44 protein-coding genes, 8 tRNA genes, 1 pseudogene and 1 riboswitch (2 of these 54 only partly in view) are annotated in these 57671 nt (G+C 60.0%); of the genes and pseudogenes, 26 read left to right on the forward strand and 27 right to left on the reverse strand.

Translation table 11 applies throughout. The annotated features are described in order from the left end of the window. From aceE to lpdA, 3 genes are all read left to right on the forward strand, one after another. Positions 1–1285, forward strand: the 3' portion of a protein-coding gene (aceE, locus tag KYK33_RS02620) for a pyruvate dehydrogenase (acetyl-transferring), homodimeric type (RefSeq protein ID WP_224431935.1). The gene continues 1376 nt to the left of window position 1, outside the view; 1285 of the gene's 2661 nt are visible here — the last part of the coding sequence; its start codon lies off the left edge, out of view; it ends in the stop codon at positions 1283–1285. Between the two features lie 163 nt (positions 1286–1448). Continuing rightward, positions 1449–3344 (forward strand): pyruvate dehydrogenase complex dihydrolipoyllysine-residue acetyltransferase, encoded by a 1896-nt coding sequence (gene aceF, locus KYK33_RS02625; RefSeq protein ID WP_224431936.1) that lies wholly within the window; start codon positions 1449–1451, stop codon positions 3342–3344. A gap of 153 nt (positions 3345–3497) precedes the next feature. Next, positions 3498–4925 carry a dihydrolipoyl dehydrogenase gene (gene lpdA / locus KYK33_RS02630; RefSeq protein ID WP_224431937.1) on the forward strand — a complete coding sequence of 476 codons (1428 nt, stop codon included), beginning with the start codon at positions 3498–3500 and terminating at the stop codon, positions 4923–4925. Positions 4926–5305: 380 nt separating this feature from the next. Here lpdA and KYK33_RS02635 read toward each other — a convergent pair whose 3' ends face one another. Then, entirely contained in the window at positions 5306–6952 is a 1647-nt protein-coding gene (locus KYK33_RS02635; protein ID WP_224431938.1) for a methyl-accepting chemotaxis protein, read from the reverse strand. A 171-nt stretch (positions 6953–7123) separates the two neighbouring features. Next, positions 7124–9034 carry a methyl-accepting chemotaxis protein gene (locus KYK33_RS02640; RefSeq protein WP_224431939.1) on the reverse strand — a complete coding sequence of 637 codons (1911 nt, stop codon included), beginning with the start codon at positions 9032–9034 and terminating at the stop codon, positions 7124–7126. A 309-nt stretch (positions 9035–9343) separates the two neighbouring features. Between KYK33_RS02640 and KYK33_RS02645 the strand changes: the two genes are divergently transcribed. The 7 genes from KYK33_RS02645 to mdtD all read left to right on the forward strand — a co-directional run bounded on the left by KYK33_RS02645 (position 9344) and on the right by mdtD (position 22609). Beyond that, the gene (locus KYK33_RS02645; RefSeq protein WP_224431940.1) at positions 9344–11623 is read left to right on the forward strand and encodes a patatin-like phospholipase family protein; all 2280 of its coding nucleotides are present in this window, start codon (positions 9344–9346) and stop codon (positions 11621–11623) included. Positions 11624–11850: 227 nt separating this feature from the next. Next, positions 11851–14448 carry a bifunctional aconitate hydratase 2/2-methylisocitrate dehydratase gene (gene acnB, locus KYK33_RS02650; protein WP_224431941.1) on the forward strand — a complete coding sequence of 866 codons (2598 nt, stop codon included), beginning with the start codon at positions 11851–11853 and terminating at the stop codon, positions 14446–14448. A 337-nt stretch (positions 14449–14785) separates the two neighbouring features. Then, positions 14786–16360 carry an EAL domain-containing protein gene (locus tag KYK33_RS02655; RefSeq protein ID WP_224431942.1) on the forward strand — a complete coding sequence of 525 codons (1575 nt, stop codon included), beginning with the start codon at positions 14786–14788 and terminating at the stop codon, positions 16358–16360. Positions 16361–16521: 161 nt separating this feature from the next. Beyond that, positions 16522–18105 (forward strand): EAL domain-containing protein, encoded by a 1584-nt coding sequence (locus KYK33_RS02660; protein ID WP_224431943.1) that lies wholly within the window; start codon positions 16522–16524, stop codon positions 18103–18105. Between the two features lie 252 nt (positions 18106–18357). Then, entirely contained in the window at positions 18358–19779 is a 1422-nt protein-coding gene (locus tag KYK33_RS02665; protein WP_224431944.1) for a D-arabinono-1,4-lactone oxidase, read from the forward strand. Continuing rightward, a complete protein-coding gene (locus KYK33_RS02670) occupies positions 19772–20911 on the forward strand; it encodes a CobW family GTP-binding protein (RefSeq protein ID WP_224431945.1) in 1140 nt (379 codons plus the stop codon). Before KYK33_RS02665 ends, KYK33_RS02670 begins: the two co-directional genes overlap by 8 nt. 297 nt (positions 20912–21208) lie before the next feature. Next, entirely contained in the window at positions 21209–22609 is a 1401-nt protein-coding gene (gene mdtD / locus KYK33_RS02675; protein ID WP_224431946.1) for a multidrug transporter subunit MdtD, read from the forward strand. A 94-nt stretch (positions 22610–22703) separates the two neighbouring features. Here mdtD and KYK33_RS02680 read toward each other — a convergent pair whose 3' ends face one another. From KYK33_RS02680 to folB, 4 genes are all read right to left on the reverse strand, one after another. After that, positions 22704–24539 (reverse strand): methyl-accepting chemotaxis protein, encoded by a 1836-nt coding sequence (locus KYK33_RS02680; protein ID WP_224431947.1) that lies wholly within the window; start codon positions 24537–24539, stop codon positions 22704–22706. 66 nt (positions 24540–24605) lie between these two features. Then, on the reverse strand, positions 24606–25187 hold the full coding sequence (locus KYK33_RS02685; RefSeq protein ID WP_224431948.1) for a YbaK/EbsC family protein: 582 nt from the start codon (positions 25185–25187) through the stop codon (positions 24606–24608). A 134-nt stretch (positions 25188–25321) separates the two neighbouring features. Next, positions 25322–25828: a 2-amino-4-hydroxy-6-hydroxymethyldihydropteridine diphosphokinase gene (gene folK / locus KYK33_RS02690; RefSeq protein ID WP_224431949.1), complete on the reverse strand. Its 507-nt coding sequence runs from the start codon at positions 25826–25828 to the stop codon at positions 25322–25324. 46 nt (positions 25829–25874) lie between these two features. After that, positions 25875–26246 (reverse strand): dihydroneopterin aldolase, encoded by a 372-nt coding sequence (gene folB, locus KYK33_RS02695; protein WP_042041768.1) that lies wholly within the window; start codon positions 26244–26246, stop codon positions 25875–25877. A gap of 152 nt (positions 26247–26398) precedes the next feature. On the opposite strand from folB, the pseudogene plsY reads away from it, so the two are divergent. The 6 genes and pseudogenes from plsY (at position 26399) to KYK33_RS02725 (ending at position 28302) form a co-directional block, all read left to right on the forward strand. Then, a pseudogene (gene plsY, locus KYK33_RS02700) lies at positions 26399–27070 on the forward strand (glycerol-3-phosphate 1-O-acyltransferase PlsY). Positions 27071–27117: 47 nt separating this feature from the next. Then, positions 27118–27193 (forward strand) — tRNA-Phe (locus KYK33_RS02705). Between the two features lie 51 nt (positions 27194–27244). Beyond that, positions 27245–27320: transfer RNA gene (locus KYK33_RS02710), tRNA-Thr, on the forward strand. A 10-nt stretch (positions 27321–27330) separates the two neighbouring features. Then, positions 27331–27406: transfer RNA gene (locus KYK33_RS02715), tRNA-Phe, on the forward strand. 44 nt (positions 27407–27450) lie between these two features. Next, a tRNA-Asn gene (locus tag KYK33_RS02720) sits at positions 27451–27526 on the forward strand. Positions 27527–27792: 266 nt separating this feature from the next. Further along, the gene (locus KYK33_RS02725) at positions 27793–28302 is read left to right on the forward strand and encodes a DUF1993 domain-containing protein (RefSeq protein ID WP_042041757.1); all 510 of its coding nucleotides are present in this window, start codon (positions 27793–27795) and stop codon (positions 28300–28302) included. A gap of 86 nt (positions 28303–28388) precedes the next feature. On the opposite strand, the gene KYK33_RS02730 is transcribed toward KYK33_RS02725, so the two are convergent. Together KYK33_RS02730 and KYK33_RS02735 are read right to left on the reverse strand one after the other, a co-directional pair. Then, positions 28389–28994, reverse strand: coding sequence for a LysE family translocator (locus tag KYK33_RS02730; protein WP_224431950.1), 606 nt, complete (start codon positions 28992–28994; stop codon positions 28389–28391). 16 nt (positions 28995–29010) lie between these two features. Next, a complete protein-coding gene (locus KYK33_RS02735) occupies positions 29011–29835 on the reverse strand; it encodes an AraC family transcriptional regulator (protein WP_224431951.1) in 825 nt (274 codons plus the stop codon). A 228-nt stretch (positions 29836–30063) separates the two neighbouring features. Between KYK33_RS02735 and KYK33_RS02740 the strand changes: the two genes are divergently transcribed. Continuing rightward, the gene (locus tag KYK33_RS02740; RefSeq protein WP_224431952.1) at positions 30064–30708 is read left to right on the forward strand and encodes a helix-turn-helix domain-containing protein; all 645 of its coding nucleotides are present in this window, start codon (positions 30064–30066) and stop codon (positions 30706–30708) included. Positions 30709–30810: 102 nt separating this feature from the next. Here KYK33_RS02740 and KYK33_RS02745 read toward each other — a convergent pair whose 3' ends face one another. From KYK33_RS02745 to treR, 6 genes are all read right to left on the reverse strand, one after another. Further along, positions 30811–32274 carry a DUF1254 domain-containing protein gene (locus KYK33_RS02745; RefSeq protein WP_224431953.1) on the reverse strand — a complete coding sequence of 488 codons (1464 nt, stop codon included), beginning with the start codon at positions 32272–32274 and terminating at the stop codon, positions 30811–30813. 71 nt (positions 32275–32345) lie between these two features. Continuing rightward, positions 32346–33839 carry a DUF1254 domain-containing protein gene (locus KYK33_RS02750; RefSeq protein ID WP_224431954.1) on the reverse strand — a complete coding sequence of 498 codons (1494 nt, stop codon included), beginning with the start codon at positions 33837–33839 and terminating at the stop codon, positions 32346–32348. Positions 33840–34459: 620 nt separating this feature from the next. Continuing rightward, complete coding sequence (locus tag KYK33_RS02755) at positions 34460–35065, reverse strand: sugar O-acetyltransferase (protein ID WP_224431955.1); 606 nt, start codon at positions 35063–35065, stop codon at positions 34460–34462. A 3-nt stretch (positions 35066–35068) separates the two neighbouring features. Beyond that, positions 35069–36730, reverse strand: coding sequence for an alpha,alpha-phosphotrehalase (treC, locus tag KYK33_RS02760; RefSeq protein ID WP_224431956.1), 1662 nt, complete (start codon positions 36728–36730; stop codon positions 35069–35071). 91 nt (positions 36731–36821) lie between these two features. Further along, positions 36822–38252, reverse strand: a complete 1431-nt coding sequence (gene treB, locus KYK33_RS02765) for a PTS trehalose transporter subunit IIBC (RefSeq protein ID WP_042041746.1) — start codon at positions 38250–38252, stop codon at positions 36822–36824. Positions 38253–38439: 187 nt separating this feature from the next. Then, complete coding sequence (gene treR / locus KYK33_RS02770; RefSeq protein WP_224431957.1) at positions 38440–39387, reverse strand: trehalose operon repressor TreR; 948 nt, start codon at positions 39385–39387, stop codon at positions 38440–38442. Positions 39388–39525: 138 nt separating this feature from the next. Between treR and KYK33_RS02775 the strand changes: the two genes are divergently transcribed. The 3 genes from KYK33_RS02775 to ansB all read left to right on the forward strand — a co-directional run bounded on the left by KYK33_RS02775 (position 39526) and on the right by ansB (position 41948). Beyond that, positions 39526–40476: an AEC family transporter gene (locus tag KYK33_RS02775; RefSeq protein WP_224431958.1), complete on the forward strand. Its 951-nt coding sequence runs from the start codon at positions 39526–39528 to the stop codon at positions 40474–40476. Positions 40477–40566: 90 nt separating this feature from the next. Beyond that, positions 40567–40761, forward strand: coding sequence for a heavy-metal-associated domain-containing protein (locus KYK33_RS02780; protein ID WP_224431959.1), 195 nt, complete (start codon positions 40567–40569; stop codon positions 40759–40761). Positions 40762–40889: 128 nt separating this feature from the next. After that, positions 40890–41948, forward strand: coding sequence for an L-asparaginase 2 (gene ansB, locus KYK33_RS02785; protein WP_224431960.1), 1059 nt, complete (start codon positions 40890–40892; stop codon positions 41946–41948). Positions 41949–42043: 95 nt separating this feature from the next. On the opposite strand, the gene KYK33_RS02790 is transcribed toward ansB, so the two are convergent. Beyond that, positions 42044–43030: a sodium:calcium antiporter gene (locus KYK33_RS02790; protein WP_263479994.1), complete on the reverse strand. Its 987-nt coding sequence runs from the start codon at positions 43028–43030 to the stop codon at positions 42044–42046. A gap of 88 nt (positions 43031–43118) precedes the next feature. Continuing rightward, a riboswitch (yybP-ykoY riboswitch) is annotated at positions 43119–43226 on the reverse strand. 203 nt (positions 43227–43429) lie between these two features. On the opposite strand from KYK33_RS02790, the gene KYK33_RS02795 reads away from it, so the two are divergent. Further along, complete coding sequence (locus tag KYK33_RS02795) at positions 43430–44017, forward strand: superinfection exclusion B family protein (protein WP_042041740.1); 588 nt, start codon at positions 43430–43432, stop codon at positions 44015–44017. Positions 44018–44086: 69 nt separating this feature from the next. On the opposite strand, the gene KYK33_RS02800 is transcribed toward KYK33_RS02795, so the two are convergent. The 3 genes from KYK33_RS02800 to KYK33_RS02810 all read right to left on the reverse strand — a co-directional run bounded on the left by KYK33_RS02800 (position 44087) and on the right by KYK33_RS02810 (position 45488). Beyond that, positions 44087–44545 (reverse strand): methylglyoxal synthase, encoded by a 459-nt coding sequence (locus KYK33_RS02800; protein WP_042041739.1) that lies wholly within the window; start codon positions 44543–44545, stop codon positions 44087–44089. Positions 44546–44715: 170 nt separating this feature from the next. After that, positions 44716–45192, reverse strand: a complete 477-nt coding sequence (gene bfr / locus KYK33_RS02805; RefSeq protein ID WP_042041738.1) for a bacterioferritin — start codon at positions 45190–45192, stop codon at positions 44716–44718. Positions 45193–45299: 107 nt separating this feature from the next. Then, positions 45300–45488 (reverse strand): bacterioferritin-associated ferredoxin, encoded by a 189-nt coding sequence (locus KYK33_RS02810; RefSeq protein WP_042041737.1) that lies wholly within the window; start codon positions 45486–45488, stop codon positions 45300–45302. A gap of 135 nt (positions 45489–45623) precedes the next feature. Between KYK33_RS02810 and KYK33_RS02815 the strand changes: the two genes are divergently transcribed. After that, the gene (locus KYK33_RS02815; protein ID WP_224431962.1) at positions 45624–45926 is read left to right on the forward strand and encodes an HlyU family transcriptional regulator; all 303 of its coding nucleotides are present in this window, start codon (positions 45624–45626) and stop codon (positions 45924–45926) included. Further along, positions 45908–47974, forward strand: a complete 2067-nt coding sequence (locus KYK33_RS02820; RefSeq protein WP_396021388.1) for a tRNA(Met) cytidine acetyltransferase TmcA — start codon at positions 45908–45910, stop codon at positions 47972–47974. Before KYK33_RS02815 ends, KYK33_RS02820 begins: the two co-directional genes overlap by 19 nt. A 78-nt stretch (positions 47975–48052) precedes the next feature. Here the strand turns inward: KYK33_RS02820 and nhaC are convergent, their stop codons facing one another. Continuing rightward, the gene (nhaC, locus tag KYK33_RS02825) at positions 48053–49459 is read right to left on the reverse strand and encodes a Na+/H+ antiporter NhaC (RefSeq protein WP_224431964.1); all 1407 of its coding nucleotides are present in this window, start codon (positions 49457–49459) and stop codon (positions 48053–48055) included. Between the two features lie 304 nt (positions 49460–49763). On the opposite strand from nhaC, the gene KYK33_RS02830 reads away from it, so the two are divergent. After that, positions 49764–49973, forward strand: coding sequence for a hypothetical protein (locus KYK33_RS02830; RefSeq protein ID WP_042041943.1), 210 nt, complete (start codon positions 49764–49766; stop codon positions 49971–49973). Between the two features lie 7 nt (positions 49974–49980). Here KYK33_RS02830 and KYK33_RS02835 read toward each other — a convergent pair whose 3' ends face one another. From KYK33_RS02835 to rsmC, 8 genes are all read right to left on the reverse strand, one after another. Then, the gene (locus KYK33_RS02835) at positions 49981–50250 is read right to left on the reverse strand and encodes a late competence development ComFB family protein (RefSeq protein ID WP_042041732.1); all 270 of its coding nucleotides are present in this window, start codon (positions 50248–50250) and stop codon (positions 49981–49983) included. A gap of 96 nt (positions 50251–50346) precedes the next feature. After that, a tRNA-Leu gene (locus KYK33_RS02840) sits at positions 50347–50432 on the reverse strand. Between the two features lie 69 nt (positions 50433–50501). Then, positions 50502–50587: transfer RNA gene (locus tag KYK33_RS02845), tRNA-Leu, on the reverse strand. Between the two features lie 44 nt (positions 50588–50631). Continuing rightward, positions 50632–50717, reverse strand: a tRNA-Leu gene (locus tag KYK33_RS02850). A 53-nt stretch (positions 50718–50770) separates the two neighbouring features. Continuing rightward, positions 50771–50856 (reverse strand) — tRNA-Leu (locus KYK33_RS02855). Between the two features lie 128 nt (positions 50857–50984). Further along, entirely contained in the window at positions 50985–52442 is a 1458-nt protein-coding gene (gene glgA / locus KYK33_RS02860) for a glycogen synthase GlgA (RefSeq protein ID WP_224431965.1), read from the reverse strand. Beyond that, positions 52432–53649 (reverse strand): glucose-1-phosphate adenylyltransferase, encoded by a 1218-nt coding sequence (gene glgC / locus KYK33_RS02865; protein ID WP_224431966.1) that lies wholly within the window; start codon positions 53647–53649, stop codon positions 52432–52434. The genes glgA and glgC overlap by 11 nt, the downstream gene beginning before the upstream one ends. Before the next feature lie 137 nt (positions 53650–53786). Further along, a complete protein-coding gene (rsmC, locus tag KYK33_RS02870; protein WP_224431967.1) occupies positions 53787–54815 on the reverse strand; it encodes a 16S rRNA (guanine(1207)-N(2))-methyltransferase RsmC in 1029 nt (342 codons plus the stop codon). 278 nt (positions 54816–55093) lie between these two features. Between rsmC and dapA the strand changes: the two genes are divergently transcribed. Continuing rightward, positions 55094–55966, forward strand: a complete 873-nt coding sequence (dapA, locus tag KYK33_RS02875; RefSeq protein ID WP_224431968.1) for a 4-hydroxy-tetrahydrodipicolinate synthase — start codon at positions 55094–55096, stop codon at positions 55964–55966. 99 nt (positions 55967–56065) lie between these two features. Continuing rightward, on the forward strand, positions 56066–57671 hold the 5' portion of the coding sequence (locus tag KYK33_RS02880) for a GGDEF domain-containing protein (protein WP_224431969.1). Its footprint extends 92 nt past the window's final position; only the first 1606 of its 1698 coding nucleotides appear in the window; the start codon lies at positions 56066–56068; its stop codon lies beyond the right edge, outside the window.

The raw sequence follows: 57671 nt of genomic DNA on the forward strand, positions 1-57671 counted from the left end.
AGGTTATGTACCGACTCGTCTGCGTGAGACCACCACCACCCTGGAAATCCCGGCGCTGGAGACCTTTGGTCCGCTGCTGGGCGAGCAGGCCCGTGAGATCTCCACCACCATGGCGTTCGTGCGTTCCCTGAACGTGCTGCTCAAAGACAAGTCCATCGGCAAGCGCATCGTGCCGATCCTGGCCGATGAAGCTCGTACCTTCGGGATGGAAGGTCTGTTCCGTCAGATCGGCATCTACAGCCCGCACGGTCAGCAGTACACCCCGCAAGACCGTGACATCGTCTCCTACTACAAGGAAGACAAACAGGGTCAGGTTCTGCAGGACGGCATCAACGAGCTGGGCGCCATGTCCTCCTGGCTGGCTGCTGCGACCTCCTACAGCACCAACGATTGCCCGATGATCCCGTTCTACATCTACTACTCCATGTTCGGCTTCCAGCGGATCGGCGACATGGCGTGGGCAGCGGGTGACCAGCAAGCCCGTGGTTTCCTGCTGGGCGCGACTTCCGGTCGTACCACCCTCAACGGTGAAGGTCTGCAGCACGAAGATGGTCACAGCCACATCCTGGCCGGCACCATCCCGAACTGCATCTCCTACGATCCGTCCTACGCCTATGAAGTGGCGGTGATCGTACAGGACGGCCTGCGCCGCATGTACGGTGAGAAGCCTGAGAACGTCTTCTACTACATCACCACCCTCAACGAGAACTACGCCATGCCGGCCATGCCGGAAGGCGCCGAGGAAGGCATCCGCAAGGGTATCTACAAGCTGGAATCCGTGGCCGGTACCAAGGCCAAGGTACAGCTGCTGGGTTGTGGTTCCATCCTGGGCCACGTCCGTACCGCCGCCCAGATCCTGGCGAGCGAGTATGGCGTCGGTTCCGACGTGTTCAGCGTCACCTCCTTCAACGAGCTGGCTCGTGATGGTCAGGACGTCGATCGCTGGAACATGCTGCACCCGACTGCTGCTGCCCGCGTACCCTACATCACCTCGGTACTGGGTTCCGAAGCCACCATAGCCGCGACCGACTACATGAAGTCCTTCGCCGAGCAGGTGCGTGCCTTCATGCCGACCGAGCACTACCGTGTACTGGGTACCGATGGTTATGGCCGTTCCGACAGCCGTGCCAACCTGCGTCGTCACTTCGAAGTGAACGAGTTCTATGTCGTGGTTGCTGCCCTGACCGAACTGGCCAAGCGCGGTGAGATCGACAAGCAGGTTGTGGCCGACGCCATCGCCAAGTACGGCATCGATGCCGACAAGGTTAACCCGCTGTACGCGTAAGAGGATTGAGCGCCCTGTCCGGACTTGCGTGCCGGACAGGGCCTTGCCCAGGTTAATGCGACATAAGGGTAAGAGGACAAACACAGGGTCCGGACGGCAACAACGAGCCGGAACCTGCTCTTGCCAAGGTTAACGCGACAGACGCGTAAGAGGATAAAGCACAATGTCCAAACAGATTATGGTGCCGGATATCGGTGCCGATGAAGTGGAAGTGACTGAAATCATGGTCGCTGTGGGTGACAAGGTCGAGCTCGACCAGTCCCTGATTGCCGTGGAAGGTGACAAGGCCTCCATGGAAGTCCCGGCTCCGGCTGCGGGTATCGTCAAAGAGATCCTGATCAAGGTGGGCGACAAGGTTGCCACCGGTTCCCAGATCATGATCTTCGAAGCCGAAGGTGCTGCTGCCGCCGCGCCAGCCCCCGCTCAAGCTGCCGCTCCGGTTGCTGCTGCACCGGCCGCTCCTGCTGCCGCCGCACGCAAAGACGTTCACGTCCCTGATATAGGTGACGACGAAGTCGAAGTGACCGAGCTGATGGTTGCCGTGGGTGACATGGTTGAAGCCGACCAGTCCATCATTGCCGTGGAAGGCGACAAAGCCTCCATGGAAGTGCCGGCACCCTTCGCGGGCCGTGTGGTCGAGATCAAGGTTGCCGCCGGCGCCAAGGTCTCCACCGGTTCCCTGGTGATGGTATTCGAAGTGGCTGGCGCCGCACCTGCCGCCGTGGCTGCCCCGGTTCAGGCTGCTGCTCCCGTGGCTGCTGCCCCGGTTGCCGCCGCTGCCAAAGAGGTCAATGTTCCTGACATCGGTGGTGATGAAGTCGAAGTGACCGAGATCATGGTCGCCGTCGGTGACAAGGTCGAAGCCGACCAGTCCCTGATCGCCGTGGAAGGTGACAAGGCCTCCATGGAAGTGCCAGCGCCCTTCGCCGGCATCATCAAAGAGATCAAGGTGAAGGCGGGTGACAAGGTCTCCACCGGTTCTCTGATCATGGTATTCGAAGTGGCTGGCGCCGCCCCTGCTGCCGCCCCGGTTGCCCAGGCTGCCGCACCTGTTGCCGCTGCCCCTGCCGCCGCCCCGGTTGCTCAGGCTGCCGCTCCGGCTGCTGCGTCCTCCGACTTCGTTGCCAACGATGCCTACGTGCACGCCTCTCCGGCCGTGCGCCGCCTGGCCCGTGAGTTCGGCGTCAACCTGGCCAAGGTGAAAGCCTCAGGTCGCAAGGGTCGCATCGTCAAAGAAGACGTGCAGGCTTATGTGAAGGATGCAGTCAAGCGCGCCGAGTCCGCCCCGGCCGCTGGTCAAGGCACTGGCAACGGCATGAGCGTCGTCGCCTGGCCCAAGGTTGATTTCAGCAAGTTCGGCCCGGTCGAAGAGCTGGAACTGACTCGGATCCAGAAGATCTCCGGTCCTGCCCTGCACCGCAACTGGGCCATGATCCCTCATGTCACCCAGTTCGACGAAGCCGATACCACGGATCTGGAAGCCTTCCGCAAAGAACAGAACATGCTAGCCGAGAAGCAGAAGCTGGATGTGAAGATCACCCCGCTGGTGTTCATCCTGAAAGCCGCCGCCAAGGCCCTGGAAGCGCACCCGCGCTTCTGCAGCGCCCTGTCCGCAGACGGCAGCAAGCTGATCATGAAGAAGTACATCCACATCGGTGTGGCGGTCGACACCCCGGGTGGCCTGGTGGTTCCGGTCGTTCGCGACGTCAACAAGAAGGGCATCCATGAGCTGTCCCGCGACTTGGCCGAGATCTCCAAGAAGGCCCGTGCCGGCAAGCTGACCGCTGCCGACATGCAGGGCGGTTGCTTCACCATTTCCAGCTTAGGTGGCATCGGTGGTACCAGCTTTACCCCGATCGTCAACGCGCCGGAAGTGGCCATCCTCGGTGTTTCCAAGTCCGAGATGAAGCCGAAGTGGAACGGCAAAGAGTTCGTGCCGCGTCTGATGCTGCCGCTGGCACTGAGCTATGACCACCGCGTCATCGACGGTGCCGACGGTGCTCGCTTCGTCACCACCCTGAGTGGTGTGCTGTCCGACATTCGTCGACTGGTTCTGTAAATGTAAATGAGAGGGCGAGCACAGAGCTCGCCCTTTTCACTTCTCATTTCATTAACAAAATTATAAACTTGCCCCGTTTTTTTCACGGCTGCAGCCGCCTTCTTTGGCATAAGACTGTGCTGTCCGGGGATATAGAACGACAAAGAGGTCATGATGAGTAAAGAAATCAAAACTCAGGTCGTAGTACTGGGTGCTGGCCCTGCCGGTTATTCCGCTGCTTTTCGTGCCGCCGATCTGGGTCTGGAAACCGTTATCGTCGAGCGCTACTCCACCCTGGGTGGCGTCTGCCTGAACGTGGGTTGTATCCCGTCCAAGGCGCTGCTGCACGTCGCTAAAGTGATCGAAGAAGCCAAGGCGCTGTCCGATCACGGCATCGTGTTCGGTGCCCCCCAGACTGACATCGGCAAGGTGCGTCTGTGGAAAGAGAAGGTCATCAATCAGCTGACCGGCGGTCTGGCCGGCATGGCCAAGATGCGTAAAGTTCAGGTTGTGAACGGCTTCGGTAAATTCACCGGCCCCAACACCCTGGAAGTGACCGGTGATGACGGCAAGACAGTCGTTACCTTCGACAACGCCATCATCGCCGCGGGTTCCCGTCCGGTGAAACTGCCGTTCATCCCCCATGATGATCCCCGCGTATGGGATTCAACCGATGCGCTGGAACTGACCACAGTACCGGGCAAGCTGCTGGTTATCGGTGGCGGCATCATCGGTCTGGAGATGGGTACCGTTTACTCCTCCCTGGGTTCCGAGATCGACGTGGTGGAATTTGCCGACCAGCTGGTACCGGCTGCCGACAAAGACATCGTCAAGATCTACACCAAGCGCGTTGCCAAGAAATTCAACATCATGCTGGAGACCAAGGTCACCGCAGTTGAAGCCCGTGAAGATGGCCTGTACGTCTCTTACGAAGGCAAGCACGCCCCGGCCGAGCCGGTTCGCTACGACAACGTGCTGGTCGCGGTCGGTCGTGTGCCGAACGGCAAGCTGATGGACGCCGAGAAAGCCGGTGTTGCCGTCAACGAGCGCGGTTTCATCGAAGTGGACAAGCAGCTGCGTACCAACGTCGCTCACATCCACGCCATCGGCGACATCGTCGGTCAGCCGATGCTGGCCCACAAAGGTGTGCATGAAGGCCACGTGGCGGCCGAAGTCATTGCCGGCAAGAAGCACTACTTCGACCCGAAAGTGATCCCGTCCATCGCCTACACCGAGCCAGAGATGGCATGGGTTGGTCTGACCGAGAAGGAAGCCAAGCAACAGGGCCTGAACTTCGAAGTCGCCACCTTCCCCTGGGCAGCTTCCGGCCGCGCCATTGCGTCCGATTGCTCTGATGGCATGACCAAGCTGATCTTCGACAAGGACAGCAACCGCGTCATCGGGGGTGCCATCGTCGGTACCAACGGCGGTGAGCTGCTGGGCGAGATCGGTCTGGCCATCGAGATGGGTGCCGACGCCGAAGATCTGGCGCTGACCATCCACGCTCACCCGACTCTGCACGAGTCCGTGGGTCTGGCCGCCGAAGTGTACGAAGGATCCATCACCGATCTGCCGAACGCCAAGGCCAAGAAGAAGAAGTAATGCTCTTCTCGCACTCCATATGAAAAAGCCGCTCTTTTGAGCGGCTTTTTTGGTTTACAGGGTCTGCGAGCGAAAGCGCTCAGCAACGGCTCTGCTTGGCCTGGCCCGGCGGGCAGAAGGTACCATAGCCCCCGATCGCCATCCCTGACCCGGATATCGTCCAGGCTCACATCGACATCGTGCACCCGGAGAGAGCCACTGCTGCCGCCCGAGCCAGGATAATGCTCATCACCCGCTCGTTCATGACACTGCCACGATTTTCCTGATTATGCCGCAACGGGATAGCAATAAGGATGGGCAGGCACAGGGCTGCGGCATGACGTCAAGACAAGAGGGAGCACCATGGTGCTCCCTCTTGTGTCAAACATGCTCCATGTGGCTCAGAGCCGGAAGTTGCCTACCAGCTTGTCGAGCTGGCCGGAGAGCTGCTGCAGTCCGCGGCTGGAGTCGGTGAGCCTGTGGGCTATGTCCGTGGTCTCCATGGTGAGCTGGTTGATGTCCTCCACGTTGCGGTTGATCTCGCCCACCACGCTGGACTGCTCCTCGGTGGCGGTGGCGACCTGGATATTCATGTCGCTTATCTGGGTGATGTGCGAGGTGATATGACCCAGGGCCTCGTTGGCCTTGTCGGCTTGCGCCACCACGGCCAGGCTCTGGCTGCGCCCCTCGGCCATGGCGCTCACGGCGCGGGCGGATTGCGCCTGCAGGCTGTTGATCATTTTCTGGATCTCCTCGGTGGAGGCGGCGGAGCGGCTGGCGAGGTTGCGCACCTCATCGGCCACCACGGCGAAGCCACGACCCTGCTCACCGGCCCGGGCCGCCTCGATGGCGGCGTTGAGGGCCAGCAGGTTGGTCTGCTCCGAGATGCTGCGGATGGTATCGAGTATGCTGCCGATGGCATCGGTCTGACCGGCCAGGGAGCCGATCACCCCGGAGACCTCCTCCAGCTCATTGGACAATCCCACTATGCCATGGCGGGCTTGCGCGACCACGTCCGCGCCGGATTCGGCCTGATCGTTGGCCTGCTTGGCCACCTCGGCGGCCAAGGAGGCATTGCCGGCTATCTCGCCGACGGTGGCGCCCATCTCGTGAATGGCGGTGGCGACCTGCACGGTGCGATCCCGCTGGGCGGTGCAGTTGTGTTGGGTGAGCTGAGCCTGGTTGGCGACGTCGGCAGCCGTGCTCGCCAGCTGGCGCGAGTTGCTCGCCACCTCTTCGATGGCGCCATGGATGCGGGACACGAAATGGTTGAAGCTGCGCGCCACCTCGGCCAGTTCATCCTTGCCCTCGATCTGGGCCCGGCTGTCGAGGGCCAGGTGTTCGGCCGCCTCGCCGATGTGCCGTTGCAAGAAGCTGACCCGACGGCGCAGGCTGGTCAGGATCTGGCTCGAAACCAGCAAGGAGATGAGGATGGCGACCACTATGATGATCATCATCTGGTTGCGGCCGCTGCCATAGCTCTCTTCACTGAGCTGGTTGCGCTGCTGGGCCTGGCCGATGAGGCCATCGAGCAAGGCGTTGGCCCCCTTGCGCATCTCCCCATAGGTCTGGCTATAGCGATCGCGATAGATGCCGCGCGCCACCTCCATCTGATCACTCTCCAGCGCCTGCAACATGGGGGTCAGCTCGTCGCGCTCCATCTGCTCGAACTGGCTGAGCAGTTTCTGGGCCTCGGCCCGCGCGCTGGGATCAACCTGGGCGTCCACCGCCTGTTGCATGGCCTGACGCATCTCGGGAATGTCTTCGGTGCGCGTCTCCTTGACCCGGGTCAGCACCCCCTTCTCGTCGCGCAGTGAGCTGTCTTGCAGCAGCATCATGTCGATGCCGACCCGCATGCGCGGGATGCGCGAGGCCACTTCGGCCATGGCCCGCATCGGCGTGGCCGTATTCTGATAGAGCTCATCGGCCTGATGCTTGATGTCGCCCATGCTGCGCAGGCTGGCGCCGCCGACCAGCAAGAGGGCAATACAGGGCACGGTGACGGCCAGGATGAGTTGAGACTTGAGGGTGATCTTTCCTGCGAGCATGGTGACTCCTTTAAGCTGCTGGGTTGGCCGCTAATCTAGCCGCTGTCGATGACAATTAGCGGTCTGGCACTGGGTGGGCCGCCGGATATCCCTACCCGGTCGATGTGCCCGCGCGGGGCCAGGGTCATCTCAATCGTTGCAAAGAGCGCCCCTGGCGCTCTTTGGTCAATGTCATAGCCGGAAGTTGCCGACCAGTTGATCCAGCTCGCTGGAGAGCTGCTGCAGACTACGACTCGATGCCGTCAACTGGTGGGCGATGTCCGCCGTCTCCATGGTGAGCTGGTTGATGTCCTCTACGTTGCGGTTGATCTCGCCGACTACGCTGGACTGCTCCTCGGTGGCGGTGGCGACCTGGATGTTCATGTCGCTTATCTGGGTGATGTGGGCGGTGATCTGGCCCAGGGCCTCGTTGGCTGCATCCGCCTGGTTCACCACGGCCAGGCTCTGGCTGTGCCCCTCGGCCATGGCACTCACGGCGCGAGCGGATTGCGCCTGCAGGCTGTTGATCATCTTCTGGATCTCCTCGGTGGAGGCGGCGGAGCGGCTGGCGAGGTTGCGCACCTCGTCGGCAACCACGGCGAAGCCCCGACCCTGTTCACCGGCCCGGGCCGCCTCGATGGCGGCGTTCAGCGCCAGCAGGTTGGTCTGCTCCGAGATGCTGCGGATGGTGTCGAGTATGCTGCCGATGGCATCGGTCTGGCCGGCCAGGGAGCCGATGACCCCGGAGACCTCTTTCAGTTCACCGGAGAGCCCGACGATACCGTGACGAGCCTGGGAGACCACACCGGCCCCGGCCTCGGCTTGTTCGTTGGCCTGCTTGGCCACCTCGGCGGCCAGGGAGGCATTGCCGGCTATCTCGCCGACGGTGGCGCCCATCTCGTGGATGGCGGTGGCGACCTGCACGGTGCGATCCCGCTGGGCGGTGCAGTTGTGCTGGGTCAGCTGGGCCTGGCTGGCAACCTGGGCGGCGGTGGCCGCCAGCTGACGGGAGTTGCTGGCCACCTGTTCGATAGAGCCATGGATCTTGGCGACGAAGTTGTTGAAGCCCTTGGCGACCTCGCTCAGTTCATCCTTGCCCTCGACCTTGAGGCGCTGGGTCAGGTCGCCATCACCGCTGCCGAGTGCCCGGAACAGGCGGGCCAGTTCGTTGAGGGGGCGGCTGACCGACCCCGCCAGCACCATGCCGAGCAGGCCCATGCCCAGGGCGATGACCAGACTGACCAGCACTATGTGCAGGCGGGCCTTGTCGAGTTCCCCATAGATCTCGGCCTCGGGCACCTGTACCACCAGGTACCAGTCGAGCAGCGGGATATAGGTGGTGGCGAGCACCACGCCCTGGCCATCGACCTCGGCGTGGCTGGCGGAAAATGCCTGCTTGGTGAGCAGTGCGGCGGCATCCGGGCCGGCCAGCTGACTCAGCGTATCCCGGTCGATGCGGGCGGCATCCGGGTGCAGCTTCACCTTGCCACTGCCATCGGTCATGAACACGAAACCGCTGTCGCCGACCCGGAAGTTGGAGAGGGTGGCGACCATGGTATCCAGGGACTTGGCGAGCCCGGCCAGGCCGCGACCATTGAGTTGCTGGAAGTTGACGAACAACTTCATCTCGCCATTGGCTTCGCGAAAGATGCTGAGCATCAGATCCTGGGGGCTCTTGGTATAGCCATAGAACCAGGCGTCCTGCTCCGGGGTCAGGTTGCGCAGGAAACCATCCTGGTTGTAGTAGGCGGCGCTCTGCCTGTCGGCGAAGGAGGCGGTCACCAGGTCATATTGCGCCGTGAGATCCTTGAGCTGACCGATAAGGATGCTCTCTTGCTCCTTGGGCATGCCGCGGGCGACCCAGTCCAGTACGAAGCGGTCATTGGCCAGCTGTTTGGCGGCGTTGGCCACCGAGTTGAGATCCTTTTCGATGTCCTTGCTGATGCGTTGGGTCAGGTTCGGCAGCTCCTGTTCGAACATGCGGCTCTCGATCAGCTGCTGGGCCGAGCGCTGACTGAAATAACCCACCAGCAGGCAGGAGAGCACCACGGCCAGGGTGACGGTAGCAATAATTTTCTGTTTGAGGGTCAGGCTTGCAAGCATGGCGTTGACTCGGGATCCGGTTGAAAAGGAGGTCATGATAGTAGCGGCCGGGGGAGGGCATTCTTGAGGCTGGACGGGTTTTTATTCAGGGTTTGCGTTTGCGCGCACAGCAGACGAGGGGGGCTCGGTGTCATCTGGCATCAGCGTTCGTGTGCCTGGGCCCTGGCTCGGGTGGAGAGGGGGCCGGGATCGGTGCCGGGCGCCGGGCGCCATAGCACCTGGTCGGGATAGAGGCTTACTGTTCCTTGATTGGCTCTTATAGTAGGCTGCAATCATTGCAATGCCGCATCGACCCCCATGGACACTCATATGTACGCTGCTCGCCGGGAATGGACCCGCACTCTGCTTCTGCTGCTCGGCTGTCTGCCGTTGCTTGCCCTGTTTGGTGGCCAGGCCATGGCGAGTGAACGCCCCAAAATCGCACTGGTACTCAGTGGTGGCGGCGCCAAGGGCTCGGCTCACATAGGGGTGCTCAAGGTGCTGGAGGAGAAGCGGATCCCGGTCGACATCATCGTCGGCACCAGCATGGGCTCCTATGTGGCGGGCATGTATGCCATGGGCTATAGCGCCGAGGAGGTGGAGCGCACCACGCTGGCCATCGACTGGAACAAGGGTTATCAGGACAAGGTGGGGCGCAACGAACTCTCCTTGCGCAAGAAGCAGCAAAATGAGCAATACCAGCTGCGCACCGACATCGGCGTCAACGGCAATACCACCCAGTTGCCGGATGGTTTCTTCCAGGGCCAGTCCATGGCCAGCCTGTTGCGTTTCGCCACCTCCAACCTGCCGGTACAAAAGAGCTTCGACGACCTGCCGATCCCTTACCGTGCGGTCGCGACCGACATGGAGACCGTCACCCCTTATGTGCTGGACCACGGTAGCCTGGCCAAGGCGATGCAGGCTTCGATGTCGATCCCCGGTGCACTCAAGCCGGTGGAGTGGGAGGGGCATATCCTCGCCGATGGCGGCTCGGTCAACAACATGCCGGTCGATGTGGCCAAGGCCATGGGCGCCGACATCGTCATCGCCATCGACATCGGTGCCAAGTTGCGCACCCGGGAGGAGCTCAAGTCCGGGCTGGCCATGATAGATCAGCTCACCACTTACATGACGCAAGTGGGCACCGACAAGCAGAAGGCGCTGCTGGGCCCCAAAGATATACTGCTGGTGCCTGAGTTCGGCGGCATGGGCATCGCCGATTTTTCCCTGATGCCGGAGGGCATTGAAAATGGTGAAGCTGTGGCCAGGCGGGCCGCCAGCCAGCTCGACGGGCTCTCGCTCTCCAAGGCGGACTATGCCGATTATCGCAATCAGAAGCTGAGTCGCCGCGCCGAGCGCAGCGGCCAGCCAGCCTACTTCATCGACAAGGTAGAGCTGGTCAACAAGTCCCGTCTCTCTGACGAGACCATGATAGCCACCCTCAAGGTGCGGCCCGACAAGGTGCAGACCAACGAGAGCCTGGAAGCAGGTATTCGCCGCCTCTACGCCCTGGAGTCCTTCGATCGCATCACCTATCAGGTCGAGGAGCGCAACGGTGAGAACGTGTTGGTGGTCGATGCCAGCGAGAAGAACTGGGGGCCGGGCTATCTCAACTTCCAGCTCGGCTTCTCCGATGATTTCCAGAGCGACTCCAACTACAACGTCGGCATGTCCTACACCCTGACCAATGTGAACGATCTGGGGGCCGAGTGGCTGACCGAGGCGTCGCTCGGCACGGCCAAGCACGTCAAAACAGACTTCTATACCCCGCTGGAGTCGTCGCAGACCTTCTATGGCGAGGCGAGCCTGGGCTATGACAAGACCCAGCGTCGGCTCTTTGTCTCACCGGACGAGGCGGGGTTCTTGCCGGTCGACTTTGTGGAGTCGGAATATAACTTCTTCAGTGCGGATGCCTCCCTTGGCTGGAACCGCCAACCCTGGAGCCGCGTCTCCATCGGCTTGAACGGCAAGATAGGCAAGATAGATCTGCAAAACTTCAAGGATGCCACTGTCGATGCCACCGCCTGGGGCCCCTACGTGCGCTTCGAACACGACACCCTCGACAGCCGCTACTTCCCCTATGAAGGGGTGCAGTGGGATGTCAGAGCGGGTTATACCCGGGTCTCAACGGACGATAACACCGGTCTGGATGGCGACAACCATTCGTCGGGTGTCAGCTATCACCTCTCCCTCATCAAGCCCTGGTCCTGGGACAGGCACAGTATCAACCTGTTGCTCGAGGGCGGAGGCCTGGACACCGATGAGGTTATCCCCCTCGACATTCAGGATCTCGGCGGCCTGTTCCGTCTATCCGGTTACCAGCGCTATGAGCTCTCCGGGCGCTACAGCCTGTTTGGTGGCCTGCGCTATATCTACCGGGTGGCGGATAACGACTTCGGCGCGCTGCGGGCGCCCCTCTATCTGGGCGGCTCCATCGAACGGGGCGGGGTCTGGAACAAGGGCGAGGATATCAGCCTGGAGAGCTCCATCCTCGCAGGTTCCGTCTATGTGGGGATAGAGAGCTTCCTCGGCCCCATCTTCCTGGGCTACGGCATGGCGGAGGGCGGGAATGATGTCATCTATCTGCAGCTGGGCAGTACCTTCGAATAGGGTGTAAATGCTGACAACTTGTTAAGTTGAATTTTCTGTGTTTTCTGTTAACAGCCAAAACATCAGCAACTTTAAATGGTTAGCTGGTTGAGGTGAATAAGTGTGCAGGGATTGGATTTTAATTACTCGTTAAAACTTATATAGTGGGGGGCACCCTAAGGGTGTCCCGCAAGGACGATCGCCGCCAGCCTGGGCGAGCCCCAAAAAAGACCAAAGAGGAATTAGTCGTGCTTGAAACCTACCGTAAACACGTCGAAGAACGTGCCGCCGAGGGCGTGGTTGCCAAACCTCTGAACGCAGAGCAAGTTGCCGCACTGGTTGAACTGTTCAAGGCCCCCCCCGCCGGCGAAGAAGATTTTCTGAAAGAGCTGTTGTCCTCCCGCGTCCCGCCCGGCGTCGATGAGGCCGCCTACGTCAAGGCAGGCTTCCTGACCGCGGTCGCCAAGGGTGAAACCCTGTCGCCTATCCTGAGCGCCGCCCAAGCGGTCGAGCTGCTCGGTACCATGCAGGGTGGCTACAACATCCAGCCGCTGATCGACCTGCTCGACCACGCCGAACTGGCCCCTCTTGCTGCCAAGGGCCTCTCCCACACCCTGCTGATGTTTGACTCCTTCCACGATGTGCAGGAGAAAGCCGAGGCCGGTAACGCCTTCGCCAAACAGGTATTGCAATCCTGGGCCGATGCCGACTGGTTCCTGAACCGTCCGGAACTGGCCGAGAAGATCACCGTCACCGTGTTCAAGGTGACCGGTGAGACCAACACCGATGACCTGTCCCCCGCACCGGATGCCTGGTCCCGTCCCGACATCCCGCTCCATGCCCTGGCCATGCTGAAGAACGCCCGCCCAGGCATCACCCCGGACAATGACGGCACCATAGGTCCCATCAAGACCATTGATACGTTAAAAGAGCAGGGCTTCCCGCTGGCTTATGTCGGCGATGTGGTCGGTACCGGCTCTTCCCGTAAATCCGCGACCAACTCCGTGCTCTGGTTCATGGGTGACGACATTCCGTTCGTGCCGAACAAGCGCGCTGGCGGCGTTTGCCTCGGCGGCAAAATCGCCCCGATCTTCTTCAATACCATGGAAGATGCCGGTGCGCTGCCCATCGAAGTGGATGTGGCCAAGCTGAACATGGGCGATGTGATCGACATCTTCCCCTATGAGGGCAAGATCAAGCTCCATGGCACCGAGCAGGTGTTGGCCGAGTTTGAGCTCAAGACCGATGTGCTGATCGATGAAGTGCGTGCCGGTGGCCGTATTCCGCTGATCATCGGCCGTGGCCTGACCGACAAGGCCCGCGAAGTGCTGGGTCTGCCGTTCTCCACCGTGTTCCGTCGCCCGCAAGCGGTCGCCGATACCGGCAAGGGCTACACCCTGGCCCAGAAGATGGTCGGCAAGGCGTGCGGCGTGCAGGGCATTCGTCCCGGCACTTACTGCGAGCCCAAGATGACCACGGTCGGCTCCCAGGACACCACGGGCCCCATGACCCGCGATGAGCTCAAGGATTTGGCCTGCCTCGGCTTCTCCGCCGATCTGACCATGCAGTCCTTCTGCCACACCGCGGCTTACCCCAAGCCTATCGACGTGCAGACCCACCACACCCTGCCGGACTTCATCATGAACCGCGGCGGTGTAAGCTTGCGTCCGGGTGATGGCGTCATCCACTCCTGGTTGAACCGCATGTTGCTGCCCGATACCGTGGGTACCGGTGGTGACTCCCACACCCGTTTCCCCATCGGCATCTCCTTCCCGGCGGGTTCTGGCCTGGTGGCCTTCGCCGCCGCCACCGGCGTCATGCCCCTGGACATGCCGGAATCGATTCTGGTGCGCTTCAAGGGCGAGCTGCAACCTGGCATCACCCTGCGTGACCTGGTCCATGCCATCCCCTACGCCGCCATCCAGAAAGGGCTGCTGACCGTCGAGAAAGCGGGCAAGAAGAACGCCTTCTCCGGCCGCATCCTCGAGATTGAAGGTCTGCCGACCCTGAAAGTCGAACAAGCCTTCGAGCTGGCCGATGCCAGTGCCGAGCGCAGTGCCGCCGGTTGCACCATCAAGCTGGATCAGGCCCCCATCGCCGAGTACCTGAAGTCCAACATCGTCATGCTGAAATGGATGCTCTCCGAAGGCTATGGCGACGTGCGCACCATCACCCGTCGTATCAAAGGGATGGAAGAGTGGCTGGCCAACCCCGTGCTGATGGAAGCGGACAAGGATGCCGAATACGCCGAAATCATCGAGATCGATCTGGCCACCATCAAGGAACCTATCCTCTGCGCACCGAACGATCCGGACGATGCCCGCCTGCTGAGCGACGTGGCGGGTGACAAGATCGACGAGGTGTTCATCGGCTCTTGCATGACCAACATCGGCCACTTCCGCGCCGCCGGCAAGCTGCTGGACAAGTATCAGGGCTCCTTGCCGACCCGGATGTGGATAGCGCCGCCCACCAAGATGGACCGCGATCAGCTGACCGAAGAGGGCTACTACGGCATCTTCGGCCGGGTCGGTGCCCGCATCGAGATACCCGGCTGCTCCCTGTGCATGGGTAACCAGGCGCGGGTCGCGGAAGGGGCCTCGGTGGTCTCCACCTCCACCCGCAACTTCCCGAACCGTCTGGGCAAGGGGGCCAATGTCTATCTGGCGTCTGCCGAGCTGGCCGCCGTTGCAGCCATCCTGGGCAAGATCCCCTCCGTGGCCGAGTACCTTGAGTACGCCAAGACCCTGGATGCCACTGCGGCTGATACCTACCGTTACCTCAACTTCAACGAAATCGCCTCCTATACCCAGAAGGCCGATGCGGTGATTTTGCAGCAAGCGGTATAAGGATTGGCGCCGACTGGCGCAGGCAGTCTGAAGAACAGCCCCGGTCCATGCCGGGGCTTTTTCATGGCGCTGGCTGAGGAGATTGCGGATCCTGCGCTCTGCCGTGGGCGATCCAAACGGGGAGCATCACGGCTGTCACTCCTTGTCGGCTCATCCCTATGACCTCTCGCCGCATTTCTCGTTTTATTGAGCAAAAACTGATCTGGTTCGTGAGCGCAATGGATCGGCCGCTGTATCATGCCTCGCTTTTTGGCTACGACTCTGTGCTTCATGCCGGCAAGGTGCCGACGTCATGGGGTTGGTCGTTCTATCCGCCTCATTTCTGGATGATCAGACGATGTCTCTATTGGGATTAGATGCCACGCGCCCCTGTTGGCGACTGCTATGTGCCTTGCTGGTGTTCGCATGCCCGGCCTCGGTGGGACTGTGGGAGCTGCACAACAACTACCTGCACACCCTGGACAAGCAATCCGAGTTGGCTTCCACCAAGGCCGTGCGCCTGATAGAGGCCATGCTGCATCATGCCGAAGGGGTCAACAGAAACATCTTCCCGCTGATCAGCCACCCCTGCAAAACGTCGCTGCTGACCCTGCGCAAGGAGGTGACCTTGACCCCTTTCGTTCGCAGTGCCAGCCTCATCAACCACTATGGGGTCTACTGCAATTCGCTGTTCGGGGATGTGCACTGGGAGGACGATGTCGGCCGCTATAGTGGGGGCTTCCTGCGGCTGCTGTCGGGCAACCCGGTCAGGGCCAATCACCCCATGCTGGTGGTGCGCACCGAGTCGCAGGATGGGGCCGTGCTCAGCACCATCGACAGCGAATACCTGAAGCTGATGCTGGCCCTGAGTGCCCCTGTCTCGGGGAAAGCGCAGCTGCATGTGGGCAATGCCTGGCTGGACGAACAGGGCCATCTGGTGGAGGGCTATCACAGATTGCCGACCCTGGCGGTGCACAAGGCCAAGTCCGAACACTACCCGCTCTCCGTCTATGCCGGTTTCGAACTGCCCTCCACCTGGGAGGCGCTGTGGCGTGTCAGGCATCTGACCATCTTGATGTTGCTGGGCTTCTCCCTGACCATCTCACTGCTGGTGTGGTGGCTGCTGGGACGGCCGGGCACCATGGAAGGGGAGCTGAAGCGGGCGCTGCGGGCCAGGGAGTTTGTGCCCTACCTGCAACCGCTGATAGCCAGCCGAAGCGGCAAGCTGATGGGGGCCGAGGTGCTGATGCGCTGGCAGCACCCCACCTCCGGCCTGATCCGACCAGACTTGTTCATTCCCCAGGCGGAAGCGTGCGGCGTCATAGTGCCCATGACTCAGCTGTTGATGCGGGATGTGGCCCAGCAGCTGGGTCAGCGGCAGGAGAGGCTGCCGGACGGCTTTCATGTTGGCATCAACATCAGTGCCGTCCACTGCCGGGACTTCTCCTTGCTGACGGACTGCCGCGCCTTCCTTGGGCACTTCGTACCGGGTCAGGTGGTGTTGGTACTGGAGCTCACCGAGCGTGAGCTGCTGGTGGCGGACGCGCACACCCTCGCGCTGTTCAAGCAGCTGGATGAGATGGGGGTCAAGCTGGCCATCGATGATTTCGGTACCGGCCACTCCAGCCTGGCTTACCTGCAGCAGTTTCATGTGGACTATCTCAAGATCGACAGATCCTTTATCGGCCGGATCGGCACCGAGTCGCTGTCCGAACACATCGTTGACAACGTCATCGATCTGGCGACCCGGCTCGGCCTGGCGTTGGTGGCGGAAGGGGTCGAGACCGAGATGCAGGCCGACTATCTGCGCGGCAAGGGGGTGGATTACCTGCAGGGCTATCTGTTCGGTCATCCTGCGTCGCTGCGGTCTTTCTGTGATGCGTTATCAAAAGCAGAGGTGGGGGATAAGCAGACGCTTGTCAGGGTGGCCTGAGTCCCGGCCCTGCTGCGGATTTTGCGCAGTCATCGCCCCGAGTGTCAGGCTCTCGCCCGCCGGATCTCAGCACCCTCTAGGGGAGAATGTTTTTTGTACGGTTAGGTCAAGGTTCAGTTACAGCTGTTAGAATATTGGCCTCTTTAGTGGCTGGATCCGTTATGCCTTATAGTCCCACGTTCGATACGACTCGCCCCCGCTTGCGCCTGCTGATCACCTTGCTGATGTTCTCACTGCCCATGCTGCTTGGCAGTTTGGCGCTGCATAGCCGTTATCAGACCGAACTGCTGCAGCAGTCCAATGCCGCGGCAGCCCGGACCATGATGCTGATGGAGACCATGTTGGACCATGCAAAGGAGGCCAATCGCAAGGTCTTGCCACTACTGGGCAAGCCCTGTGAGGCGGTCCTGGATACCTTGCGGGAGCAGGTTGCCCTGGTGCCCTTCGTCCGCTCGGTCAATCTGGCGCGCCAGGGCAAGATCTACTGCACCTCTTTCTTCGGTGCGTTCAAGATGCCTTATGGGGTCGAACAGTATAGCCAAGGCAGTCTGTTGCTCGGCAATACCAGCCCGGCACGCAGGGATCACCCTTTCCTGGCGATGCGGGCCAAGCAGGGCGATGCTGCCGTCGTCACCCTGGTCGATGGCGATTACTTGAGCTTCATCCTGCATCTCAGTGATCCCTCCCTCGAGATCATGTTGAATGTGGGCGGGCGCTGGCTCGACGAGCAGGGTCATTTCTTTGACAAGACGCCGCTCTGGACAGGCCTGGCCCAGGTTAGCCTGAGCTCCGAGACCTACCCCCTCACTATTCGCGCTGGGCACAATCTCTCCTCCAGCTGGCTGAGTCTGCTGCAGTACCGCAGTTTCGGGTTGATATTGCTGTTCAGCTTCTGCGTCGCTTTTGCCTTCATCATGTGGTGGTTGCTGGGCCGGCCGCGCTCGCCGACCAACGAGCTTGCCCGCGCCTTGCAGGCCAGAGAGTTTGTCCCCTTCCTGCAGCCTTTGGTGGCCAGTGATAGCGAGCGGGTCATAGGTGCCGAAGTCTTGATGCGCTGGCAACACCCCACCGCTGGGCTGATCCGCCCGGATCTCTTTATTCCTCAAGCAGAGGCCAGTGGCCTGATCGTGCCCATGACCCATCTCATCATGACGGAGGTGGGAGCGGTGATGGCGGCCAGGCAGGCCTGTTTGCCGGATGACTTCCACATCAGCTTCAACATCAGTGCGGCCCATTGCCGGGACGACAGTCTGCTGGAGGAGTGCAGTGACTTCCTCGCCCGCTTCGCGCCGGGCAAGGTCGTCTTGGTACTCGAGCTGACCGAACGGGAGCTGCTGGTGGCGGATCCCCACACCCTTGAGCTGTTCAGGCAGCTCGATGCGCTGGGAGTGCAGCTGGCGATGGATGATTTTGGCACCGGCCACTCCAGCCTGGTCTACCTGCAGCAATTCCATATAGATTTCCTCAAGATCGATCAATCCTTCATCGGCCGGATCGGCACCGAGTCGCTCTCCGAACACATAGTCGACAATGTGATCGACTTGGGCAGCCGACTCGGTCTGGCCCTGGTGGCAGAAGGGGTCGAGACTCGGCAGCAGGCCGACTACCTCAAGGGCAAGGTAGCCTGCTTGCAGGGTTATCTGTTTGGCCGCCCCGTGCCTGTCCGGCAGTTTTGCGATGAGCAGTTGGCGGATATGCCCGAGGGGGAGAGTGATGCCCGGCTGAGGCTCCTTGAATCGACCTGACGCGGGTCTGCCATCTGAACCGAGCTGCCTCTTGCACATTGTTACTGGATTCAAGAGAGCATGATGTGACGCTGTATCCGGCGGTTTGCTGGTCGATGTGGCCCTGTAGCTGGCCCTGGCTGCGTCATGGCGATCACTGCTCTGGGTGGCGCCATTGTTATCCACCCTCGACTGTAGGGGCTTGTTTTTCATGCCTTGGCGCTCGCTTTTCGGTAGAATCCAGGCTCATTTTGAAGTCAGATGAGGCGCGGTATGACGGTCAGGTTCCAGGCATTTCATAGCATCAAGGCGATCGCGGATCGGGAGGTGCTGTTCAACTGGTCCAGAACCAACCCCCTCGGCGCCCTGGATCAGGTCTGGCGTCCCGGCAGTCATGAGGAGCTGCAGCGTCTGCTGCGCGAACAGCCTGGCCGCAAGATCCGGTTGCTTGGCTCCGGCCTCTCCTTCGAACCCATTCACAGCGTCTATGCCGAAGGCAGCCAGGCGCTGCTGGTGGATCTCTGCAAGCTGACCGGCCAGCTCGGGGTGACGGCAGACAGCGTGACTTACCACGCGGCGACGCCGCTCGATACCATCTATGGCGAGCTCATCGCCATGGATCGCATGCTGCCAGCCTCCCCCGGGGTGATCGGCATTCAGACTCTGGGCGGTGCACTCAGCACAGGCACCCATGGTCAGGGGCTGCACCAATCAACCCTGGGGGATGCCGTACTGGCGCTGCGCATCATGCTGGCCGATGGGGAGATCCGCGACATTGACCGCGCGCATCCCCAGTTCGGTGCCTTCGTGATGGGACTGGGACTGCTCGGTATTTTGCTGGCAGTCACCCTCAGGACGGTGCCGAACCGCATCATGCGTTGCACCAAGTTCACCACCGACTACCCCTTCCTGCTGGCCCATAACGAGCGGCTCAATCGCGAACATGGCTTCGTGAAGAGCTGGTGGTTCGCCTGGACGGGGGAGAGCCACATCTGGCTGGTGGATCCCGCCAGCGATGAGGAGGTAGCCCGCTACCGGGCAGGGGGCAGCGAGCCGCTGCTGCTGGAGGGGGACATAGACGCCCGCATGAACGCCACCATAGACGCCACCTTGCAGAAGATGGCCAAGGACACCAAGGATGAGGCCCTGGCGGGGGAACATTTCGAGACGGTGCGCCGCTTCAAGGATGCCTCTGACTTAGTGGGCAACGTCTATCAGATCCTCTGCAAGGGGATACCTGCGCCGCAGATCAACTGTGAGGTAGCGGTGCCCTTGCACCGCATGAACGAGGCGCTAGAGATCTTGCAGGCGTGGCAGGAGGCGAACCCCGGCGTGCTGCACTACCCCTTCATCCTGCGCTGCACCGGACCTTCCGAGGCCTGGCTCAGCGGCGCCTATCAGCAGGACGTCTGCTGGATAGGCTTCCTGGTCTACCTGGCGGCGGATGGTACCTTCGTCAATGGCTCCATGGAGCAGATGCGCGAGCTGCAACAGCTGCTGGTGCCGCTCGGTGGCATTCCGCATTTTGGCAAGCACCTGGCGATGGATCTCTACGACTTCCCGACCCTGTTGCCACGCTGGCACGACTTCATGGCGCTCAAGGCCGAGCTGGATCCCCAGAGCCGCTTCGAAAACCGTTGGCTGGGCCAGCTGTTTGCCCCGGCCGCCCCGATGGCAGGAGAGAGCCATGACTGACAACCAGGATACCCGCATTCCCGTGACCCTGCTGACCGGCTTTCTCGGCAGCGGCAAGACCACCTTGCTCAACCACTGGGTCAAGCAGCCTGAACTTGGCGAGTGCGCCGTGCTCATCAACGAGTTCGGTTCCATCGGGCTGGATCATCATCTGGTGCAGCAGATAGACGAGCAGGTGGTACTGCTCGATTCGGGCTGCATCTGCTGCTCGGTGCAGGGCTCGTTGGTGGAGGCGCTGCAGGGGCTGTTTATGAAGGCCATCCAGAAGAAGATCAAACCCTTCAAGCGACTCATCATCGAGACCACGGGTCTGGCGGATCCCGCTCCCGTGCTGTTCACCCTGCGGGAAGAGGGCTTCATCGCCCAGCGCTACCGCTTCGATGGCACTGTGACTGTGGTGGATGCCGGCCACATCGAGCAGCAGCTGGCGAGCCAGTACGAGGCGGTCAAGCAGGTGGCGCTGGCGGACTTGTTGGTGATCAGCAAGGGCGATCTGGTGGATGTGGAGACGCTGGTGCGGGTGGAAACCCAGCTGGTGGCGCTCAACCCGGCGGCCCCCATCGAACATGTCACTCAGGGGGTGCTCTCCCCGACCGTGCTGGAGACCCTGGGCGCTTACAACGAAGGGGCGGGGCGGGATGTGCGCCGTCTGCTCGCCTGGCTGCGCACCGAGGCGCCCAGGCAGGGGCTGGCTTCCCCAATGCAGCAGATAATGCAACCCAAGATGCAGCCGCTCGCCGCCAAGGTGGGCACGGCCGCGCCGACCCATTTCGAACATGGCAACATAGAGAGCTTCTCCCTGCGGATCGGTGAGCCCCTCAAACCGGCCCGGTTATTGGCCGCCATCGAAGCGGTGCAGCTCACCCACGGGGATGCCCTGCTGCGGCTCAAGGGCATACTGCAACTGGAAGGGGAGAGTCAGCCCGTGGTGATCCACGGTGTGCACGGCCAGCTCTATCCGCTGCAGACGCTGCTCGACTGGCCGGAAGGGCGGGCCCAGTCCCGGCTGGTCTTCATCGTCAAGCGCGCAGAGCGCGCCGGGATAGAGGCGCTGTTTCTGGCGACCCTCAAGGCCCAGGAGCCAGATCTGGCGGCCCAGCTCAGGGCCATGCTGGGTGCCCCCGACGCCTGAGTGGTGCTGTGTGGGTCGGCCAATCCGACCCATGTCATGAGCGTCATTTGGATTGATTAGCCCGATGCTGCGCTTGCGGCACCCGGGTCTGTGCCATGATGCACCGGACGCCGGCTCTGCGCCGAGGCGGGGCTTGTGCAAGTGGGTGAGATCCTGCGAGACTGGCTGGGGCTGCCCAAACAGCAAGGGCTGTTCTATCAGCCTGTCAGCACGCCGCCTTGTCGCGGTTGTTGCTCTGACAAGACCGGATCGGATGTGGGACCTGTTCCCTGGCGCTAACCCCTGACGGAGATCTCAATGACGCAGCCACACCCGGAACTCTCGGCGGCCCAGCTCAAGTGGTTGCCCTGGCTGACTGCGGTCGGCTTCTTCATGCAGACCCTGGATGGCACCATCCTCAACACCGCGCTGCCGAGCATGGCCGCGACCTTGGGCGAGAGCCCGTTGCAGATGCAGTCGGTGGTCATCGCCTACATGTTGACGGTGGCGCTCTTGATCCCGGCTTCCGGCTGGCTGGCGGACAGATTTGGCACCCGCCGTGTCTATCTGTGGGCCATTGCCCTGTTCAGTTTAGGGTCGCTGGCCTGCGCCATGTCCAACACTCTCGCCATGCTGGTGGCCGCCCGGGTCTTGCAAGGGGTGGGCGGTGCCCTGTTGATGCCGGTGGGGCGTCTCGCCGTGCTGCGTGCCTTCAGCAAGCGAGAGCTGCTCAAGGTGATGTCGTTCGTGACCATCCCAGGCCTGGTCGGCCCATTGATAGGGCCCGCACTGGGGGGCTGGCTGGTGGAGGTCGCGAGTTGGCACTGGGTCTTCCTCATCAATTTGCCGGTGGGGTTGCTCGGCTTTATCGCCAGCTGGCACTACATGCCGGAGATGCGGCGCGAGACCCCCAGATTCGACTGGCGTGGTTTCGTGATGTTCAGTGCCGGCATGGTGCTGGTCTCGGTGGGTCTGCAGGGGCTGGGGGAGCACAGCCTCTCCACCGGCTGGTCTCTGTTGCTGCTTATCACCGGTCTGGCGGCCATGGCGAGCTACTGGCTCTATGCCGCCAATGCCGAGCGGCCCCTGTTCAGCCTGGCGCTGTTTCAGACCAAGACCTTTGCCATCGGCGTCTGGGGCAACCTCTTTGCCCGGCTCGGCAGTGGCGCCATGCCCTTCCTCACTCCCCTGTTTCTCCAGCTGGGCCTGGGCTTTTCACCGAGCGCGGCCGGTATGACCATGATCCCGACGGTCATCGGCGCCATGTTGACCAAGACCCTGGTCAACAAGTTGATCCCGCGCATCGGTTATCGCCGTATTCTGGTGGGCAATACCCTGCTGCTGGGCGCCCTGATCGCCAGCTTCTCCCTCATCGACAATGACTTGCCCTACTGGGCACTGCTCATCTGGCTGGGGGTATTCGGCGCCGTCAACTCCTTGCAGTTCTCCGCCATGAATACTCTCACGCTGCAAGATCTGAGTGCCGAGCACGCCAGCAGCGGCAACGGCCTGCTCTCCGTGGTGATGCAGCTCTCCATGAGCCTGGGGGTCGCCATCGCCGCCAGCCTGCTGGGTCTGTTTGCGGCGGCGCACAGTGAACAGTGGTTGCATGGTTTTCACCTCACCTACCTCTGCATCGGTTTGATGTCGATGCTGGCGGCGATGATCTTCGCTCAGCTCAGGGATGAGCGGGAGGGAAAACGTTCCGACGCGGCCTGAGCGGGCTGACAGAAAGAGTCGAACGGAGCAGGGTGATACTTGCGAGTGGAGAACGACAAGGGCGGCCCGGGGCCGCCCTTGTTATTTTCAGGGATCAGACCCGGAACTGATCGACCGCCTGGTGCAACAGACTGGCTTGCTCGGCCACATTCTGGCTGGCGCGGCTGTTCTGCTCGGCCTGCTCCATGGCCTCGTTGGCGATGTCGCGGATCACCACGGCGTTGCGGTTGATCTCGCTCGCCACCGAGCTCTGCTCCTCGACTGCCGTGGCGATTTGGGTGCTCATGTCCATCATCTGATCCATCTGGCGGGTGATGTTGGCAAGCTGCTGGCTCGCCTCGGCGGCGGCTTCGACGCTGCGCTCTCCCTGGCTGCGGCACTCGCCAATCAGGCTGACCACGCTCTGGGTGCGGGCCTGCAGCCCGCTGACGATGGTGGCTATCTCGCTGGTGCTCTGCTGGGTACGCATGGCCAGATTGCGTACCTCGTCGGCGACCACGGCGAAACCGCGGCCCTGCTCCCCGGCCCGAGCGGCCTCGATGGCGGCGTTGAGGGCCAGCAAGTTGGTCTGCTCGGCGATGGCACGGATCACCGCCAGCACATTGCCCACCTGCTGACTCTCTTCGGCCAGCTCCTGCACCACCTGGCTGGAGGCCTCCAGCTTGGCAGAGAGGGAGTGAATGACCGCCATGGTGGTCTCCACGCTATCCCGGCCCTGCTGAGCGCTCAGGTTGGTAGTGCGGGCGCTGTCGGCGGCACTCTCAGTGTTGTTGGCGATCTCTTGCACCGTGCTCTCCATCTCGGTGGCGGCGGTGGCGACCAGATCGCTCTCCTGCAACTGCTGCTGGGTCCCTTCCCGGGCGGCGTTGGCGTTGCGCTGCAGCTGGGCGGTGAGCTGCTCGAGATCCGTGACCGAGGCGATCACCTGGCCGATGACCTTGTTGAAATGCTCAAGCATGGTGTCGAAGTCGCGCCCCATGGCGCCGAATTCATCTTTGGAGGTGATGCGGGCGCGCAGGGTGAGATCGCTGCTGGCCGTCACCCGACGCATGGTGTCGGCCAGCCGTTGCAGGCCCGCCATGACATCACGACCAATGAGCAGATTGAGGCCCAGGGCCACGAATATGCCGAGGCTGCAGAGCAAGCCCATGATCCAGAGGATGCGATCATGGGTGGCCTCGGCCTCCCGGGAGAGTGCCTGAGTCAGCCGCATGCCCGCCTGGCGCATCTGCTCGGCGCTGAGGTTGAGTTCGGCGCGCAGCCCCTCCTTGGCACTCAGACCCAGGCGCTGCTCCTGGCTCACCAGGGCGAGGAAGTTCTGGCGGTATTGCTCGAGCAGGGCGGCGAGGGCAGGTTCGCCAGCGAGGGCTGCGCTCAGGGGGGCCAGGTCTTGCTCAAACTTGTCTCTATAGCGCAGCTCACGGCGCAGCATGAAGTCTTTCTCATCCCGGCGCAGTTGCAGCATCAGCAGGCTCTCCTGCTGCTGATCCCGGCGCTTCAGCTCTTGCTCCAGGGCGTGGATGGCACCGCGCAGGGCACCGTAATAGCCGCTTTCCGGGGTGAAACCTATCTTCTCCTGCTGGGCACGCAGGGCCTCGAACTGGCGGGCATAATCCTGAAGCTGAGTGGCAAACTTGAGGATGTCGGCCTGCTGGGGGCCCTGATGGTCTCTGGCCATGTCGGCGAGCAGGCGGCTGGCTTCATCCCGCAGTGCGCCGAAGGCGGTGGCTGCCACGGGGTCTTTGTGTAGCAGAAACTCCTTCTCCTTCAGATTCAGGGCGAGGAGATCGGCCTCTACCTGCTTGGTCAGCAGCATCTCGGCGCTGCTGCGCGACTCCTGGGCGGAGAAGTAGAACACGACCCCCATGACGATGGCCTGGATCCCGGCCACCAGGATGGCGGATAACAAGAGTTTTTGCTTGACGCTCACGGCGACCTCACGAGCAAATGGTGTGCAAGGGGTATCGGCTCGCGAAGGTATATCTTGAAGGCAGCTTTAGCCTTTTATGTCGGGCTGAGCGGCGCAGGGGTCGATGGATTTTGCCACGCCATTGTCATGCAGATAAATCACCTGATTGGTCAATCGAGCCAGCAGGATGGGCAGCGTCTCGCTATCCAGCTCCAGGGTCACGTCGGGCAGGCCCGGGGTCCAGGTGAATGCAGAATGGGTCAACAGGGCGGGGTCAACCAGCAGGGGGATATCGGGACGGGGCAGGAAGGGGCAGAGGGCACCGGGCAGGCAACCTGTCTCTTGCTGCATCTCGGCCGGGTCGCAGATGGAGGGGCTGGCGCCGAGGTGAGCACGCACGGTCCTGGCATCGAGGCGCCCCTCCCTGTGGGTCAGCAAGAGGGCGAAGCGGCCATCCTTGAAGCGCAGAAACAGTGTCTTGCTGAACACCCCAAGCCAGCCGAGACGCGCCTTGACCCGTTCGTCCGTGGCGTAATCGAGTATGGGTTCATGGTTGTATTGGCGATGGGGCAGCGCGTTCAGCAGTTGCAGGTTGAAGGCGTGGATCTGTTGCAGGCGGTCGAGATCGGCCCTGGCAGTCGCGAGGGTGGTGCTGTGGTCTTGGGGCATGATGGGCTCCTGTGTGGCCCCCATAGTGCCCTCTCTCCCCTCGACTGACCAATCAGTACTGCTTATCAGAGATTACCCCCTCAGCGCATGGGTTAGCTGGCGGACGAGAGGCTGGCCCACCAGCGCGCCGAGGATCAGGCCAGGGCGTGAGCGGGTATCCAGGCAAAGGGAATGGGGGTGAGTCGCTGGGAGGCTTTGTCGTAGGCTGCCCAGTGCTCGGCCAGCGGCTGGCCCGTCTCGGGATGGGGCAACGCGGGGGCCAACTCGGCCAGGGGCCAGAGCACGAAGGCGTTCGTCAGGATCTCGCCGCGGGGCAGGGCGACGGGCTCCTGGCAGACGAGATCCCCATAGAGCAGCAGGTCGAGATCCAGGGTGCGGGGGGCAAACTTCTTGGCATCGGGTTCACGACCGTGGGCAAACTCCATGGCCCTCAGCTGGCGGCAGAGCTCGGCCAGTGGCAGCGCCGTCTCGGCACCGACCACCAGGTTGTAGAAGGGGCGACCGGCAAAACCGACCGCCTCGCTCTCAAACACCCGGGAGACCTCAAGGGGGCCACACAGTTCGTGCAGGGCATCGAGTCCGGCACGGATATGGTGATCTCTCTCTATGTTCGACCCCAGACTGATGTAGATGCGTGTCATCGGATCTGCTCCCGTTGCATCTGGATGCTGATGCTAACGCGGGTCATCACTGTTCGCTCGCGGTCGGGGTGCGATGGCGCAGAATCTCGACCCCCACTCCGGCGGCGTTGGGCACGGCCCCCGGCTTGGTCAGCGTCACCTTGACCCACTGCACCCGAAAGTCAGTCAGTATGAGGTGGGCGACCTGCTCGGCCATGGTTTCCACCAGTTCCACCACCTTGCTGCTGGCGTACTCCGACACTTTCTGGGAGAGGGTGGCGTAATCGAGCGCCAGCGTGATGTCGTCGCCTGCGGCGGCGGGGCGGTTGTCAAAGCCCATCTCGAGGTCAAAACGGAGCTTCTGGCGAATGCCTTTTTCCCACTCGTATACCCCTATGGTACTCAAAACCTCGAGTCCACGAATAAACACCTTGTCCATGACAGTACTTCTTCTTTACTCTTGATGGGCTGTGAAACAGCGCAGGGATGCTGGCCTGAGATCACGCGCCATTGACGAACGGCCCGGGTTACCCGGACCGGAGAATGTGGCCCGCATCATACCCCATTCATATCGTGGTAAAAACGACCAAGATGACGGCCCTGACGATTTTGATGATTATTCTGGCCTATCTGGGCGGATCCCTGTCCAGTGCCGTGCTGGTGTCTCGCACCAGCGGCCTGCCGGATCCGCGAGACCATGGGTCCCACAATCCGGGGGCGACCAATGTGCTGCGCCTCGGGGGACGGGGAGCCGCCCTGCTGGTACTGCTGCTCGACATGCTCAAGGGCATGGCTCCCGTCTATCTCTCCTGGTTTCTTGGTATCAAGCCCATCTATCTGGGCTTTATCGGCGTGGCAGCCTGCCTGGGTCACATGTACCCGCTCTTCTTCCACTTTCGCGGTGGCAAGGGGGTCGCCACCGCCCTTGGCACCATGCTGCCCATCGGGCTCGACATGGGGGCCATGGTGGTCGTGAGCTGGCTGCTGGTGGCCCTGCTCAGTGGTTACTCCTCACTGGCGTCCATCGTGACCGTGCTGCTGGCGCCCCTGTTTGCCTACCTGCTCAAACCCGAATATACGCTGCCGGTGTCACTGCTATCCTGCCTTATCCTGATCCGCCACCACGAAAATATTGCCCGCCTGCTCAAGGGGGAAGAGCCCAGACTGTGGGGCAAAAGGGGGCCGGATCGGGGTTGAGCCGGATGAGAAATGCACAAAAGTCTGCTTGTTGTGCAAAAAAGAGACGAACGAAACAAAAAGTAAAATTTCCCGTTGACCCCCAAGGGCAAAATCCGTTTAATAGCGGCCACGCCCAGATAGCTCAGTCGGTAGAGCAGGGGATTGAAAATCCCCGTGTCGGCGGTTCGATTCCGTCTCTGGGCACCATATTTGGTGCCATGAAGTAAAAATTTGGTTCATGCACAGCAGTTTGAGTGTGCCGGCTTAGCTCAGTAGGCAGAGCAACTGACTTGTAATCAGTAGGTCACCAGTTCGATTCCGGTAGCCGGCACCATTTATAGATTGCCCAGATAGCTCAGTCGGTAGAGCAGGGGATTGAAAATCCCCGTGTCGGCGGTTCGATTCCGTCTCTGGGCACCAAGTTAAAATGATGAGATAGCAATATCTGGTCTCAAAAGTACAATTCCTCCTTAGTTCAGTCGGTAGAACGGCGGACTGTTAATCCGTATGTCGCTGGTTCAAGTCCAGCAGGAGGAGCCAACACAAAAGCCCAGCAGCAATGCTGGGCTTTTTCTTTATGCAATTTTCCCCATTTCTCTCGCCATTCAAGCGGATGGCTGCGCTCATCGAGATGGCCAGCAGACAATATGGTTGCAAGTGGGCCACGCTGTTTCGCCCTACGGCAGAGGCTGTCGTCTGGTTGTGTTGGCGGGGCCACAAATCTGCGTGTGCGCAGGAAAAAAGGGGCTATATTGGGCTGCGCCGCCCTGCGGGGCGGCTCTCCCAGCCTTTATAGAGAGCGCATCATGAACCGTGAATTTACCGCCCAGTTTATCAAAATGCTCACCAACCTCGACCAGCTGCTGGTCAAGGCGGCGGCCCATGCCGAGATGAAGAAGTACGACGTGAATAACTTCTTCGGTGATCGGCTCATCGTCGATATGTTGCCACTGAGCAAGCAGGTACTGATCTGCTGCGAATCGGCCAAGGCCTGCGTGGCGACTGCCAGCCACAACGACAATCCGAGTTTCACGGACGAACCGGCCACCATGGCGGATCTTCGTGGTCGTATCCAGGGGACCATCGACTTCCTCAAGGGCCACCTGGATGCTGACTACAGTGCGTTCGAGAGCGGCAAGTACTTTCCTTACTGGGCCAATGGCAAGTGGATGGATGGCAAGACCTGTTTCTACGAGTACGCGCTGCCGAACTTCTATTTCCACCTGACCATGACCTATGCCCTGCTGCGCCGGGCCGGGGTCGAGCTGGGTAAAGGGGATTATCTGGGCGCGCTGGCATTCCATCAGCCGGAATAAGACAAACGGGATGCAAGACCGACGGGCCTGCCAATGTGGCAGGCCCGTTTTTATTGGTCGGTCTCCAGGCTGGGAAGCTGCGCGACTCAGCCCCTGAGGGGCAGATAGACATGTTGATAGGCCAGAGATGCGGCGGAGTAGAGCAGCAGGGCGGCCATGATGAGGTTGAAGTACCTGAACCAGCGTGGGTCTTGAATGTGGCGGCCAACGCGATCCCCCAGCAGTGAATAGCTGCCCGGTGCGCCCGCCGCCAGCAAGCCAAGCAGCAGGGACCAGGGCAGCAGGCTCCAGCCGTGGATCTGCGCCGCCGGGAACTGGATGCTGGTGATGGGCAGGGTCGCTATCATGGCCTTGGGATTGAGCAGCTGGATCACAAATCCGTTGCCCATGCCGAGCGGGCGGGCCGAGGATGCTTGCCCGTTGACCTCGCCCTTGTCGAGGGCAATCTTGATGGCGAGATAGGTGATGTAGAGGCAGCCCACCAGACTGACATAAATCAGGGTATCCGCTCCGACCAACCGGGCCCCCAGCCATCCAAACAGAAGCAGTAGCAGGCACATCGCCATGCCGACCCCGATGAAGAAACCGAGAGAGGCACGGGCCCGGCCGCCCAGGCCGGCATTGAGGCCAATCAGGTTGACGGGGCCAGGGGTATACATAATGCCAATGGCATAGGCGAGGATCTCAATCATGAAACTGTCCTTGGACTCAGCGGTTCAGGTTGGCGCTGTATTGGGTCGGGGTCATGCCGTAGATGCGCTTGAAGCGGCGGTTGAGGTGGCTCAGATCGGTGAAACCGTAGCGATGCACCAGATCCTGCGCCGACTCTCCTCTCTCCAGAGCGCGGCGCGCCGCATTGATGCGGCAGTTGATCACATATTGATGGGGTGTGATGCCGAGCTGCTGGCGAAACAGACGCAGGAAGTGGTACTTGGAGATATTGGCCGCCGCGCTGATGTCGGCCAGGGAGATATCCTGCTGGAAGTGGCCATGGATGAAGTCCCTCCCCTGTAACAGGAGCCTGTCGATGCGGCTCACCCTGGTATCCGGTTCGAAGCGGCCCGCCTGCTGCATCACCCGGGCGGCGAGTCGATAGAGGGCAAACTCCTGCTCTATGCTGGCGGCCTGGCTGTTCACCGCCTGAGCCAGCTCGAGTATGCAGTCGCTCAGCCCGCTGTCGCGCACCAGGGGTTGCTGTAGCCGGTACTGCCCGGTGTGCTCCCCCGCCGCGTTGGCAAACAGCGGCGTGAGTTCGTGGGGAGGAATATAGAGCATGGTGTAGTCGAGGCTGGCGTTGTCTCCCGCATGGCCATCATGGACATCCCCTGGATTGAACTGGATGACGCTGCCCGCCGGACTGGAGTGGAAGCTGCCATGGCAGAAGAAGTTCTGCCGTCCGGCCAGGGTGACGCCGAAGGAGTACTCCTCGTGGGCATGACGGTCGTAGCGAAACGCCGTCATGTTGACCCGCAGCGCAGTCAGGCTCGCCAAGTGCTGGCTCTGTGCGAATATGAACTGATTATCCTGCGCCATCTCTCCCTCTCTTGACCGCGATGTCATGCCCTAATCTACCGGCAAGAGGGGGTTAGCCGCTTGGACAATCTTGCTGTTTGTGGTCGATGTGGCCCTGTTAGGGGAAGCAAATCACTGAGATGTAGTTTGTCGGGTCATGCTCAAGTTAGGTGTCAATGAGTTTAGGCAAACACTCGGGTTGAAATTTTCATATAATGACGGGGACAGCTTAATAGGAGGTGGGACAGGGTGTTGAAGTTTAACTATGGTGAGATTAATGAGTTATATAAGAGCCTTAACATTAATACCAACTCGGGGGATGTTGAGCGTCTTGCCACTCGGGAACTATATCATGCCGGAGTCAAACCGGTTATAGAACCGGGGTTCATATATTTCAAAGAGGATGGTGTGGTTTCACTGGCAATAAATAATGACCCTCGTATCATTGGTGATTTGATAGATTCCATGCCCATAGGTCTCTTGGAACATTACTGTCCTATCGTGACCTTTCATTATTATTGCATGACACCGACGACCTTACTGAAGCTGAGACAAGAAGATTTCGATAGTATTTTCTTCAATACAGTGCCAGAGAAAATGAAAGAGCTGACCACAGTATTGTCATTTATGTTGATATTTTTGCTGGATATCCATGTCGAGCGTCGCAGTGATTCTAGCTATCACACCATAAAGTCCATGCTATATAGATACCTGTATCGCCAAAGTGTTGGCGGCCATGAAAATGAAGGTATTGCCAACTTCATTTTACGCAGAACTAATTTTTCCCGTAGTTATGTTTTTCGTGTACTAGCTGACTTGAAGGATGGCGATTATATCACGGTGAAACGAGGTAGGTTAATATCAATTAATCGTAAACTGCCAAATGATTATTGATGTGCATGGTTGGTTTGATATTAATAAAGGATTTATTAAATCCCTTAAAGGGGGATAATACAAGGCTCGATACGTCGGTATCGAGCCTTGTTAGTTTAAATGTTAATCTTCTTTGTTTATTTTTGGTGGTGTCCAGGTACCATCCAGGATGGACTGTTCCCCCCAATAGGCTCTGATGTAGAGGGAGAAGTTACCCTCTGGGGCTGGTAGCCAGTTATTCAATTTTTCTTTTCCAGGGGTTTGGTGCCCCACATATATCGTCAGTGAGCCATCGTCATTGAGTTTCAGATCCTTGTTCTTGGTGCCCAGCGAGTAGCGATTGAGCTCATTGGGGCTGAACAGGTGACGGTCGTTGTACAATGTCAGTGACCAGAAGCCTTTTACTGGCGGTAGCTTTCCTTTGGCAAAGGTGATGGTGTAATTATGTTTGCCATCGAGTTGCACATCGGCGACATCATTATCGGTATAGAAGTATTGGGTCTCATCCGGCTTGTTATCAAACATATTTGATTTGGATGTACCCGTGCGGTTGTAATAATCCACTCCAAACTGGGCATTGTTTTTTGAACGGTTCCAGTTATTCCCGGCTGGAACACCGTTATGCTTCCATTTGAAGAAATCGGCAATAATAGTTTGGTTGGTTTGCTCGGCAGATTCATTCATCCACTGGCGAACCTGGGGGTTATTTTTTCCCGTTGCAATCAGGTGGCGGAACTGTGCATACATGGCTTCTTCGCCAGGCAGAGGGGAAACTTTATTCAGCACGTTGTCGAGTTGATCAAAGAATTTTTCCGGCACAACCCACTTAACCTCACCAGCGTTGGGATCTGGCTTCTCGCCAATGCTGGGGATCTTCGAGTAATCGAATGATTTCATTTTTCCATCAAACTGGCTGAGCGGATAGGACATGATTTGGCGGATGGGCGCCTGAATGGCAAGGCGATCTTCGGGGGTATCATCCATCTGAACGCGTGGGATCATATTGGCCATTTCTGTCGAAGAGTGGATCACGCCCTCGATGCCTTTTGGGGTCTCACCTTTCCAGTTGGGCCCAACCAGCAGATAAAAACCAGGCTTGGTGCCGTAGGGTTTGCCGACATTACCCACTTGATCGGTACGGGCATCGTAAATGGCATACACCCAGAAACGGCTGCCAAAATCAGGTACTTGAATGACAACAGGCTCTTCATCCAGGGCATAGAAGCCCAGGCCATAGGCCACATCCTGGTTAGGGCAGGTGACGAAGGTCTCTGCGGGCTGGATGTAGTCTGTGAGCATGCTGAGCTGGCTCATCGGCGCCACTGGCACTATGCCACCATTCAGGGCTGGGTAGGGGGCCTGAGTGATGGTCGCACGGCGGTTGAACTGGTTCACCATGGGGTAGCCCCAGATGTAAGCCTGCTGCGCAATGGCCTTCACATAATGCTCGGACATGATCACCCCAGCAGCGGGTTGAGCGAGTTGCTCAATACTGGTGGCGTGCGGGATGGTGAGTGGTACAGATTGGGCCAAGGCGCCGGTACTGATGGCCATGGCCGTGAGCAAGGCAAGATGCTTGAGTTTCATATTATTCTCTCTCGATAAGAAGATGTATCCCTCAAGCCGGAGGCGGCTGAATGAAGGGGCATTGATATCGTTTATTTGCTGACTTGTACCAGATCGTCCGGGATCCAGGTCTGGTCATAGAAGCCATCACCAGTGCCATAGAGCCGCAAGGCAACGAGGAAATTACGGCCCGCAATAGTTTTAATAAAGGCGTTGTCTGCAACCCCGTCCGGCTTGGATGGTCCGAACCAGAGGTCGATAGAGCCATCTTTGTTCTTCGGAATATCATAATAGCCATTGGTGGAGGGTAATAACTGATCTGTCTCCGGCATGGTGCCGTCGGTGATGTTGTACGCTGTTACCGCCCAGAATAAGTCAGCGGGTGGGTTAGCCGGCAGGTGCAACTTATAGCTGTTGCCACCCTCAAGGAACTTGCCATCTTTGTCATGGCTCGTATAGGGATATTTTGATCCGGCGCCAGTGGTGTGCATTACCATGGCGGACGCGCTCGAATAAGCTATCTGGAAGAAGGCCGCGCGTTGGTTCTTGTCCAGGGTGCCAAATTGCATCCACTCGGCGGTGGCGCCTGCCCAGGAGTTTTCCCACTGGCGATCTTTGTAATAGAGCTGGCGCTGGTCATCACGACCCATCTGGCGGCGAGCCAGGATCATGCGGGGGGCCGTTTCCACCGCTTTTTTCAGCAGGGCTTGCTGAGCTTCCGTCGGATTGAAGGGTTTGCCCTTGACGATGCCAATGCTCAGCAAGGCACTGCGGGTCTCTGCCGGGATGGCGGTCAGGGGTTCGTATTCAACGAACTCTTTCAGTTTCATCCAGTAGTCATTGTCGACGGGATACATCATGGTCACGCGTTTGCCGCTGGCATCGGGAAACTTCATGGGCTTCACATCTTTTTCCACATCCCACAGCGGGTAAATACGTGTTGTTTCAGCATTTTTCACTGCTGGAGCGGGATCTGGCTTGCCGTCGCCCTTGGCCATTATGGTACGGAAAAACAAGAAAACGTTGTTGGTCGAGGATTTGAAGGCGTAGTAACCCTGGGGGATGGGGCCCTCATAATCTGGCGGCAACAGCAGGTAAAGGCCGCCACGAGCACGGTCAGGGCCAATGGCACCCACATCAGTGATGGTTTGCTGGAAGAAGTCGGTGAACATGCCTATGACGTTGGCGGGTGCCTTGACCACCAAAGGACCCGTTTTTTTCAAGTCGAGATAACTCATGGAGTAGATCACGTCGCCATTTGGCGTGGGGACAACGGCACGGCTGTCCATGCGTTGCTTCCAAATGGGCAGCACGTTGTAACCACTGCCAAAGGCTGCCTCCGAACCATCGCGCAGACCAATGGTGTTCATCAGCGGCAAGGTTGCGATATAAGTCTGGATTGCATCCTGATAGTACAACTCGTCGCTGAGGCTGTGCGCCTCTTGTTGGGACAACCAGTTGCCACTGTTGAGCTGTTTCATCAAGGGTGACATGGGGGCATCTGCTGCCATAGCAGCGGTGCTGGCAAGGCAAGAGATCAACACTGTACTGGCCAACAACCGGATCCTGAATCCGTTCTTTTTCATAGAAAACTCCGTTAAAATATAAGTTGCTGAAAAATATATATTTTTTAAGGTGTTGCTACAAGCATTCTCGTCACTGAATAGAGTAGTAGTAATTGCCAGCAATGGTGGCAAAGGCAGAGATATCAGATAATCATGTCACTCATGCTGCACGAAATTAATCAAGGCTCTACTTGATTGATATTCACTATGATCTTACCTGACCAGATTAAATCCGAAAGTCCAGCTCGGGACTTTTGCTGATTTAATTGTTTGTGGAGCTTGAGATCGAGCAGGCGGTACCACAGTAAATTTCGCTATTCAAGGAAGCGCATGATAGCCGTGCAGTGCGAGTATATAAGGCTGTCAGGTGGCTGATGAACAAGCCGCAAAGGGGAGGGTATCGAGCTTATAAGCGAAATATGCTTGCCACTGATGTTTGTGGTATGAATTCATGACCAATGACTATTGAGACTTATCAACATTATATTGGTCAGGCTATTAGTCTGAGGTGGTGTTTAAAACGATATGAATATGTGAATTCATGAGCTTTCCGGGAAAGCGTTGGCTGCCGGGCATGATTATTTCATGCTGTTTAATCGATGATGACAAACAGGGCTCAGCAGCACTTTCTGTCATGGGCGCTAAATGCCCGCCAGCTCCTCTGCCGTCATGGGGCGCAATACCCGGCAGGGGTTGCCGACCGCGACCACATTGGCCGGGATATCTTTGGTGACCACGGATCCCGCCCCTATGATGCTGTTATCCCCTATGGTGACACCCGGGCAGATGACGGTGCTGCCCCCTATCCAGACGTTGTTGCCGATGCGCACCGGCTTGCCGAACTCGACGCCGGCCACCCGAGGGGCCACCGCCACCGGGTGGGCGGCGGTGTAGATCTGCACCCCGGGCGCCAGCAGCACGTTGTCACCGATGTGCACCTCGCACACGTCGAGGATGGTGCAGTTGACGTTGGCGTAGAAGTTCTCGCCCACGAAGATGTTGGCGCCATAGTCACAGAAGAACGGCGGGTTGATGGCGCACAGCTCGCCCCGGCTGCCGAGCAGTTCGCTCAGCAGGGCGTCCCGCTCCGGCTGCTCCTGCCAGCTGGTGTTGAAGCTGTGATAGAGGCTGCGGCAGCGCTCGCGGGCCGCCTTCAGCTCGGAGTGACCCGCATCATAGGGCTCCCCCGCCACCATCTTCTGCCATTCGTGACCGCGCACCGCGGTCTTCGTCATCACCTCGCTCATCGCCTACTCCATCAGCCAGATCAGGGATTCATAAGAACGCAGCTCGCAGGATTGCGGGCGGGCCGGGCTGTCTGGGTAGTTGCCGAGCAGCAGGCGACCCTTGTCCGCTTGCATCCCCGCAGGCAATACAAAATCGACCGCTTCGCCGTAGAAGTTGCTCACTATCAACAAGGTCTGTCCTTGCCATTGCCGGCGATAGGCCCAGATCTGAGCGTGCCCCGCCAGCAGCTCCTGATAATCCCCTTGCGTGAAGATGGGATGTGCCTTGCGAAGTCGTACCAGATCCCGGTAGTGCCAGAACACGGAGTCAGCATCGGCCAGCGCCGCCTCGGCATTGATCTCGGGGTAGTTGGCGGCGGGCTTGAGCCAGGGTGTGCCTTTGGTAAAACCGGCGTTGGGGGCGGCATTCCACTGCATGGGGGTACGGGAGTTGTCCCGCGACTTGGCGCCCAGAATGGCGAGGATCTCGGCATCTTCCATCCCTTCGGCACGCTTGATGGCGAAGATATTGTGGCTCTCCACATCCTGATAGTCATGGATGCTGCCATAGCCGGGGTTGGTCATGCCGATCTCCTCCCCCTGATAGATGTAGGGGGTGCCTTGCAGGCCGTGCAAGGTGCTGGCCAGCATCTTGGCGGCAACAACCCGGTGTTCGCCCTCATCCCCGAAGCGGGAGACGATGCGCGGCTGGTCGTGGTTGCACCAGAACAGCGCCGACCACCCCTTGCCGTGCATGCCGCTCTGCCAGTGGTTGAAGATGCGTTTGAGTTCGATGAAATCGAACGGCGCTTTGGCCCATTTATCGCCATTGGGGTAATCCACCTTGAGGTGGTGGAAGTTGAACACCATGGAGAGCTCGGAACCGTCCAGTGCGCCATAGCGCTGGCAATGTTCCAGGCTGGTGGAGGACATCTCCCCCACCGTCATGGCTCCGACCGGGGCGAAGACGTCGCGGCTTATGTCCTGCAGGAATTCGTGGATGCGCGGCCCGTCGGTGTAGAAGCGGCGGCCATCGCCACTGTCGTCGTTCGGGAAGGATTGATCCTTGGAGATGAGGTTGATGACGTCGAGGCGGAAACCGTCTATCCCCTTGTCAGCCCAGAAGTGGATGATCTTTTTGACCTCGGCCCGCACCGCCGGGTTCTCCCAGTTGAGATCCGCCTGCTCGCGGGCAAACAGGTGCAGATAGTACTGGTTTGTGGCGGGGTCCAGCTCCCAGGCGCTGCCGCCAAACTTGGATTGCCAGTTGTTGGGCAGGCCGCCAGCTACCGAATCGCGCCAGATGTAGTAGTCGCGGTAGGGGCTGTTTTTATCCCCCAGCGCGGATTTGAACCAGGCGTGCTCGGTGGAGGTGTGGTTGACCACAATGTCCATCACGATGCGGATGTCGCGCGCGTGGGCCGCGGCCAGCAGCGCCTCGAAATCGCTCATGGTGCCGTAGGCGGGATCGATGTTCAGGTAGTCGGCAATGTCGTAGCCGTTGTCCACCTGAGGGGACACATAGACCGGAGTCAGCCAGAGGGCATCGACACCGAGGGTCTTGAGGTAATCGAGGCGGGCCATGATCCCCTTGAGATCGCCGGTGCCACGGGCGCCGGAATCTTGAAAGCTCTTGGGGTAGATCTGGTAAATCACGGCACTCTGCCACCAGGGAGTCTGTTTCATGGTCGGGTCGCTCATCTTGTTGAAACGGATGGTTGAATAGTAAAGAGGCATGAAAAGGGCGGAGCCTGGGCTCCGCCGCGGTACTTGTCGATCAGGTGGCGCTCAGTTCCAGCTTGCCAGCCGCCTGCTGGCGTTTGTAGACCAGCATGGTCAGCGCCAGGGGCACCACGATGGCCACCAGCATGGCGAGGGAGTAGATGCCCCAGAACTCTGGCTTGATGGTGAGGATACCTGGCAGGCCACCCACCCCGATGCCGTTTGACATGACATGGGCGAAACCACAGATGAGGGCCGCACAGCTTGAGCCCACCATGGCGCACAGCATGGGGAACTTGTACTTGAGGTTGACGCCGTACATGGCCGGTTCGGTCACTCCCAGATAAGCCGAGATGGCGGCAGGTACCGAGATCTCCCGCTCATTCTCCTTGCGGCTGATCAGTATGATACCGAGCACGGCGGACGCCTGGGCGATGTTGGACAGGGCGATCAGTGGCCAGATCGGGGTACCACCTATGTCCTTCATCAACTGCAGATCCACGGCATTGGTGGTGTGGTGGATGCCGGTGATGACCAGAGGCGCATAGAAGAAACCGAAAATGGCGGAGCCAATGGGGGCGAAATCGCCGGTCATGGCGGCTCTGGCGGCATAACCCACGCCTTCACCTATCCAGCGGCCAAAGGGGCCTATCAGGGTGTGAGCCAGGATGACGGTCACGATGAGGGCCACAAACGGCACTATGACCATGTAGAGATAGGCCGGGATGATGCGTCTGAGATTGGTTTCGAGCCAGGCCAGCACCACACCCGCGAGGATGGAGGGAATAACCTGGGCCTGGTAACCCACCTTCTGGATGGTAAAGATCCCGAAGTCCCACACATCGGGGGTTGCGCCGCCGATGCCATAGGCATTCATCAACTGCGGCGACACCAGGGTGATCCCCAGCACTATGCCGAGGATCTCGGATCCCCCCATCTTTTTCACGGTGGACCAGCAGACGCCGACCGGCAGGAAGTGGAAGATGGCCTCACCGATCAGCCAGAGGAAGGAGTGAACCCCGGCCCAGAACTGGCTGATTTCGACCAGGGTATGGGTACCATCATCGAACATCTTGATGTCGCCGATGACGTTGCGAAAACCCAGGAGCAGGCCACCAGTGATGATGGCGGGCAGCAGAGGAACGAAAATCTCCGCCATATGGGAGATGGCTCGCTCCAGAGGATTCATGTTATGACGTGCCGCCTGCTTGGCGGCTTCTTTGCTGCCGCCACTGACCCCGATCTCCTCGGTGAGCGCCTTGTACCACTGGTCCACCTCATTGCCGATGACCACCTGGAACTGGCCGCCCTGAGTGAAACTTCCCTTCACTGCCGGAATGGTCTCTATGGCCTTGGGGTCGGCCTTGGCTGGATCGGCCAGCACGAACCTGAGCCGGGTCAGGCAGTGACTGACGGTGGTGATGTTCTCTTTGCCGCCGATCCGTTCGATCAACTGCGCCAGATGTTGTGTGTTGACTTTTGACATGAGCCTTCCCTCTGTGACTCCATGAATAATGGTCGTTTTTTTGCTGGCTAGCCAATGACCGCCCGCTTATTGGTATCGTTCCCAACCAGCATGAAGCCAGTGGCCATCATCGGCAATGGGAACGTTCCCAATTCGTGGGGGTGGTCACAAAAAGCGCAAAACGCCGAGGTGCAGGAGGAAAGATAGACTACAGGGGCTGACAGGGGGCTATGGTGGCTCTGGGGGCCTGGCCCTCTTCAATCTGGTCGAGAAGCTGTCTGGCGGCCAGAATACCGGCGTCCTTGTAGCCAAAATCCAGGCTGAGGGCGTTGGCAAACAGGAAGGTGAGCATGGGATTGCTGCCCAGGCCACTGACCAGAATATCGGTGCGCCCCTGCTCTTGCAGGTATTTGGCAGCACCTATGGCCAGGGTGTCGCTGGCGCAGACCAGGGCCTGGGTCGTCGGGGTGAGCAGCTCGGCCGCCAGCCGGTAACCGCTCTGCAAGCTGAGATCGCCGAGGGCGGCATGGGGAGTGCGGCCATGCTCCTTGCAGTCATCGAGATAAGCCTGATGGCGGCGCAGGCCCGTGGTGAGATCCTTGCGATCAACCCCCAGATAGGCCACCTCATCAATGCCGCGCTCCCTGAGGTGCGCCAGCACGGCGCGTACCGCCCCCTCGTCATCGTAACAAACGGAGGAGAACCCGGGGCGCTCCCGGGCCATCAGCACCAGCTTGTCGGTCAGCGGCGCCATGGCGGCATAGTCGAGGTCATTGAAGGCGAACAGGATTATGCCATCCACCCCCCGCCTCGACAGCACGGCCAGATGCTCGCTCACCTTGGCCGGGGAGAACTTGCTCTCCATCAGCACTGCGTCGTAGCCGCAGCCATAGAAGGTCTCCAGCATGCCGCGTACCGCCTGATTCTCCGAGCTGGAATCGAGCCGTGATACCACTATGCCTATCACACGCTGACTCTGGCTGCGCATGGCGCGGGCCGACTTGCTTGGCACAAAACCGTGTTGGGCGATCACCGCCTCCACCTTGGCCCGGGTCTCGGGATTGACCTTGGGATCCTGATTGAGCACCCGGGAGACGGTCGACTTGCCGACCCCGCTGAGGCTGGCTATATCGAGGATGGTCAGTTTCTTTTCCATGTGGGATCCGTGGCAGGGGAGTCGGGCAGAGGACAATGTGCAGACATTGTTGTGATTAAGGCCTGCGAATACAAGTCCATGGCGCTAGAATGGGTCCTCCGCCCGCGAGGGCGCCCTCTGTTGCACAGGACGAGCACCATGGATTTGACCACCAGTCTCAATTTCTCACTCTCCATCACCGGCCCCATTTGCGTGGTGCTGATCCTCGGTATCGTCCTCAAGCGCCTCGGCCTCTTGCCGGACAGCTTCACCGAAGCCGCCGCCAAGCTGGTCTTTCAGGTCACCCTGCCGGCGCTGCTGTTTTTGAGCATAGTGCGCACCGATCTGGATGCCATGCCGAGCCCCTGGCTCATCGCCTATGGTCTGGCGGGTACCCTGATAGGTTTCTTGGTGCTGGAGCTGTTGGCGGCGCGCTTCATCGGCGATCGGCGGCTACGGGGCATCTTCGTGCAGGGCAGTTTTCGCGGCAACATGGGCATCATAGGGCTGGCCTATGTGCAAAACGCCTATGGCCAGGCTGGGCTGGGGGGCGCCGCCTTCTTCGTCGGCGCCGTGACGGTGCTCTACAACATACTCGCCGTCATCACCCTCACCCGTAGTCTGGGTGGCGACCCCGGTCTCAAGCCCATTCTCAAGGGCATCATCAAGAACCCGCTGATCCTTGCCATCCTTGCCGCACTGCCCTTTACCATCTTCGGGGTACAGATGCCGCAACTGGTGCTGACCACGGGCAGCTACTTTGCCAACCTGACCCTGCCCCTGGCCCTGCTCTGTACCGGGGCCTCCTTGAGCCTCAAGGCGTTGCGCGGCGGGGCCGCACTGACTGGTTATGCCACCCTGGCGCGTCTGTGTGCCATCCCCTTTCTGCTCACTCTGGGTGGCTGGTTCATTGGTTTCACCCCGCTTGAGCTCGGTATTCTCTTCCTAGTCAGCTCGACCCCGACGGCGGCCGCCAGCTATGTGATGACCCGCGCCATGGGCGGCGACAGCGTGCTCGCTGCGAACATCATCGCCACCACCACCCTCGGTTCACTGGTGAGCACCAGCCTGGGGGCTGCCCTGATGAACTATCTGGGATTGATGGGGTAATGAAGGGCTGTTGACTGAAGAAAATCGGGGCTTGACCTTACCGCTGACGGCAGCATTAGGCTGGGATCACATCAACAGAGGAGACACAGTATGACCATCGAACTCACCGTATCCGGCATGTCCTGCGGTGGCTGCGCCGCCAGTCTGCAAAAAGCCCTGCTGGCCGCGCCCGCCGTCACTCAGGCCCGGGTCGATTTTGACGGCAGCAAGGCTGTCATCGAGGGTGAGCTGAGCAAGGCCGAGTTGATCGCGCTGATCGAAGCCAAGGGATTCAGTGCGGAGTGACTTATCCCTATATGGGTAAAAATTAGACCAATATTCTGTTTATCTGTTTTTATTGGTGAGAGTGATCACTTCAATTTGGGTTAAAAAGAATAAAAATGCTGCAATCACTTACCCAGAAGGATTGCAGCATGACCCTCCCTATCCGCAAGACCCTGCTCGCCGCCGTCGTTGGCCTGACCCTCTCCCCCCTGGCCATGGCCCTGCCCAGCGTGCACATACTGGCGACCGGCGGCACCATCGCCGGTGCGGGGCAGTCTGCCACCCAATCCAACTATGAGGCAGGCAAGGTGGCCATCGAGACCCTGATCGCCGCCGTGCCCGAGATGAAGAACGTGGCCGAGGTGCAGGGGGAGCAGGTGGTCAAGATAGGCTCCCAGGACATGAACGATGAGGTGTGGCTCACCCTGGCCAAGCGGGTCAACGAGCTGCTGGCCAAGGATGAGGTGGATGGCATCGTCATCACCCACGGCACCGACACCATGGAAGAGACCGCCTACTTCCTCAACCTGACCGTCAAGAGCGACAAGCCGGTGGTACTGGTTGGCGCCATGCGTCCCTCCACCGCCATGAGTGCCGATGGCCCGCTGAATCTGTATAACGCCGTGGTCACCGCCTCCGACCCCAGCTCCAAGGGCCGCGGCGTCATGGTCGCCATGAATGACACAGTGCTGGATGCCCGAGACGTCACCAAGACCAACACCACAGGGGTGCAGACCTTTGCCGCCCCGAACTTCGGCCCGCTGGGCTACATCCACAACGGCAAGATAGACTACCAGCGCAGCCCGGCCCGCCTGCACACCAGCAAGACGCCATTCGACGTGAGCAAGCTCGACAAGCTGCCGCAGGTGGGCATCGTCTACAACTATGCCAATGCCACCGATCTGCCGGCCAAGGCGATGGTGGATGCCAAGTTTGATGGCATCGTCAGCGCCGGGGTGGGCAACGGCAACCTCTATCACAGCCTGTTCGACACCCTGGCCAAGGCGAGCAAGGATGGCATCCGGGTAGTGCGTTCTTCCCGCGTGCCGACCGGCGCCACCACCCTGGACGCCGAGATCGATGACGCCAAGTACGGCTTCGTGGCCGCCGGTACCCTGAACCCGCAGAAGGCACGCATCCTCTTGATGCTCTCCCTCACCCAGAGCAAGGATCCGGCCCAGATCCAGCGCTGGTTCCAGCAGTTCTGATCCCGGGGTTCAACCCGCTAACCTAAATCCATGAAAAAAGGGCAGGATCGGATCCTGCCCTTTGTTATGGCGCCATGTTCACATAGAGCGCGCCCTCAGCTCACCATCAGCCAGCCGCAGAAACCCAGGTACACCACACCCACGCAGGCCAGTCTGCCCGCCGTCATCCGCTCCCGGCTGAAGCCCCACCACAGCAGTGCCACCGCCAGCAGGGTCACTAGCGAGGAGGCCAGCATGGTGCTGTCGAGCAACCAGGGGGTGAACAGCAGACAGAACGCCTTGGGAATGGTGCCCTGGATCATCATGGCGCCGGAGATATTGGCCAGTGCCAGCCGGTATTTTCCCTGACGCACCCAGATCAGCACGTTCATCAGCTCCGGCATCTCGGTCGCCACCGGGCTCAGCAGCAGGGCCGCCAGCACGGGGGAGAGGCCAAGCAGCTCGCCCATGCTCTCCAGTTGATGAACGAACAGCTGGGCCGCCAGCGCCACCACCACCAGGGCTCCCAGGGTCTGCAGCAGCACCTTGCGAAGGGCCGGGATCTCGGCCTTGGGATCCAGCTTGAGGGGCTCTGGCAACGGGGTCTCGTGGCTGTCGCTCTGTTTCAGCTCGCGCCGCACATAGACCAGATACACCAGCACGAACAGCGGCGCCAGCCAGGTTTTGCCGGTGAAGGCCACCATGCCGAGGGCCACCGCCACCAGGAAGATAGCGACAAACCAGGCCTGATCCCGACCAGTCTCTCGCTGCACCTCGCCATCGATGGCCCTGTGTTCAGGGCCCATGCACAGCAGCAGGGTCAGGCCGACGGCGGCATAGCCTATGGTGGAGAGCACCAGGGGGCCGCCGAGGGCGGCCCCTATTCCTATCTGCTGCTGGGCGGGGGCATCCCCCATCAGCAGGGCCGTCAGGGTGACGATGCATTCGGGCAGGGCAGTGCCGAGGGCCGCCAGCAGGGAGCCGGTGGCGCTTTGGGAGAACTTGAGGTGATGACCGGTCCATTCGATGCCGTTGACGAAATATTCGCAGGCCAGGTAGATGGTGACGGCAGAGAGCAGAAATAACAGCAGGGTGATCAGCATAATGGGCAACCGCCAGGCGAGCAGAACAACCGATGGACCCGATATGGCTCGCCCGGCTGGCTTGCGTATCGAGGCCAAAGGTCTTGCAGAGCGATAGATGCTATCGCCGCCCATGCCATGGATCTGATGATCCAAGAATGTTGACATGAGCCCTGCCCGGATCTCGGGCGGGTTGCTACTCCCCAATGACAGTGCGGGTTTTTTACCAAGAGATGGGTTGCCCCACAAGGAAAATGGCGGCTCGTCCCCCGGCAACTTGTAAGGGAATGTAACCTGGCCACAGACCCATCCCATCAGCTCTACCCGCCAGGATCCAGATCCCTCCCACAGGATCCTCGCCTTGGCACAGGGATTGCTATGAGTTGACTACTGTCCACATTGACTTGGGAAGGGTGAACGATGAAACGGTGGATCCAACATTTTTATCAACTGAACCGCCTCAACTGGCTCATGGTTTGGCTGCTGCTCTGCTGCAGCATCATTTTGCTGTTCCCGACCGGGCTGATGAAGGGGGCCGTGAGTGCCTGGGCCGAACTGCACGCCGCCTGGCTAGGGGTCGGCATGCTGATCGCCATCTCTTACTTCTGTAGCCAGGGCATGTTGATCCTGTGGGAGTGGGCCTGTGGCGAATGGTTGTCCCGCAAGCAGAAAGATCAGCTCTCCCGGATGATTGCCTTCCTCGATTTCAACGAGAAGGCGGTGCTGCGCGAGTTCGTGCTGCAGCGTAAAAGCGTCATAAACCTGCCGATCACCGAACCCGCCGTCAAAAATCTGATAGATGCCGGTGTGCTCACCTACGCCTATGGCAAACCGGTGCGGGAGAAGGATGACGAAAACCAGATCCGGGCACTGATGATAGCCCTGCCGGCCCGCCCCTTGCTCACCTACAAGGTGCTGGGGCTGTCGCGCGGCAAGATGAGTGACGAACAGGTGGAGCAGATCATGAACGCCAGACCCAAGTTCGCCCAAAAAAGCCTGCAGCGCTGAACTCTGCACGCTCACCCACAAAAAAGGCGCCAGATTGGCGCCTTTTTCCATTCCGCTATCGACGACTCTCTATTGGGTACGTGCCTTGAGGTAGCCTGCGTAGTCCGGGATCTGCACGCTGAATGCCTGATCCATGTGAGGGCTGTCCATGATGAAGTCGGCGGTTGCCTCATTGGTTGCCATCGGTATGTTCCAGACGGCGGCCAGACGCAGCAGCGCCTTCACATCCGGATCATGGGGCACGGCGTTGAGGGGATCCCAGAAGAAGATGAGTACATCTATCTTGCCTTCGGCAATCAGGGCGCCGAGTTGCTGATCGCCGCCCATGGGGCCGGAAAAGAGGCAGGTGATGGGTAACTGCGCCGACTTGCTGAGCAGGGAGCCGGTGGTTCCCGTGGCATAGAGGTGATGTAGCTTGAGCGCCTCCTTGCGACGGCCAACCCAGTTGAGCAGCGCCGTTTTCATATTGTCATGAGCCACCAGGGCCACCCGTTTGTGGGGAGCCATTTCCCGTGCAATCTGTTCCATCTTGGTATCCGAGGGTGAAAAGTTGAGATGCCTATCCTAATCGAAAGCGCGTCCCCCTGCCTATCGGTGCGCCATAACTGTGATCCGGGTGAAACTTGGGTGTTGGCCACGATAAAAACCCGCCGAAGCGGGTCTGGGTATAGTCAGTTGGGGGTGAAGAGCGCCGAGGGTCAGGAGCCTTGATGAAGCTGGGATTGCTGATAATTTTCGAGACCGATGCGACCGATAAGATCGATCTGAGTCTCCAGCCAGTCCACATGCTCCTCTTCATCTTCGAGGATCTCCTGGAACAGATCCCGGCTGACATAGTCATGCTTGGATTCGGCATAGCCGATGGCAACCTTCAGATCCGGGATGGCATCCATCTCCAGAGAGAGATCACAGCGCAGCATCTCTTCGACCGTCTCACCGATGCGCAGCTTGCCCAGCTCCTGCAAGTTGGGCAGTCCCTCCAGAAACAGGATGCGCTTGACCAGTTCGTCCGCGTGTTTCATCTCGTCAATGGATTCGTGATACTCCTTGTGCCCCAAAGCCTTGAGGCCCCAGTCATCATAGATGCGGGCATGCAGGAAATATTGATTGATGGCGACCAGCTCGTTGGCCAGCACCTTGTTCAAATGCGCGATAATCTTGGCATCACCTTTCATCGTCAATCCTCCTTGCTGGATCCATCAAGCTTAGACCAGGAAGGTGACAACAACAGGGTGAGCGGGCAGATGCCCGCTTATGGAAGGGGGAGGTGAGATCGAGAAGGTCAGGCTACCTGATAGTAGCTGGGCGCCTGGTCGAGTTCGGTCTTGATGATCGCCTTGGCCATGGGCAGGCACTTGCCACACTGGCTGGCCAGTCCCAGCTCTTTCCTGAGTTGACGAAGATCCTTACCTGCCTGTACCGCCTGACGTATCTGGGTATCGGTAATGCCACGGCACAAACAAACGTACATATTTACACCTCACCTTGGGATAGGCTGAAATCTAAATGAGAATGGTTTGTAGTGCAAATAACAATTGGGAATAAGCCGAGCCACTTGCCAGCCCCCAGCCCCTTGAGGACAATGTCCCATCACCACGGAGGTTCCATGCTCAAGACCCTGTTCAAGTCACTGTTTGGTGGCGCAGCTCCCGTCGCACCTGAGGTCACCCCCACTGAATATGCCGGCTATCTCATCTACCCAGAGCCTATGGCCGAGGGGGGGCAATATCGGCTGGCGGGGCGCATTACCAAGGAGATTGATGGCGAATTGTGCAGCCACAGATTCATTCGCTCAGACCTGTTCGTCAATCCGGCTGATGCCGAACGATTCATGGTGCAAAAAGCCCAGACCTTCATCAATCAGACGGGGGATCAGATGTTCGAGCCCAGATCCGGTCAGGGCGCATGACCGCATTACGTCAGGCGCTGAGCAGGGTGGGGGAGCGGCGTCTGGTCTGGCTGGAAGGCTCTGAGGCCGAGACCCAGGCTGCCGCCCAGGCATGGTTGTCCGGCGATATTTTCTGGCTCGGCGAAGGGCCATCGCAATATGCCCCTCTGCCGGCGGTCAAGGCGCTGCAACGGCTCGGTCAGGAGTGCGATACCCTGGTGTTCAATAGTTTCAGCGGCTTTCACCCCGATGCGTTCGGCGCCCTGGCGGGCACCCTTCGCGCAGGGGGCTTGCTGATCCTGCTCACCCCGCCACGGGCTGAGTGGCCCGCTTTCGCGGATCCAGACAGGCTACGTCTGGTCTCAACGCCGGACGAGTTGCCGCGAGCGGGTCAGGGTTTTATTGCCCGGCTGGCACGGCTGCTGCCTGAGGATCCCGCCTTGGATCTCGCACTGCCAAGCGGATCTTCCCCTTGGCAACCCATCCGGGCCGATCGCCCCATGACGGCGGGGCAGGCCAATGCCATCCAAGCCGTTCGCCAGGTGCTGCATGGCCACCGGCGACGGCCCTTGGTGATCAGTGCCGATCGCGGGCGAGGCAAGAGTGCGGCGCTGGGATTGGCCGCCGCTGCCTTGCTGCGTGAGCAGCCCGGGCTGCGCATCGCCGTGACGGCGCCCGCCAAGGCCACGGTCGCCAGCCTGCTCGAACATGCGGGATCTGCTGGCCAGACTCTGGACGGAATCGACTTTTACTCTCCCCAGCAGTTAATACAAGAAGAGATAAGCTGCGATCTGTTGCTGGTCGACGAGGCCGCTGCGATCCCGACCCCGTTGCTTGAGGCCATGTTGGCGCGTCACAGTCGCATCGTCTTTGCCACCACAGAGCATGGCTATGAAGGGACGGGACGTGGCTTCCACCTGCGCTTCAAGGCCCATCTCGACGGCCATGCCCCAGGCTGGCGTGAGCTGCACCTTGACGAGCCGGTGCGCTGGCGCGCCGGTTGCCCGCTGGAGGCCCTGGTGTTTCGCCTGCTGGGGCTGGCTGCCGAGGTGAGCGCACCACTGCCCGCGCTTGCCCCGGTGCGGTGCCAGATAACCCAGCAGGCATTGGCCAGCGACGAGGCTCTGCTCAATCAGGTCTTCGGGCTGCTGGTGCTGGCTCACTACCAGACGACCCCCAGCGATCTGCGTATCCTGCTGGAGAGCCCGGATCTCGACATTCATCTGTTGGAGCAAGAGAGCGGTCTGCTTGGGGTGGCACTGGTGGCGCGGGAGGGCCATATCCCGGCCGAGCTGGCCGAGGAGATCTGGGCGGGGCGGCGGCGCCCCCGTGGTCATCTGTTGCCACAATCCTTGCTGGCGCACGCTGGCCTGCGGGAGGCAGGAGATCGCAGCTATGGCCGGGTGCTGCGCATCGCCGTGCATCCCGAGCTGCACAGACGCGGGCTGGGCAGTTTGCTGCTTGGCCAGTTGGTGAGCCATTACCGGGAGTCCGGGTTCGATTACCTCGGCGCCGCCTTCTCTGCCACGGCCGATCTGCTGCCCTTCTGGCGCCGGGCGGGCCTGCAGGCATTGCGCATCGGTCTGCAAAGAGATGCCGCCAGTGGCAGCCATGCCGCCCTGTTGCTGCGTGCCTTGCGCCCCGAGCGGGAGGCCGAGCTTGCCCGCTGGCACGAGCGCTTTTGCCGCCAACTGCCAACCCTGCTGGCCGGTGAGCTGCGGGAGTTGGATCCCGAACTGGTTTGGCAGTGCGTAGCCCCCGTTGAGGGGAAGGAAGGTGAAAAAGGGGAACCGACGGACAGATGGCCAGGGTGGGAGGCGTTTGATGGGGATGAGCTGACGTGCTTTGCCCATCATCACAAGCCGTTCGAGCTGTGCCAGCCCAGTCTGCAGCGCTGGCTGGCGGCCCACCTGAACCGCCTGCATGGATTGCAGTCCGCAGAGCGAGCCCTGCTCATCGCCAGCATCTGGCAATACGCCCCCTGGGAGGGGCTGGCCCGTCGCCAGAGGCTCAGTGGCAAGCCAGCACTCATCAAGGCATTGCGTGGCTTGCTGGCGCGGCTGTTGTAGTGCAAAGCCCGGGATACAAATCCTGCCTCCAGATAGAAACAAGGCGCCCTGAGGCGCCTTGTTTCTATCAAGGGTGGCTCAGCGTGAGCTGGCCGCCGGGATGACCGGAACCCGGCTGACAAACTTGCCCATGTAGGCGAAGGCGATGGTCAACAGAATGCAGGTAAAGCTCAACCACATGTAGGGCAGGTAATCGAGGGTCGCCACCCCGAGCACCCCGGCCATGAAGATGCCGTTGTCGCTCCAGGGCACCATGCCGCAGGTGAGGGTGCCGCCGAACTCGGCGTTGCGGGAGAGGTTCTTGCGTTCAAGTCCCAGCCTGTCGTAGTTCTTGGCCATGATCTTGGGGGTCAGGATCAGCGACACATACATGGCCGAACCGAACACGTTGGCCAGGAAGGCGGTGCCCAGGGTATGAGTGGTCAGGCTGCCGACGCTGTTGATGCGCTTCTCGAAGGCGCTGGCGATCACCTCAAGCAGTCCCACCTTCTCCAGCAGACCGCCGAAGCCCAGTCCGAAGATGATGACCGCCACCGAACCCAGCATGGACTCCATGCCGCCGCGGCCGAGGATGTTGTCGATGAAGTCGACCCCGGAGACGATGGCGAACGGACTGTAGGCGGAGTGCATCGCCTTGACCGGATCCATGTCCTGGAAGGCGATGGCCCAGACAAGTCCGAGCAGAGCGCCGAAGCTGATCACCGGGAAGGCGGGCTTGCGGTTCGCCAGCAGGCCCAGCACCAGGATCACCGGCACCACGGCCAGCGGGGTGATGTTGAACTGCTTGTCGAGGGCCTCCATCACCAGGTTAACCTGCTCCAGGCTGACATTGCCCGAATACTGCATGCCGACCACGGTGAACAGGGCTGCCGTGATGACATAGGAGAAGAGGCTGATGGGCAGCATGCCCTTGATGTGCTCCACCACGTCGACGTTGGACATGGTCGAGGCCAGCACCACGGAATCGGAGAGGGGGGAGAGCTTGTCGCCAAAGTAGACGCCGGAGAGCACGGCGCCGGCGACCAGCGGGGCGGGTACCCCCAGGCTGTGGCCTATGCCCATCATGGCGATACCCGCGGTGGCGGCAGAGCCCCAGGAGGTGCCGGTAGCCAGCGAGGTGAGTGAACAGATGAGCAGGGTCGCCAGCAGGAAGATGGAGGGGTGTATCACCTTGAGGCCGAAGTAGATGATGCTGGGCACTATACCCCCCGCGATCCAGGTACCGACCAGGGCACCGACGGAGACCAGTATCAAAATGGCCCCCATCCCCTTGGCGACGCCGTCGACGGCGGCCTGCTCCAGGGACTTGTAATCATGGCCGAGCTTGATGCCGAGGCCCATGATGACGAACCAGGCGATGAACAGGGCCAGCTGGATCGGCAGATCGAGCAGGCTGGTAAACGAGAATGCCAGTGCCAGAAAGATGGCCAGACAGGCCAGCACCTGAAACATGCTTGGCAGACGGGGATGTTGTTGGTTTTGCATAGATACTTCCTAAACTCTTGCTCGCCAAGGTGGGGACCTCTCATCCTGTGAACCTGTCATGTCCCGAGGCACCCACCCAAAATGAGGCGGCAATCTACCACAGAGTCTCCCCTGAAAATTCAAACTTACCGGGCAATTTTGAACATTTGATTGATAAACTTACACAAAATTTGATTTTGTAACGGTTTTTTAGGAGGAGGGAGCCCACTGGACTCCTGGGGTCCGCGTGAAGAGGAAGATAGTCATTGCACTGGAACTGGCATCAAATGATAATCATTTCTATTTATGATCTATGGAGATGGCAATGGGCTGGATATACAGGGTCGCCCTTTTCCTGGTGCTGGTGTTAGTGGGGATCTGGGGCCATGACAAGCAATACGGGCTCTGGAGCCTGGGTTTTGTACTGGCCGCCTGGGTCATGATTGAGCCCAGACTCAGGCCTGTACTCATATTGTTGCCCGTCGCGGGCATGACCGGAGTGGCGGCCTTGCTGTGGCAACATCCCTGGCTCTAGCGGCCAGTCAGTCACGGCTGGCCGAGCTCTGCACTCGCACCAGCGCATGGGCAAGGGAGAGCCTGACCTCCTGCTCCATGGCGTCCCGTTTTTCCTGGCTGAGAAAATAGATCATATCCACGTCATGGCGTATGTAGTGGGCGGGGAGTTGATTGAGGGTGAGGCAGCAGAGGTCGGCGAGCTCATCGTCACTCAGGCGCCTGGCCAAGTCTTGCTGGACGATGGCCTTGCTGACCAGCTGCTCATAGAAATTGTGGATCTCGGTGCTGAGTTTCATGGACCCGTCTCCTTGGTGTTGACAGGGCAAGGATAGCTAGCCGGGGTCAAATACAAAAGGCCCATGACTGTCGTCATGGGCCTTTTGCCGAATAGATGGTGCGAAGAGAGGGACTCGAACCCTCACATCCGTGGGACACTAACACCTGAAGCTAGCGCGTCTACCAATTCCGCCACCTTCGCACACTGTTTTTCCCAACCTGTTTTACATGGAGTTGGCCATGCACTGTCTGTTTTTACATGTCAGAATAATGGTGCGAAGAGAGGGACTCGAACCCTCACACCCGAAGGGCACTAACACCTGAAGCTAGCGCGTCTACCAATTCCGCCACCTTCGCACATTGTGTTACCAGTTTTGATTTACATGCTGTCTGGAGAAGCATGGTGCGAAGAGAGGGACTCGAACCCTCACATCCGTGGGACACTAACACCTGAAGCTAGCGCGTCTACCAATTCCGCCACCTTCGCACATTGGGTCATCAATCTTGTTTTACATGCCACTGATGAAGCATGTTGCAGTATGGTGCGAAGAGAGGGACTCGAACCCTCACATCCGTGGGACACTAACACCTGAAGCTAGCGCGTCTACCAATTCCGCCACCTTCGCATCACTGCGGACGGGGATTTTATAGAGTTTTGAAGGGGCGTCAACAGCCATAATGGACTTTTTTCGCCCTTGGCAGAGAAAGCCGGGTCAAGGGGACAAAACTTCAGCAATTCTCGAATGATCCGAGCCTAGCGAGCGAGGGCATCCCGATACATTTGCACGTATTGGTCCACCGAATCTGGCCAGTCGAAGCGGGTCTGCATGGCACGACGCTGTATCAGAGCGAAACGTTCGGGTTCTTGCAGGAAATAGAGCAGGCTGCGGCGCATGGCATCGAGCAGGCCATGGGCGGTGGGATCCACAAAACAGAAACCGGTAGCCTCTTCATCGCCCTGGTCCCAGTCAACTACCGTGTCCTTGAGGCCACCGACGGCCCGCACCAGGGGCAGGGTGCCATAGGCCAGGCTGTACATCTGGTTGAGGCCGCAGGGTTCAAACAGAGAGGGCATCAGGAAGATATCGGCGCCCGCCTCTACCAGATGGGCCAGCCGGTCGTCGTAGGTATTGATGAAGGCGAACCTGTCCGGATGTTGCTGGGCGATAGCTTGAAGCTGAGCCGCCAGAGAGGGATCCCCTGAACCGACGATCACCACCTGCACCCGGTGGCGCAGGAAGTCCTCAAGGGCGGGGATGAGCAGATGAACACCTTTCTGCTCCGTCAGTCGGCACACCATGCCGTAGATAGGGTCGCTCACCACCGGCAGGCCCGCATCTTGCTGCAACTGGGCGCGACAGCGCGCCTTGCCGCTCAGATCCTGATCATCGTAGTTGGCAGGCAGGTGAGGGTCGGTGGCGGGATCCCAATCCTGATAGTCGCAGCCGTTGAGGATGCCGCGCAGGTCCGCCGCCCGCTGCTGGAAGGCCGATGCCATGCCATGGGCACCCAGGTGGGTCAGCAGCTCATTGGCGTAGTTGGGGCTGACCGCATTGATCTTGTCGGCGTAGAGCACGCCACACTTGAGCAGGTTGATGTGGCCATAGTCATAGGCCACCCGCTGTTCGTAATGACTTATCTCGGGTAGGGCGGCAAATTGCACCCGATCGAATACCCCCTGGAAGGCGGCATTATGGATGCTGATGACGCTGCGGGTCTGGGCGAAGAAGGGATTGTTGGCGTGTCGGGTCTTGAGCAGCAACGGCAGCAGACCTGTGTGCCAGTCGTTGCAGTGGACTATGTCCGGGGCGAAGCCGAGCTGCTCTGTGGCATGGAGGGCGGCGGCGGCCAGAAAGGCGAATCGCTCGCCGTTGTCCCCATAGGCCTGGTTATGCTCGGCATAGAGTTCAGCCCGCTCGAAGTAGCGGGGGCAATCGACGAGGTAGACGGGAAATCCGTCCAGCTCGAGTTGATGCAGGCGATAACCGATATCTTCCTGTCCGGCCGGGGTGGGTAGCCAGCGTGAGGCCAGCAACCTGGCTTCGTCACGGCGCTTCATCCCTTTGTAGAAGGGCAATATGATGCGCACATCATGGCCCTGCTGGGCCAGATAGCGTGGTAGCGCCCGAGCCACATCGGCCAGGCCGCCAGTCTTGACCAGCCCCTCGACCTCTGAGGCCACGAACAGAATTTTTAATGGGTTAATAGCCAACTCTCGCTCCCCTGGGTATCACGACAATACCCCCTTCAGATACGGTGAACCTTTCCCGGTCATGGGTCAGATTCTCACCGATCACGGTGCCGGGCGCAATTTCAACATTTTTGTCTATGATGGCGCGCCGAATTGAGCAGCCCTCACCTATTTTCACATCCCCGAGCAGCACGGACTCGCTGATATGGCTGCAGGGGCCTATGTTGCAGCGAAAGCCCAGCACTGAACGTTGTATCTGGCTGCCCTGAATGAAGCACCCGCCGGAAATCAATGAGTTGGCAATTTTTACCTTGCAATCCTCAGTGTCAACGAAGGTGGCGGGCGGCAAGGGGGGGTAGTGGGTATGCAGTGGCCATTTGCGGTTGTAGAGGGAGAAGGGCGGGTTGTCGGCAACCAGGTCCATGTGGGTTTGCCAGTAGCCATCCAGGGTGCCGACGTCGCGCCAATAGACATTCGGGCCTTCCCCCGGGATCACGTTGGTACTGTAGTCATAGACGTAGACAGGGGCACGGGGAAAGAGGTGGGGGATAATGTCTTTGCCAAAATCATGGCTGGAATGCTCATCATCCCCGTCTCGTTTCAGCTCGCGATAGAGCGCTTCGGTTTCGAAGATGTAGTTGCCCATGGAGACCAGGGCCTGGCTGGGATCTCCAGGTATATGCTTGGGATGCTTGGGTTTTTCCTCAAAACCTATCATCCTCCCCTCCTGATCCACCTCGATCACCCCGAAGGCGCTCGCCTCTTCAATCGGCATGCGCAGCGCCGCCACCGTCAGGGCCGCCGCCTTCTGCTTGTGGAAACTGACCATCTGGCTCACGTCCATCTTGTAGATATGATCCGAGCCAAAGATACAGACATGTTCAGGGTCGGAGATCTCGATGAAGCGCAGGTTCTGGTAGATGGCATCGGCCGTACCGTCGTACCAGCGCTTGCCCATCCGCATCTGGGCCGGGATGGGGTCGATGAAGCGATCCGTGATGCCGACAATGTTCCAGCCTTTCTTCATGTGCAGATAGAGGGACTGGGACTTGAACTGGGTCAGCACATAGATCCGCAGGAAGTCGGCGTTGACGAAGTTGTTGAGTACGAAATCGATGAGACGGTAGCTGCCGCCAAAGGGGACTGACGGCTTGCTGCGAGTGGTGGTCAAGGGTTGCAGGCGGGTGCCTTCTCCGCCCGCCAGTATCATAGTGAGTATGCCTGCCATGGTCTGTGTATCTCCGGTGCTGCTGTGAAAAGGCTTTCAGAGTATCGCAAAAAAATACCCCCAAAGGGGGTTGTTAAACGTTTGCGGATACCATAACAGATTCCAGGTGAGACTCTACACAAGATTTGTGACAGTCGTTACAGGCTGCTGCGATAGACCCTGAACTTGGTATCTGCCGCGCGGATCTCGGTCCGCGGGAAGCTGGCTTCCAGTATAGGTTGATAACGCAGGAAGAGATTGGCCACTATGGTCAGGGTGCCATGGTGGGCGAGATGGCGAGGCGCCTCGGCCAGGAAGGTCTCGGTGGCGGCGTAATGGGTCTTGAGCCCGGCGTGGAACGGTGGATTAGACACTATCCGGTCGAAGCGACCGGGCAGCGCCGAGTAGACGTCCGAGGCCAATACCTGAGCCTTGAGACCGTTGGCGGCCAAGGTGCGGCGGCTCGATTCCAGGGCCAGGGCGTTGATATCGACCATGGTCACGTCGAGGCCGGGATTGCGCTTGGCCAGCACAGAGCCGATGACCCCGGCGCCGCAGCCAAAGTCGAGCAGCGTGCCGTTCATGGCCGGCAGATTGGCGAGCAACATCTTGCTGCCCAGATCCAGCTCGCTGGCGCTGAACACACCGGGCAGTGCCTGTATGGTCAGCTGGGTGTCGCCTATCTGGCACTGGTACTGGCTGAGCCACTCTTCGAGTAGGAAGGGCGTGACCGGCTCGCAGAGCTCGCCATGATAGAGGGAGCAGCGCCGCGCCGAGTCGCGCTTGACCGGCTTGCCGGCATAGGGGGCGATCAGCTTGTCGGCACCATTGATGCCGCCATTGTTGTCCCCGGCGAGGAAGATATCGGCTCCAGGGTGCAACAGGGGAGCCACCATGGCGAGCAGGAAGCGAGCCTCGGCCTTGGCCTTGGGCAACAGCAGCAGCAGGGCATCGAAGCGGGCCTCTCCCCCCAGCTCATGACCGAAATGGATGCGTTCGCCGAGCGCCTCCTGCTGGGTCAGGAAGTAGCTGTAATCCGTGGTAAAGACCATCAGCTCGCGGGCGATCCCGGCCAGTTCACGGGGATAATCATCTTCCAGTGCACCGCACACCAGCAGGCTCTTGCCCTCGAACAGGGCTTGATTACGTTCCAGCATCTGGCTGACGGCACTCAGGGGATGACTCATGACTCTCTCCGGGGGGTTTTGGCCCGCTAGTATACATGGCTGCTTTCGCCTTGACATTTATGCCGTGTTCCAGAAAGATGCCCGAACACTCATTTTTCCTCGGGGATGGCGTGATGCGGTTCAACGCGTTGAAACGAAAGCATAAAAAGAACCCAAAACCTGGGTTTGCTGGCGTGCGCGCGTAACCCTCTCACCGCCCTGAGAAGTTTCAAACCCCGCTGCGCACTCCGTAGCGGGGTTTTTTGTTGATGTCGATAGTCGACGGAGAAGGAGATTCCATGTTTCAAGGTTCGATCGTTGCGCTGATCACCCCCTTTCGTGATGGCCAACTGGATGAGGTGGCACTGCTGCGCCTGGTAGACTGGCACCTGGAGCAGGGTACTCACGGCATAGTGCCGGTGGGCACCACGGGGGAGAGTCCGACCCTGAGCCACGATGAGCACTGCCGGGTGGTCGAGCTGGTGGTCAAGCAGGTGGCGGGCCGGGTACCGGTGATCGCCGGTGCTGGCTCCAACAACCCGGTGGAGGCCATCGAATACACCCGTTTCGCCGAACAGGCGGGGGCGGATGGCACCCTGCATGTGGCCGGTTACTACAACCGCCCGAATCAGGAGGGGCTCTATCATCACTTCAAGGCCGTCCATGACGCGACGAGCAAGCCCATCATCGTCTATAACATTCCGCCCCGTGCCATTGTCGATGTGCAGCCAGCCACCCTGGCCCGGCTCGCCGAGTTGCCACGCATCGTCGGGCTCAAGGATGCCACCGGCGATCTGTCCCGCCCCCTGACTGAGCGTCAGCTCATCAAGAAGCCGTTCGCCTGGCTCTCGGGTGAGGACGCGACCGCCGTGGCCTACAACATAGGTGGCGGTCAGGGCTGTATCTCGGTGACCGCCAACGTGGCTCCCAAGCTGCTGGCCGAGGTGCAGAACCTGACCCTGGCCGGTGACTGGCAGGCAGCTCGCGCGTTGCAAGACCGCCTGATCCCGCTGCACCAGGCCATGTTTGCCGAGCCCAGCCCGGCGGGGGCCAAGTATGCGGCCTCCCTGCTCGGCCTGTGCAGTGAAGAGTGCCGCCTGCCCGTGATGCCGCTTGCCGAAGCAACCAAGCAGCGGATCCGCGATGCCATGCTGGCACTGGACCTGCTCTAACGGCGAAAAAATGGGCTCTGGATCGACCTTTCAAGCGTTAATTGAATCACTATGAACCCGGCTCTATATACTGCTCGGGTTCAGTTGAGGATGATTGACATGCTGGAATGGGATCCGGAGCACTTCACCAGTTTTGAGCACCTCTGTGAGGTGACGCTGGCGACTATCAGGGAGAAGACCGAAGCCGATCAGATCTATCTGTGGTTGAATCGACCGCAGCCTGAGCTGTTCGCCTTCCATCCCGAACGGGGTCTGGTGACCCTTGAGCCCCATCATGCCAGCATGCTGGGGTTACCCCTGCCTTTCATCGAGCAGGCCCTGGCCAAGGGTCAGCTGCTCATCGAACTCAAGAGTGATCCCCATGTCTGGTGCGACGCGGTAGAAGCTCCTCCGGCCCAACTGAGAGCCTGTTTTCCACTCAAGCGCCAACAGGGGCTGGAGGGGGGCGTCTATCTCGAAACCCGTCGTCGCCTTGACCGGCTCACTCCCCGCCAGAAGCAGGGCATACAGCTGCTGATGCACTATTTGGCCGCCGAGCTGGAGAGCCGCATGTTGAGCAGTCTGGTTAGCCGGGAGCGGGACGAACGGCTCACCACAGAGGCATCCCTGGTTCAGAGTCAGGCTCTGCAGCAATCCTTTCTCGATCTGTTGCAATCCCTGCATCAGGTGGGGGTACAGCTCTCCAGCTGCCGCAGTGAGTCGAGTCTGCTGCACGATGCCGTGCTGCTGGCCCGCAGTCTGCTGCAATTCGACAGGGTTGCCGTCTTCCTGATTGATCCGGACTTCACCACCATGCAGGGCAGTTGGGGCACCAATGAGGCGGGAGAGATCACCGACGAGCGTCACTTCGTCAGCCCGATCCCGGAACATCCTGTGGTGCAGGAGGCCTTGCGCCGCAAAGACTATGTGCTGGTGCTGGAAGATGCGCCGCTTTATTACGAGCAGCAGGAGGTGGGGCGCGGCTGGAACGCCATGGTCTCCCTGTGGGACGGGGATAGCCCCATCGGCTGGATTGCCGCCGACAACCTGCTGCAGCGCAAGCCTATCAAGGCCTACCATGGGGAAATCTTCAAGCAGTTCGCCGCCATGCTCTCCCAGATGTTGATCCGCCAGCGCAATCATGCCGCCCTCGAGCAATTCAACCGGGATCTGGAAGAGCGGGTCGCGGCACGGACTCGCCAGCTGGCCGAGACCAATGAGGCGCTGGAGTTGGTGAATCAGGCGCTGGCGCAGGCCAACGAGCAGCTGGCCCTGCTCTCCATGGAGGACCCGCTCACCGGCATCGCCAACCGCCGCCAGTGGGATCTGACGTTGGCCCGGGAGTGGGAGATGGCGCGTCGCCAACATCGGCGGCTGGCCGTGCTGATGATCGATGTCGATGAGTTCAAGGCCTACAACGACCACTTTGGCCACGGCAAGGGGGATCTCTGCCTGCGCCAGGTGGCCCAGCTGCTGCAAGAGTGTGAGCGACGCCGCACCAATCTGGTCGCCCGTTACGGTGGCGAGGAGTTCGTGATCTTGCTCTGTAATCCCCAGCCTGGCGAGGCGGAGTTCCTCTGCCAGCGTATCCATCACCAGCTCGCCAAGCTTGCCATTGAGCATCCGGCCTCCAGGGTCAAATCACAGCTCACGGTGAGCATAGGATTCAGCTACTGGGCCCCGGATCAGGGCGTGCAGTGGGAGCAGCTTATCGAGCGCGCGGATC

It is taken from the genome of Aeromonas rivuli, assembly GCF_020149575.1.
GTDB lineage: Bacteria > Pseudomonadota > Gammaproteobacteria > Enterobacterales > Aeromonadaceae > Aeromonas > Aeromonas rivuli.

Excerpts from the sequence above, each read along its gene's own strand:
- KYK33_RS02790 (WP_263479994.1), bottom strand. The coding sequence starts at position 43,030 with ATGCTGATCACCCTGCTGTTATTTCTGCTCTCTGCCGTCACCATCTAC.
- KYK33_RS02730 (WP_224431950.1), bottom strand. The coding sequence starts at position 28,994 with ATGATTGAGATCCTCGCCTATGCCATTGGCATTATGTATACCCCTGGC.
- folK (WP_224431949.1), bottom strand. The coding sequence starts at position 25,828 with ATGACACGCATCTACATCAGTCTGGGGTCGAACATAGAGAGAGATCAC.
- nhaC (WP_224431964.1), bottom strand. The coding sequence starts at position 49,459 with ATGCAAAACCAACAACATCCCCGTCTGCCAAGCATGTTTCAGGTGCTG.
- KYK33_RS02755 (WP_224431955.1), bottom strand. The coding sequence starts at position 35,065 with ATGAGCGAGGTGATGACGAAGACCGCGGTGCGCGGTCACGAATGGCAG.
- KYK33_RS02830 (WP_042041943.1), top strand. The coding sequence starts at position 49,764 with ATGGGCTGGATATACAGGGTCGCCCTTTTCCTGGTGCTGGTGTTAGTG.
- KYK33_RS02780 (WP_224431959.1), top strand. The coding sequence starts at position 40,567 with ATGACCATCGAACTCACCGTATCCGGCATGTCCTGCGGTGGCTGCGCC.
- KYK33_RS02665 (WP_224431944.1), top strand. The coding sequence starts at position 18,358 with ATGACGGTCAGGTTCCAGGCATTTCATAGCATCAAGGCGATCGCGGAT.
- KYK33_RS02635 (WP_224431938.1), bottom strand. The coding sequence starts at position 6,952 with ATGCTCGCAGGAAAGATCACCCTCAAGTCTCAACTCATCCTGGCCGTC.
- KYK33_RS02640 (WP_224431939.1), bottom strand. The coding sequence starts at position 9,034 with ATGCTTGCAAGCCTGACCCTCAAACAGAAAATTATTGCTACCGTCACC.
- KYK33_RS02745 (WP_224431953.1), bottom strand. The coding sequence starts at position 32,274 with ATGAAACTCAAGCATCTTGCCTTGCTCACGGCCATGGCCATCAGTACC.
- folB (WP_042041768.1), bottom strand. The coding sequence starts at position 26,246 with ATGGACAAGGTGTTTATTCGTGGACTCGAGGTTTTGAGTACCATAGGG.
- lpdA (WP_224431937.1), top strand. The coding sequence starts at position 3,498 with ATGAGTAAAGAAATCAAAACTCAGGTCGTAGTACTGGGTGCTGGCCCT.
- treC (WP_224431956.1), bottom strand. The coding sequence starts at position 36,730 with ATGAAACAGACTCCCTGGTGGCAGAGTGCCGTGATTTACCAGATCTAC.
- KYK33_RS02670 (WP_224431945.1), top strand. The coding sequence starts at position 19,772 with ATGACTGACAACCAGGATACCCGCATTCCCGTGACCCTGCTGACCGGC.
- KYK33_RS02725 (WP_042041757.1), top strand. The coding sequence starts at position 27,793 with ATGAACCGTGAATTTACCGCCCAGTTTATCAAAATGCTCACCAACCTC.
- glgC (WP_224431966.1), bottom strand. The coding sequence starts at position 53,649 with ATGGCAGGCATACTCACTATGATACTGGCGGGCGGAGAAGGCACCCGC.
- treB (WP_042041746.1), bottom strand. The coding sequence starts at position 38,252 with ATGTCAAAAGTCAACACACAACATCTGGCGCAGTTGATCGAACGGATC.
- KYK33_RS02735 (WP_224431951.1), bottom strand. The coding sequence starts at position 29,835 with ATGGCGCAGGATAATCAGTTCATATTCGCACAGAGCCAGCACTTGGCG.
- bfr (WP_042041738.1), bottom strand. The coding sequence starts at position 45,192 with ATGAAAGGTGATGCCAAGATTATCGCGCATTTGAACAAGGTGCTGGCC.
- KYK33_RS02660 (WP_224431943.1), top strand. The coding sequence starts at position 16,522 with ATGCCTTATAGTCCCACGTTCGATACGACTCGCCCCCGCTTGCGCCTG.
- KYK33_RS02815 (WP_224431962.1), top strand. The coding sequence starts at position 45,624 with ATGCTCAAGACCCTGTTCAAGTCACTGTTTGGTGGCGCAGCTCCCGTC.
- rsmC (WP_224431967.1), bottom strand. The coding sequence starts at position 54,815 with ATGAGTCATCCCCTGAGTGCCGTCAGCCAGATGCTGGAACGTAATCAA.
- KYK33_RS02750 (WP_224431954.1), bottom strand. The coding sequence starts at position 33,839 with ATGAAAAAGAACGGATTCAGGATCCGGTTGTTGGCCAGTACAGTGTTG.
- ansB (WP_224431960.1), top strand. The coding sequence starts at position 40,890 with ATGACCCTCCCTATCCGCAAGACCCTGCTCGCCGCCGTCGTTGGCCTG.
- KYK33_RS02835 (WP_042041732.1), bottom strand. The coding sequence starts at position 50,250 with ATGAAACTCAGCACCGAGATCCACAATTTCTATGAGCAGCTGGTCAGC.
- treR (WP_224431957.1), bottom strand. The coding sequence starts at position 39,387 with ATGGAAAAGAAACTGACCATCCTCGATATAGCCAGCCTCAGCGGGGTC.
- dapA (WP_224431968.1), top strand. The coding sequence starts at position 55,094 with ATGTTTCAAGGTTCGATCGTTGCGCTGATCACCCCCTTTCGTGATGGC.
- KYK33_RS02645 (WP_224431940.1), top strand. The coding sequence starts at position 9,344 with ATGTACGCTGCTCGCCGGGAATGGACCCGCACTCTGCTTCTGCTGCTC.
- KYK33_RS02800 (WP_042041739.1), bottom strand. The coding sequence starts at position 44,545 with ATGGAACAGATTGCACGGGAAATGGCTCCCCACAAACGGGTGGCCCTG.
- KYK33_RS02810 (WP_042041737.1), bottom strand. The coding sequence starts at position 45,488 with ATGTACGTTTGTTTGTGCCGTGGCATTACCGATACCCAGATACGTCAG.
- KYK33_RS02795 (WP_042041740.1), top strand. The coding sequence starts at position 43,430 with ATGAAACGGTGGATCCAACATTTTTATCAACTGAACCGCCTCAACTGG.
- aceF (WP_224431936.1), top strand. The coding sequence starts at position 1,449 with ATGTCCAAACAGATTATGGTGCCGGATATCGGTGCCGATGAAGTGGAA.
- mdtD (WP_224431946.1), top strand. The coding sequence starts at position 21,209 with ATGACGCAGCCACACCCGGAACTCTCGGCGGCCCAGCTCAAGTGGTTG.
- KYK33_RS02655 (WP_224431942.1), top strand. The coding sequence starts at position 14,786 with ATGTCTCTATTGGGATTAGATGCCACGCGCCCCTGTTGGCGACTGCTA.
- KYK33_RS02775 (WP_224431958.1), top strand. The coding sequence starts at position 39,526 with ATGGATTTGACCACCAGTCTCAATTTCTCACTCTCCATCACCGGCCCC.
- KYK33_RS02685 (WP_224431948.1), bottom strand. The coding sequence starts at position 25,187 with ATGCCCCAAGACCACAGCACCACCCTCGCGACTGCCAGGGCCGATCTC.